This is a genomic window from Streptomyces cucumeris (assembly GCF_024295805.1).
GTDB lineage: Bacteria > Actinomycetota > Actinomycetes > Streptomycetales > Streptomycetaceae > Streptomyces > Streptomyces cucumeris.
In genome coordinates this window covers 1-52,597 of the sequence record NZ_JANCLX010000014.1, presented here as the reverse complement: position 1 = coordinate 52,597, position 52,597 = coordinate 1, and the positions used below count along the sequence as shown (strand labels likewise).

At 62.5% G+C, this 52,597-nt stretch carries 72 protein-coding genes (1 of these 72 cut by a window edge); 16 read left to right on the top strand and 56 right to left on the bottom strand.

What is annotated here, in order from left to right:
- The 35 genes from NMK44_RS21185 to NMK44_RS21015 form a co-directional block, all read right to left on the bottom strand.
- Nucleotides 1-11: the beginning of a hypothetical protein gene (locus NMK44_RS21185; RefSeq protein WP_254745379.1), read on the bottom strand. It extends 427 nt beyond the left edge of the window; the window shows 11 of its 438 coding nt (coding positions 1-11); it begins with the start codon at nt 9-11; the stop codon falls past the left edge of the window.
- Nucleotides 12-356: 345 nt separating this feature from the next.
- Nucleotides 357-851: a hypothetical protein gene (locus NMK44_RS21180; RefSeq protein ID WP_254745378.1), complete on the bottom strand. Its 495-nt coding sequence runs from the start codon at nt 849-851 to the stop codon at nt 357-359.
- 37 nt (nt 852-888) lie between these two features.
- Complete coding sequence (locus tag NMK44_RS21175) at nt 889-1,116, bottom strand: hypothetical protein (RefSeq protein ID WP_254745377.1); 228 nt, start codon at nt 1,114-1,116, stop codon at nt 889-891.
- A gap of 54 nt (nt 1,117-1,170) precedes the next feature.
- Nucleotides 1,171-1,509: a hypothetical protein gene (locus NMK44_RS21170; protein WP_254745376.1), complete on the bottom strand. Its 339-nt coding sequence runs from the start codon at nt 1,507-1,509 to the stop codon at nt 1,171-1,173.
- 43 nt (nt 1,510-1,552) lie between these two features.
- Nucleotides 1,553-1,963 (bottom strand): hypothetical protein, encoded by a 411-nt coding sequence (locus NMK44_RS21165; protein WP_254745375.1) that lies wholly within the window; start codon nt 1,961-1,963, stop codon nt 1,553-1,555.
- 267 nt (nt 1,964-2,230) lie between these two features.
- Nucleotides 2,231-2,626, bottom strand: a complete 396-nt coding sequence (locus NMK44_RS21160; RefSeq protein ID WP_254745374.1) for a hypothetical protein — start codon at nt 2,624-2,626, stop codon at nt 2,231-2,233.
- Nucleotides 2,627-2,786: 160 nt separating this feature from the next.
- The gene (locus NMK44_RS21155; RefSeq protein WP_254745373.1) at nt 2,787-2,966 is read right to left on the bottom strand and encodes a hypothetical protein; all 180 of its coding nucleotides are present in this window, start codon (nt 2,964-2,966) and stop codon (nt 2,787-2,789) included.
- A 400-nt stretch (nt 2,967-3,366) separates the two neighbouring features.
- Nucleotides 3,367-3,753, bottom strand: coding sequence for a hypothetical protein (locus NMK44_RS21150; protein ID WP_254745372.1), 387 nt, complete (start codon nt 3,751-3,753; stop codon nt 3,367-3,369).
- Between the two features lie 111 nt (nt 3,754-3,864).
- Entirely contained in the window at nt 3,865-4,086 is a 222-nt protein-coding gene (locus tag NMK44_RS21145; protein ID WP_254745371.1) for a hypothetical protein, read from the bottom strand.
- 2 nt (nt 4,087-4,088) lie between these two features.
- The gene (locus NMK44_RS21140; RefSeq protein WP_254745370.1) at nt 4,089-4,373 is read right to left on the bottom strand and encodes a hypothetical protein; all 285 of its coding nucleotides are present in this window, start codon (nt 4,371-4,373) and stop codon (nt 4,089-4,091) included.
- 36 nt (nt 4,374-4,409) lie between these two features.
- The gene (locus NMK44_RS21135; RefSeq protein ID WP_254745369.1) at nt 4,410-5,012 is read right to left on the bottom strand and encodes a hypothetical protein; all 603 of its coding nucleotides are present in this window, start codon (nt 5,010-5,012) and stop codon (nt 4,410-4,412) included.
- The gene (locus NMK44_RS21130; RefSeq protein WP_254745368.1) at nt 5,009-5,317 is read right to left on the bottom strand and encodes a hypothetical protein; all 309 of its coding nucleotides are present in this window, start codon (nt 5,315-5,317) and stop codon (nt 5,009-5,011) included. The genes NMK44_RS21135 and NMK44_RS21130 overlap by 4 nt, the downstream gene beginning before the upstream one ends.
- 2 nt (nt 5,318-5,319) lie before the next feature.
- The gene (locus tag NMK44_RS21125) at nt 5,320-5,856 is read right to left on the bottom strand and encodes a hypothetical protein (RefSeq protein ID WP_254745366.1); all 537 of its coding nucleotides are present in this window, start codon (nt 5,854-5,856) and stop codon (nt 5,320-5,322) included.
- A gap of 103 nt (nt 5,857-5,959) precedes the next feature.
- A complete protein-coding gene (locus NMK44_RS21120) occupies nt 5,960-6,202 on the bottom strand; it encodes a hypothetical protein (protein WP_254745364.1) in 243 nt (80 codons plus the stop codon).
- Nucleotides 6,203-6,220: 18 nt separating this feature from the next.
- Nucleotides 6,221-6,673, bottom strand: a complete 453-nt coding sequence (locus NMK44_RS21115) for a hypothetical protein (protein ID WP_254745362.1) — start codon at nt 6,671-6,673, stop codon at nt 6,221-6,223.
- Between the two features lie 129 nt (nt 6,674-6,802).
- Nucleotides 6,803-7,321, bottom strand: a complete 519-nt coding sequence (locus NMK44_RS21110) for a hypothetical protein (RefSeq protein ID WP_254745360.1) — start codon at nt 7,319-7,321, stop codon at nt 6,803-6,805.
- Nucleotides 7,322-7,372: 51 nt separating this feature from the next.
- Nucleotides 7,373-7,735, bottom strand: a complete 363-nt coding sequence (locus tag NMK44_RS21105) for a hypothetical protein (RefSeq protein WP_254745358.1) — start codon at nt 7,733-7,735, stop codon at nt 7,373-7,375.
- Between the two features lie 67 nt (nt 7,736-7,802).
- Complete coding sequence (locus NMK44_RS21100) at nt 7,803-8,132, bottom strand: hypothetical protein (RefSeq protein ID WP_254745356.1); 330 nt, start codon at nt 8,130-8,132, stop codon at nt 7,803-7,805.
- 729 nt (nt 8,133-8,861) lie between these two features.
- Entirely contained in the window at nt 8,862-9,077 is a 216-nt protein-coding gene (locus tag NMK44_RS21095) for a hypothetical protein (protein WP_254745354.1), read from the bottom strand.
- Nucleotides 9,074-9,433 carry a hypothetical protein gene (locus tag NMK44_RS21090; RefSeq protein ID WP_254745352.1) on the bottom strand — a complete coding sequence of 120 codons (360 nt, stop codon included), beginning with the start codon at nt 9,431-9,433 and terminating at the stop codon, nt 9,074-9,076. The genes NMK44_RS21095 and NMK44_RS21090 overlap by 4 nt, the downstream gene beginning before the upstream one ends.
- Nucleotides 9,434-9,781: 348 nt before the next feature.
- Nucleotides 9,782-10,306, bottom strand: coding sequence for a hypothetical protein (locus NMK44_RS21085; protein ID WP_254745350.1), 525 nt, complete (start codon nt 10,304-10,306; stop codon nt 9,782-9,784).
- Nucleotides 10,306-10,791 carry a hypothetical protein gene (locus NMK44_RS21080; RefSeq protein ID WP_254745348.1) on the bottom strand — a complete coding sequence of 162 codons (486 nt, stop codon included), beginning with the start codon at nt 10,789-10,791 and terminating at the stop codon, nt 10,306-10,308. The genes NMK44_RS21085 and NMK44_RS21080 overlap by 1 nt, the downstream gene beginning before the upstream one ends.
- 27 nt (nt 10,792-10,818) lie before the next feature.
- Entirely contained in the window at nt 10,819-11,211 is a 393-nt protein-coding gene (locus NMK44_RS21075) for a hypothetical protein (RefSeq protein ID WP_254745346.1), read from the bottom strand.
- Between the two features lie 262 nt (nt 11,212-11,473).
- Nucleotides 11,474-11,896, bottom strand: coding sequence for a hypothetical protein (locus tag NMK44_RS21070; protein WP_254745344.1), 423 nt, complete (start codon nt 11,894-11,896; stop codon nt 11,474-11,476).
- A gap of 46 nt (nt 11,897-11,942) precedes the next feature.
- On the bottom strand, nt 11,943-12,398 hold the full coding sequence (locus NMK44_RS21065; protein ID WP_254745342.1) for a hypothetical protein: 456 nt from the start codon (nt 12,396-12,398) through the stop codon (nt 11,943-11,945).
- Nucleotides 12,399-12,454: 56 nt separating this feature from the next.
- Nucleotides 12,455-12,952, bottom strand: coding sequence for a hypothetical protein (locus tag NMK44_RS21060; protein WP_254745340.1), 498 nt, complete (start codon nt 12,950-12,952; stop codon nt 12,455-12,457).
- A 144-nt stretch (nt 12,953-13,096) separates the two neighbouring features.
- Nucleotides 13,097-13,411 carry a hypothetical protein gene (locus tag NMK44_RS21055; RefSeq protein ID WP_254745338.1) on the bottom strand — a complete coding sequence of 105 codons (315 nt, stop codon included), beginning with the start codon at nt 13,409-13,411 and terminating at the stop codon, nt 13,097-13,099.
- 143 nt (nt 13,412-13,554) lie between these two features.
- Nucleotides 13,555-13,902: a DUF8033 domain-containing protein gene (locus NMK44_RS21050; RefSeq protein ID WP_254745336.1), complete on the bottom strand. Its 348-nt coding sequence runs from the start codon at nt 13,900-13,902 to the stop codon at nt 13,555-13,557.
- 108 nt (nt 13,903-14,010) lie between these two features.
- Entirely contained in the window at nt 14,011-14,547 is a 537-nt protein-coding gene (locus NMK44_RS21045; RefSeq protein WP_254745335.1) for a hypothetical protein, read from the bottom strand.
- 79 nt (nt 14,548-14,626) lie between these two features.
- The gene (locus NMK44_RS21040) at nt 14,627-14,860 is read right to left on the bottom strand and encodes a hypothetical protein (RefSeq protein ID WP_254745334.1); all 234 of its coding nucleotides are present in this window, start codon (nt 14,858-14,860) and stop codon (nt 14,627-14,629) included.
- A gap of 202 nt (nt 14,861-15,062) precedes the next feature.
- On the bottom strand, nt 15,063-15,662 hold the full coding sequence (locus NMK44_RS21035; protein WP_254745333.1) for a hypothetical protein: 600 nt from the start codon (nt 15,660-15,662) through the stop codon (nt 15,063-15,065).
- 104 nt (nt 15,663-15,766) lie between these two features.
- Nucleotides 15,767-16,180, bottom strand: a complete 414-nt coding sequence (locus tag NMK44_RS21030) for a hypothetical protein (RefSeq protein ID WP_254745332.1) — start codon at nt 16,178-16,180, stop codon at nt 15,767-15,769.
- 101 nt (nt 16,181-16,281) lie between these two features.
- On the bottom strand, nt 16,282-16,608 hold the full coding sequence (locus NMK44_RS21025; RefSeq protein WP_254745331.1) for a hypothetical protein: 327 nt from the start codon (nt 16,606-16,608) through the stop codon (nt 16,282-16,284).
- Nucleotides 16,609-16,648: 40 nt separating this feature from the next.
- On the bottom strand, nt 16,649-16,966 hold the full coding sequence (locus NMK44_RS21020; protein WP_254745330.1) for a hypothetical protein: 318 nt from the start codon (nt 16,964-16,966) through the stop codon (nt 16,649-16,651).
- A 365-nt stretch (nt 16,967-17,331) separates the two neighbouring features.
- Nucleotides 17,332-18,783, bottom strand: a complete 1,452-nt coding sequence (locus tag NMK44_RS21015) for a hypothetical protein (protein ID WP_254745329.1) — start codon at nt 18,781-18,783, stop codon at nt 17,332-17,334.
- 2,920 nt (nt 18,784-21,703) lie between these two features.
- Between NMK44_RS21015 and NMK44_RS21010 the strand changes: the two genes are divergently transcribed.
- From NMK44_RS21010 to NMK44_RS20995, 4 genes are all read left to right on the top strand, one after another.
- Complete coding sequence (locus NMK44_RS21010) at nt 21,704-22,084, top strand: hypothetical protein (protein ID WP_254745328.1); 381 nt, start codon at nt 21,704-21,706, stop codon at nt 22,082-22,084.
- A gap of 556 nt (nt 22,085-22,640) precedes the next feature.
- Entirely contained in the window at nt 22,641-22,856 is a 216-nt protein-coding gene (locus NMK44_RS21005) for a hypothetical protein (RefSeq protein WP_254745327.1), read from the top strand.
- An 81-nt stretch (nt 22,857-22,937) separates the two neighbouring features.
- Complete coding sequence (locus NMK44_RS21000) at nt 22,938-23,474, top strand: hypothetical protein (protein ID WP_254745326.1); 537 nt, start codon at nt 22,938-22,940, stop codon at nt 23,472-23,474.
- Nucleotides 23,471-24,223: a GntR family transcriptional regulator gene (locus NMK44_RS20995; protein WP_254745325.1), complete on the top strand. Its 753-nt coding sequence runs from the start codon at nt 23,471-23,473 to the stop codon at nt 24,221-24,223. Before NMK44_RS21000 ends, NMK44_RS20995 begins: the two co-directional genes overlap by 4 nt.
- 164 nt (nt 24,224-24,387) lie before the next feature.
- On the opposite strand, the gene NMK44_RS20990 is transcribed toward NMK44_RS20995, so the two are convergent.
- Nucleotides 24,388-25,395 (bottom strand): hypothetical protein, encoded by a 1,008-nt coding sequence (locus NMK44_RS20990; protein WP_254745323.1) that lies wholly within the window; start codon nt 25,393-25,395, stop codon nt 24,388-24,390.
- 165 nt (nt 25,396-25,560) lie between these two features.
- On the opposite strand from NMK44_RS20990, the gene NMK44_RS20985 reads away from it, so the two are divergent.
- Nucleotides 25,561-27,357 carry a hypothetical protein gene (locus NMK44_RS20985; RefSeq protein ID WP_254745321.1) on the top strand — a complete coding sequence of 599 codons (1,797 nt, stop codon included), beginning with the start codon at nt 25,561-25,563 and terminating at the stop codon, nt 27,355-27,357.
- Between the two features lie 243 nt (nt 27,358-27,600).
- Here NMK44_RS20985 and NMK44_RS20980 read toward each other — a convergent pair whose 3' ends face one another.
- The 16 genes from NMK44_RS20980 to NMK44_RS20905 form a co-directional block, all read right to left on the bottom strand.
- Nucleotides 27,601-28,116 carry a hypothetical protein gene (locus NMK44_RS20980; RefSeq protein WP_254745319.1) on the bottom strand — a complete coding sequence of 172 codons (516 nt, stop codon included), beginning with the start codon at nt 28,114-28,116 and terminating at the stop codon, nt 27,601-27,603.
- Between the two features lie 77 nt (nt 28,117-28,193).
- Entirely contained in the window at nt 28,194-28,709 is a 516-nt protein-coding gene (locus NMK44_RS20975) for a hypothetical protein (RefSeq protein ID WP_254745317.1), read from the bottom strand.
- A 955-nt stretch (nt 28,710-29,664) separates the two neighbouring features.
- Nucleotides 29,665-29,964, bottom strand: a complete 300-nt coding sequence (locus NMK44_RS20970) for a hypothetical protein (RefSeq protein WP_254745315.1) — start codon at nt 29,962-29,964, stop codon at nt 29,665-29,667.
- A 243-nt stretch (nt 29,965-30,207) separates the two neighbouring features.
- A complete protein-coding gene (locus NMK44_RS20965; RefSeq protein ID WP_254745313.1) occupies nt 30,208-30,423 on the bottom strand; it encodes a hypothetical protein in 216 nt (71 codons plus the stop codon).
- Between the two features lie 189 nt (nt 30,424-30,612).
- Nucleotides 30,613-31,155, bottom strand: coding sequence for a hypothetical protein (locus tag NMK44_RS20960; protein ID WP_254745311.1), 543 nt, complete (start codon nt 31,153-31,155; stop codon nt 30,613-30,615).
- A gap of 2 nt (nt 31,156-31,157) precedes the next feature.
- Complete coding sequence (locus tag NMK44_RS20955; RefSeq protein ID WP_254745309.1) at nt 31,158-31,517, bottom strand: HIT family protein; 360 nt, start codon at nt 31,515-31,517, stop codon at nt 31,158-31,160.
- 58 nt (nt 31,518-31,575) lie between these two features.
- Complete coding sequence (locus NMK44_RS20950) at nt 31,576-31,959, bottom strand: hypothetical protein (RefSeq protein WP_254745307.1); 384 nt, start codon at nt 31,957-31,959, stop codon at nt 31,576-31,578.
- Nucleotides 31,929-32,318 (bottom strand): hypothetical protein, encoded by a 390-nt coding sequence (locus NMK44_RS20945; RefSeq protein ID WP_254745305.1) that lies wholly within the window; start codon nt 32,316-32,318, stop codon nt 31,929-31,931. Before NMK44_RS20945 ends, NMK44_RS20950 begins: the two co-directional genes overlap by 31 nt.
- A complete protein-coding gene (locus NMK44_RS20940; protein ID WP_254745303.1) occupies nt 32,318-32,788 on the bottom strand; it encodes a hypothetical protein in 471 nt (156 codons plus the stop codon). The genes NMK44_RS20945 and NMK44_RS20940 overlap by 1 nt, the downstream gene beginning before the upstream one ends.
- The gene (locus tag NMK44_RS20935; protein WP_254745301.1) at nt 32,788-33,702 is read right to left on the bottom strand and encodes a hypothetical protein; all 915 of its coding nucleotides are present in this window, start codon (nt 33,700-33,702) and stop codon (nt 32,788-32,790) included. The genes NMK44_RS20940 and NMK44_RS20935 overlap by 1 nt, the downstream gene beginning before the upstream one ends.
- Before the next feature lie 203 nt (nt 33,703-33,905).
- Nucleotides 33,906-34,118, bottom strand: a complete 213-nt coding sequence (locus NMK44_RS20930) for a hypothetical protein (RefSeq protein WP_254745299.1) — start codon at nt 34,116-34,118, stop codon at nt 33,906-33,908.
- Complete coding sequence (locus NMK44_RS20925; RefSeq protein ID WP_254745297.1) at nt 34,118-34,558, bottom strand: hypothetical protein; 441 nt, start codon at nt 34,556-34,558, stop codon at nt 34,118-34,120. The genes NMK44_RS20930 and NMK44_RS20925 overlap by 1 nt, the downstream gene beginning before the upstream one ends.
- A gap of 263 nt (nt 34,559-34,821) precedes the next feature.
- Entirely contained in the window at nt 34,822-35,121 is a 300-nt protein-coding gene (locus tag NMK44_RS20920) for a hypothetical protein (protein WP_254745295.1), read from the bottom strand.
- Between the two features lie 117 nt (nt 35,122-35,238).
- Entirely contained in the window at nt 35,239-35,460 is a 222-nt protein-coding gene (locus tag NMK44_RS20915) for a hypothetical protein (RefSeq protein ID WP_254745293.1), read from the bottom strand.
- A 313-nt stretch (nt 35,461-35,773) separates the two neighbouring features.
- Nucleotides 35,774-36,121: a hypothetical protein gene (locus NMK44_RS20910; protein WP_254745291.1), complete on the bottom strand. Its 348-nt coding sequence runs from the start codon at nt 36,119-36,121 to the stop codon at nt 35,774-35,776.
- 18 nt (nt 36,122-36,139) lie between these two features.
- A complete protein-coding gene (locus tag NMK44_RS20905) occupies nt 36,140-36,673 on the bottom strand; it encodes a hypothetical protein (protein WP_254745289.1) in 534 nt (177 codons plus the stop codon).
- A 1,312-nt stretch (nt 36,674-37,985) separates the two neighbouring features.
- On the opposite strand from NMK44_RS20905, the gene NMK44_RS42715 reads away from it, so the two are divergent.
- From NMK44_RS42715 to NMK44_RS42075, 3 genes are all read left to right on the top strand, one after another.
- Nucleotides 37,986-38,675, top strand: a complete 690-nt coding sequence (locus NMK44_RS42715) for a GntR family transcriptional regulator (RefSeq protein ID WP_374215313.1) — start codon at nt 37,986-37,988, stop codon at nt 38,673-38,675.
- Between the two features lie 498 nt (nt 38,676-39,173).
- A complete protein-coding gene (locus NMK44_RS20900) occupies nt 39,174-39,638 on the top strand; it encodes a hypothetical protein (RefSeq protein WP_254745287.1) in 465 nt (154 codons plus the stop codon).
- 144 nt (nt 39,639-39,782) lie between these two features.
- On the top strand, nt 39,783-40,895 hold the full coding sequence (locus tag NMK44_RS42075; protein ID WP_302888481.1) for a tyrosine-type recombinase/integrase: 1,113 nt from the start codon (nt 39,783-39,785) through the stop codon (nt 40,893-40,895).
- A 187-nt stretch (nt 40,896-41,082) separates the two neighbouring features.
- Here NMK44_RS42075 and NMK44_RS20890 read toward each other — a convergent pair whose 3' ends face one another.
- Entirely contained in the window at nt 41,083-41,481 is a 399-nt protein-coding gene (locus NMK44_RS20890) for a hypothetical protein (RefSeq protein ID WP_254745284.1), read from the bottom strand.
- A gap of 116 nt (nt 41,482-41,597) precedes the next feature.
- Between NMK44_RS20890 and NMK44_RS20885 the strand changes: the two genes are divergently transcribed.
- The 3 genes from NMK44_RS20885 to NMK44_RS20875 are packed head-to-tail and all read left to right on the top strand — an operon-like array spanning nt 41,598 to nt 43,276.
- A complete protein-coding gene (locus NMK44_RS20885) occupies nt 41,598-42,494 on the top strand; it encodes a M4 family metallopeptidase (protein WP_254745283.1) in 897 nt (298 codons plus the stop codon).
- Between the two features lie 18 nt (nt 42,495-42,512).
- A complete protein-coding gene (locus NMK44_RS20880; protein ID WP_254745282.1) occupies nt 42,513-42,662 on the top strand; it encodes a hypothetical protein in 150 nt (49 codons plus the stop codon).
- Nucleotides 42,663-42,700: 38 nt separating this feature from the next.
- Nucleotides 42,701-43,276 (top strand): hypothetical protein, encoded by a 576-nt coding sequence (locus NMK44_RS20875; protein ID WP_254745281.1) that lies wholly within the window; start codon nt 42,701-42,703, stop codon nt 43,274-43,276.
- Here the strand turns inward: NMK44_RS20875 and NMK44_RS42710 are convergent.
- A complete protein-coding gene (locus NMK44_RS42710; RefSeq protein WP_374215312.1) occupies nt 43,247-43,657 on the bottom strand; it encodes a RyR domain-containing protein in 411 nt (136 codons plus the stop codon). The genes NMK44_RS20875 and NMK44_RS42710 overlap by 30 nt on opposite strands.
- 223 nt (nt 43,658-43,880) lie before the next feature.
- Between NMK44_RS42710 and NMK44_RS20870 the strand changes: the two genes are divergently transcribed.
- A complete protein-coding gene (locus NMK44_RS20870) occupies nt 43,881-44,441 on the top strand; it encodes a class I SAM-dependent methyltransferase (RefSeq protein ID WP_254745280.1) in 561 nt (186 codons plus the stop codon).
- A 613-nt stretch (nt 44,442-45,054) separates the two neighbouring features.
- Here the strand turns inward: NMK44_RS20870 and NMK44_RS20865 are convergent.
- Complete coding sequence (locus NMK44_RS20865; protein WP_254745279.1) at nt 45,055-45,450, bottom strand: hypothetical protein; 396 nt, start codon at nt 45,448-45,450, stop codon at nt 45,055-45,057.
- A 263-nt stretch (nt 45,451-45,713) separates the two neighbouring features.
- Nucleotides 45,714-46,085 (bottom strand): hypothetical protein, encoded by a 372-nt coding sequence (locus tag NMK44_RS20860; RefSeq protein WP_254745278.1) that lies wholly within the window; start codon nt 46,083-46,085, stop codon nt 45,714-45,716.
- Nucleotides 46,086-46,482: 397 nt separating this feature from the next.
- On the opposite strand from NMK44_RS20860, the gene NMK44_RS20855 reads away from it, so the two are divergent.
- The 4 genes from NMK44_RS20855 to NMK44_RS20840 all read left to right on the top strand — a co-directional run bounded on the left by NMK44_RS20855 (nt 46,483) and on the right by NMK44_RS20840 (nt 52,568).
- Nucleotides 46,483-48,852: a hypothetical protein gene (locus NMK44_RS20855; RefSeq protein WP_254745277.1), complete on the top strand. Its 2,370-nt coding sequence runs from the start codon at nt 46,483-46,485 to the stop codon at nt 48,850-48,852.
- A 350-nt stretch (nt 48,853-49,202) separates the two neighbouring features.
- Nucleotides 49,203-50,936, top strand: a complete 1,734-nt coding sequence (locus NMK44_RS20850; RefSeq protein WP_254745276.1) for a hypothetical protein — start codon at nt 49,203-49,205, stop codon at nt 50,934-50,936.
- A gap of 56 nt (nt 50,937-50,992) precedes the next feature.
- The gene (locus NMK44_RS20845) at nt 50,993-52,081 is read left to right on the top strand and encodes a hypothetical protein (protein WP_254745274.1); all 1,089 of its coding nucleotides are present in this window, start codon (nt 50,993-50,995) and stop codon (nt 52,079-52,081) included.
- 1 nt (nt 52,082) lies between these two features.
- Entirely contained in the window at nt 52,083-52,568 is a 486-nt protein-coding gene (locus NMK44_RS20840; protein WP_254745272.1) for a hypothetical protein, read from the top strand.
- The last annotated feature ends 29 nt before the right edge of the window (nt 52,569-52,597 follow it).

The following is a 52,597-nucleotide window of genomic DNA, read 5'->3' as shown; positions in this document are numbered from 1 at the left end:
ACCCATCCCATGTTGCTTTCCCTTCCGATCCCACCACCGAGCAACCTTGACACCTCCACTCCCTTCCTCATTCTGTGTTGCGAGTCGGACTGCAATTCGCCTCGGCGAGGACTTCGTCGACCCAGCGGGGCCCCACGCGCATGCATTTACCGCAATTCTCACACATGAACCGATTAATGGACGCAGGAGTGTTCGGGCCGTTATTGTCGACCAGCACATGGCCACGGCGTTCCATCCGCTCGAACACCTCGTTTTCCATCTCCGCGTTAGACAATATACTTCTCCTTTAGGTGCTCCAATGACGAACGGCACTCCCGGGTGACCGACTAGAGTCGGTCACCCTAGGGCACCTTCCGTTACGTGATGCCGAAATCTTCCGGATGACGGGACTTCCACTTTTCCCATCGCGTTGACGGCTCGTCGTCTCCGTGCGAATGAATCCTGTTCATCAACTGGAGCAGACTCAAGGGACCGAGTGCTTCGCTCGGGTAGTTCTTTCGATTTCCAGGTGACAGGGGGACGTACATCGGCCCCCTGGTCCAGGATTGCTTACGGTGCCCCCAGTCATCCCTGCCCCACTTGCGGAAGACGGTGCCATTGGCGCCACCGTCCACATCCAGGGGACGTTCGGCCAGCTTATGCCGGTATCCCCCCTCGCCGTACCAGTGCGTCTTGTACTCCTCGAGGAATGAGACCAGCATTGCGGCCTCCGCCTCGGTGGGACGTTCAGCGCTCTCCTTGTCAAAGGCGACCAGGTAAGACCACATCGGATGTGAGCCGGTCACCGCGATTCGCAGTTCCGTCAGGGGGTCGTCCCGGTCTGCGTCATCCCCAAATGGCCAAGTCTTCATCCTTCCCCCTTCCTCGATTCCGTCCCCTCTCCGATACTCAAGTGACATTCACCCAGCGGTGGCACGTGATGAGCACGTTGTCATAGTCGCCGGAGGTCGCCTCGCACTTGAATTCCTCCGCCTCACGCTCGGCATCCTGAGGGGACCACCCCTTTTCGTTGGTCAAGTACTTCTTGAGCTCTCGTGCGACCTTCATGAAGATTGCCACGGAATTTCCGTCGACCCCCATGAGTTCTACGGTGCAATCGGGGTACTTTACGTCCATTATTTCTTTTCCTTTCCGGTCTGCCGCCATGTCACTTTTCCGCTCCGAGTCGATTTACGGCCCGGCAAAAATCGATAGATCCTGGACCGTTCCACCGCTACCACAGATCCCGCATCGACGACCATCAGGGCAAACGTGAGGCAGTAGCTCCGAAACCTTGATCAGGAACTTCTCCCGCACCCCGGGCAGGACTGCACCCATCTTGAACAACTCATAAGCGCATTCGTAAGCCCCATCGACGCCCGACAAGTCGTAGCCCCTGACGTAGCCGTTCAGGAATGGGAGTGTGTACTGCCTTTCCGGCCGGTCCGACGTGTCGATTCTGACGTAATCGCCGTTCTGGAATTTGAGCGGACTGCCGTTCGGGTCCCTCCAGATTGCATCGTCGAGCACATCTCCTCCATTCCCTTTTAGTGGGCGCCGCTTATCGGCGCGCTCAGCTTGAATGGCTTGCGTGGGCCGAGTTTCCAGGCAGGCACTGCTCTGTGTTGCGATCCCAGGTGAAGCATCCCAGGCAATACGCATCCTCGGCGGAGGCGTGTGCGTGATCCTCGGGCAGGACCAGGCGTTCACAGCACGGGCAGGCATGCGGTGCATCCTCCTCCTCGTCAACACGAAAGGCGAGCCCCGTGCTCGCCTCGACCGCTACCTCGCCGGTCTTCTTGTTTGCGATTTGCCCGGCGTATCGACTGATTTCGTCCGGGTGCATGTGGGGGCTATGCTTTCGCATCGCCCAGTAGGCGATTGTGTGCAGGTTCTTCCGCTCGGGAACCGGCGTGGACACGGTGGCCTTGCCGTACCGGGCTTCCCCTTCGGGTGGCTGAATGACAGAGAGAACGAAGGACATATCTTCTCCTCTGGGTGAGGATGGGCTTGGCACCGGATTCTGTCGCGTAATTTATCCATCTCGTGACGTCACTCCGATGCGTCAGGTTCGATAGCTGTGAACCAGAAGCCAGGTTCTCCCGGCTCCCGGCGAAGGGAGCTTTGACTTCGCCCGCTTGAGCGCCTTATCTCCTTCGCCGGGGACCTTTACGACGACCGGAGGGAGATTCTCGTCCACACCGCCCGCGCCATCCCAGATTTTTGACCTTTGGAACTCGAATCGCACTGGTTACCCCTTCCCTGACGCCAGACCCCACCACTCCCGCATGGCCGGAGCATCCACGAGATTCACATGGGGGCCCGGCAGGTTCGGTGCATCGTCAGCCTCGGATCCGTGATTGCAGCCGATCTCTTCACCCTCGTAGTGGAGGCCGTGACGGAGGAAGGTGCCGCAACAGGCGCACCACTCACATGAGTCGGATTCTCCGAGCATGGCAACCGTGATTTGTGTCTTGTCCCCGATCTCCAGGTCATTGATGTCCTGGAGATCGGGGACCTCTGCCAGCAGCCCCTCCGTGACACCGACACACTTCAGAATCGTTTCGGTGCACCACTTGTCGCCACATGAGGCGTAGGCAGTATCGGTGTACCCGTCGTGCGTCATCAGGATCTCTTCGAGGCTCACGTCGTTCTCCTTTTTGGTGCCCGATTTATGTATCAGTTATTCCCAGCTCGCCAGGTATGCATCGGCACACAGGGTTGAGCAAAAGAATTCCGAGACTTTCTTCTTGTCGCTTTCCTTCGAAATCTCCTTTCCGCATATTTCGCATTGCTTCACCGCGTCATCAGACCTTCGGATTGAGGACGGACCGCTGTCCATCAATAAAACCATTCCTGTAGTGGTGGGCTCCGATGCTTTCGGCAATTCTGTTGGCCTCCCGCTTGGCGGAAGATTCGGGCAGCCCTCCATCCATCAGTCGGATGGTGAGGTCGTTGATTTCGTACTCAATGGGTCGGTTCGTCATGATTCCTCCTTGGTTCATCGTTGGGTTGCGCAAGCGTGAACGCAGTTATCGCAGGCAGGGAAGGGATCCTCGCCACTCTCGCCCCGCACCTTTTGCCCTCCGGCCCGCACGCCCAGGTAGGTGTGACCGGTGCCGCCCTCCATGTGACTCTCATGCTGACAGTGGCATGCCGTACCGCCATTGGCACACAGGGCCGCCCCGTGATCCCAGCCCGCCTTCCACTCCTGCGCAAGGGCGCCGAAGATCCGCTCGGCGTAGCCGTCGTCCGTGGGATCCGAGCCAGTCAGTACCCGCCAGGATGCCGGATCGTTGTGTGCGGCGTACCGGACGGCCTCCTCGTTGCCACGCAGCCATGCCGTCCGGGCTGTTTTCGGTTCCATGACTCCACCGTTCCAGCAGATCATGCTCGCCCAATCTCTCGATACTCTAGGGAGAGGATCTCGCTTACCCCGGGATCCCCGATCTCGTGGTAGTCATCGCCGGGGGCTCCGACCCATGGGGCGTATCGAAGGTAGACGTCTCGGGCGGTATCGAACGCGGCCACCGCACTGCATAGCCGCATGAGATCTGAGCCGATGTCCGCTCGCCCCCATACATCGACCGTGATCTTATGTGGGCGAAAGAGTAGTTCCTTTACCGCGCAGCGCAGCGCATGGTCGGCGGCGTCCAGTGCGATCATTGGCCGGGGCAGGTCGATAACTCCCTCGATCCGCAGTGGGGGCACCCTCCTTCCGTGGTCATTAGTGGCGTTGATGATTACCCGCCACATGTCCTGCTTCCGTTCCATCGCCCTTCTCCTTCTCCGCGTCCGATATGCACGTCAGCGGCCGATCCCAAGGGACCGGCCGCTCCCGAACAAGTCGGCCTAGGCCAGACTACCGTGCCATTGCAGCCGTTGTCAGTTGGTTGCGAGACCATCCAGCTCGGCCAGTACCATCAAGCACTCGGTTACGGTCTCCAGATCCGAATAATCGATGTCGATCCGTTCGCCGATCCCATCTCTCAGCTCGGCAACCGAGGCGGGCAGGTACTTCGCCATGAGCTGATCGAAGTGATGGCCGTTGGTCTGGAACAGGCCATGCCCCGCGAGCTTGATCTTGATGTCGTCCGTCATAGCCATGGTCAGATCGTCCAATCCATCTTGGCCGTGAAGGTATTCACGGCGTCCGCCGTCTCGTCGTCGATGTGGGTCGCACCGGCCACCGGATACTCCGCGATCGGGAGCACGCAGAGGATTGAACCGGCCTTGTCCCGGGCCGTGACAAACGCTCGACGTCCGTTCCGCAGGTCATTCAGGGCCTCCGCCAGTGCCTGCTGCCAGGTGAAGTGCGGAGGAGTCGTCCCGTAGGTGGACTCCGGAAGCGGGTCCACTACCGTGTGGTGCACGGTGTAGTGATCAATTTTCACTGTTCCCTCTCCCTTGAGCCGGTTGCGCCCAGCTCTTCAGTAGCCCTTCCGAGGTCGGTGGACCGTGATCGACAGAGACCGGGACGGATGCTTACCCGTCCGCCTCGGTGGCACCCGCACCTCATGCAGGGTGCTGCCGCACACCTCGAACTCCTCCCGAGCGGTCGGCCACTCGTAGGTGCGGGTGTTCTTCCCGTCGGTCACGACGAATGCCGTTTCCCGGCGTTCGACAACCGTCAATGTGCCGCGGAATTCGTTGGCACCGTGGCTGTACCAGCCGACCGTCCAGCCCTTGCGAACTGGGTCGAACAGCTTCCGCATCTGTGTCATATCCCCAGGCACGACGACCCCCGGGCTGCGGGCCAGGAAATCCCGACCACTGCCGTCCAGGAAGCAGGGATAGAAGATCTCCGCCCCCGTGAACCTTTCCTCCCTCGGCGTCACATCCCAGTTCTTGCCTGGCATGCAGTCGCCGAAAGGAGCAAGGAGCGATGCCCCGTCGGCCGTCTCGATCTCGTAATTCCCGGCGTACGTATGGCCCTCGTTGTACCGAACCCGGGCGACCCCGTAAATCAGACCGCCCTCCCGCTGCACCATAACCCGCAGGCCCGTCAGCGAGCGCCCACTTCCGGTGGTCATGTTTCCCCTTCTTCCCTTTGGTCCATCGATGGGCCGACGATCCGGAAAATCTTCGGCGTCCTACCTTCCAGTCCTGCCAAGACCACGCCCTCCCGGGCGTCCTCGAGATTCCCGGCCACCACCCCTGACCGAATGAACGCGATGGCTAGCTCATCGTCACCATCTCGGAAAGTGACGTACGTTTCCCGGGCGTGCCCCAGATCCTCGGCCAGAATCCAGCAGACATTCGGGAGGCAGTGACATCCGGGGTCGATGTACGACTCCTCCCATTCTTCCGGGGGATCGATCCAGAAACGATCCGCCATATTCAGCTTTCCAGGGCCGATCCATTCGGGACTCGATCGAACGTCAGCTTGGGGGCGGAGCGATTGCCGTGGGCATAAAGCCGCTCGATCAGACGGGCGGCGTATCGGTTCAGGCACTTCTCGGCGTCGTGACTCCAGTAGCCGTGCTCCAGTTCCCCGGCTGCGTTCACTCGCCACACCCAGTACTCGCGCTTGTGATCGGAGTATGCGAGAACGACGCCGTTCTTCCTGCCCGGATCGGCCATGCCGGTCTCGTGGTACGCCACGGCCAGCACCGTGGCCCCCAGGGGCCCGCCGACGATGTCACCGACCTTGAGAGTCTGGTGATTTTCGTGTGACTCCAGCACCCTGATGAGCTCGGCCCGCTCCTCGGGTCCCAGGGCGACGTGACCGCCATCCGGGACCTTCGTCCAGGACCCATCCTCGTTGGACTTGCCGATCTCGATGATCGACTTGCCCGTGCCCGATCGGTCCACCCTGCCGATCACTCCGAACTTCGGGTGGACTGTACCCAGCGCACGCGTCAGCATCTTGATCATTTCGCTCTCCTTTCCGTCCCACCGTGAGACACGTCAGCGCCCGGCCCCCTTCCGGACGCTCCCGAATCACGCGGTAAGTCACCTCTCTGCCGCGACGACTCCGTCAGTCCCAGTCGGGGGCCCCGATGCCGTTCTCCTTCAGCAGCGCCCGCAGTTCGGCATTCTCCCTCCGGAGGTTGCTCTCCCGGCGCTTGCCGTTGTCGTGGGCGTAGATTTCCGCCACCGCTACGGCCAGCTCGGGCTCACAGTCAGCCAGGTCACTAGACGTCAGACCAATCTCCCGTTCCCGGCCGCCGCACTCTTCTCGGTGCTTCCAGTCCATCATCTCTTCGTATTCGTACCGCATTTCAGCCACCTTCCCTGGTCACCACTTGCTCGAGTCGAACCAGTACAGGGAGCCGCCGACCGAGGTCCCGGCGCAGACCTCCCCGGCCCAGACGCCGCGCCCGACGTACCACTTGTGGTAGTCGTCCTCCGTCGGCGTCCCATTCAGGAACACCAGCTCGATGCCGTTCTCATCGGCGTACTCCTCGGCCAGTGTGCGCCAGTCATCCACCGTCTCACCCTGGTAGGAGTTGAGGACGTCGATCAGGCGCTCAGGACTGACCTCGCCCTCCCCTCGCTCCGTGAGCACGTTGAGTGCCGCCTCGATCCTTGCGACATCCCGTTCCACCTTGTCGTGGTCGATGACCTGGTCACAGAGCCACTGTGCGAGAGGGCTATGTTGCTCCTCGGCGTCGACCGGGTCCCAGTCGAGACTCTCTGCCGCCTCCAGCGCACTGTCCCACTCGTCCCGGCTGTACCGCAGGTTGTCCATTTCGCTCTCCTGTTCCGCCCGTCATCCATAGCCGTATCGCCAGCGCCCGGTCTCAGGTGCCGGGCGCTGGCGAGTCGCATCGGCCTAGGCCAGGGTATCAGTCCTTGTGTGCCCGAAGACTGCAGCCAATCACCCCTGACAGGAGCCGTCGCAGTAGATCGCCTCGCCGATACCCACGCCGGAAGTCAGCGCGTCGTCGGTGTCGTAGTGACCCTCACACTCCGGCGAGTTGTACTCGTCCCACTCCTTGACCAGGGACGCCCAAACCTCCTCGGCCGCATTTCCGTCGCCGTACCACTCCGCCGTGACGAATCCCTGGGAGTCGACGTGCAGCATCGCAGCGGGCTGCTCCGACTTGTGCTTCGAGCCTGAGCCGGTGACGTTGCGGAACAGGGCCGACCAGCGGTGCCAGTCGACCGCGTCTCCGTGGTCCTCGTCCGATCCGAAGTCCGTGGAGAACCGGTGCAGCTTGAACGCGGCGACGCTGTCGTATTTCGGCTTCAGTGACTCCCGTTCGACTCGGTCCATCGAGTCGAGCTCGGCGAGCGCCTTGCCTTCCGGGATCTTCCCGGTGACGACGTCCGCCCACTCGACCGAGCCGAAGTCCTCTTTCGTCACCTTGTTCATGTCAGTCACGATCTCGGCCATATCTCTACTCCTTGTCCGTTGATACTGAAGACCGGCCCCGTTCCGGTCCACTCAGTCTTCGTTGTCGGTGCCGTCGAATACACCGGGGAACGTGTCCCGGGCGAGTGCACTCCAGTCCAGCGCGTCCCACTCATCCCGGGTGATCTGGTCCCGCGTCCATTCCATGGCGCCAGGCTCACAGGGGTAGCCGTTCGGGTATGACTGGGGCTTGTCACTGGCCAGGCTCTGACACAGCCGGAGGTATCCCTCCGGCAGGTACAGCGCGTCGGTCACGACGTCCCGCAGTCCCTCCCCGTAGTCGGTGGAGTAGTTCCGGTTGACCGTGACCGTCACGCGAGCGGCGTAGTTCACCGGGTGATCGTTGCGCAGCCACTCGACCAGGAGGTCATGTGTCTTACGTCCGTTCTTGGTCATACCGCGCTCTCCGTTTCTATAGTCCTGCTTGGTTATTTATTTCCCGGATCGCACCTTGTCGGGCTTCTTACTCGGTCATCCTCAGTCGGTCATCCCAGCAGCACTCATCGCCGACCCAATTACCGTCATGGCGGTGCGCAGTTTGAGCCGGAACAGAATTACGGCAAAACTTGCACTCCACCCGCAAATCGCAGGGGTGCAGCACAGAACGAATCTGTTCGTCCGTGGGGTATTCGTCGAAGGATGATTCCTCCGTGAAGCACTCATCGGTTTTCGCGTCGTAGACGTCGAAGCTCAGACCGAAGGAGTCGCGCCAGGTGAGGCGCATAATGTAGACATCCCTTCCGTCCACATTATGCTTTCCGACGACTCTTTCCGATGTAACGGCGTCGCTCATCTTTCCCCTCTTTCCGTTCCCGATTTTCTGAGCAATCGAGGAAGTGCTCAGCTCTCGCCCATGTATTGCACGCGGGAGGTGTGCGGATGCGGCCGGGGTCATCGCTCGATGTACCGCCCGGGATCCCAGTTGGCGGCGTCGGAACGCAGTCGCTCCTGCTCCCGCCCATACTCCGTGATGTACCCCTGTGCGTCACACTCCCCGCGCTCCAGTCGGTGCTCTTGATAGCTGAAGCACACCCCTTGGATCATTCCGTCCGCGAGTCCGAGCTGCCTCGCGTGCGCACTGCACGGTCGGAGTTCCTCCGCGGTGAATCGGCGCTCCCATCCGCACGCATCGAATTCCGTGCAGCGGAATCCGATGTGCACACCCCCCTTCCACAAGGGGCGCAGCGAGACCGACGTGCGCCACGAGTGACCGGCCTTGAATGTTCCGGCAGCCACCTGTGTCGGGCTCGGATAGTGGGTGTGTGAGTGCTCCCGGTGGCCAGAGAGCAACGTGCACGTAGTGCAGTGGCTGAAGTAGCTGACCGGCTGACCTGGCCCATCGGCGCGGCTTCGCTCCCGGACCTCACAGAGGGGGCACAGGGGTGCCTTTGTCATATCCTTGTCCTTTCCGTCCTGATTCATGGTGATTCGCCAATCAGAAACGCACTGGAAGACTCGGAATCCGGAATACGTGACTCCGAATCTTCCCGAACATCACCGATTGAATTTGACCTGCTCTTCGTTACACCTCGAAGCGGAAACCGCTCAAGGTTTTCTCAATCCGTCGCAACGGTCGGTCGGCCAGTTCTCGAGCGATGTCTGCATGCAGGGTGGGAATGTCGTCGGCAGGCCCGATCGGCACCTCCCGGCATCCCGCACCACCCGCCTTGATGACGGCAAGAACCAGCAGAGGTTCAGCGGTGTCGTCGTCACAGACGGTCCGCGTATTGATGATCACGCGTTGCCCCTGCTGATCTCGTCACCGGCAGTCCGCCGGTTGTGTCGCTGGAACGCCGCCTGCCGCTCCTCCAGCGACACCCTCGAGTCCTTCATGGTCTCCTTGTCCATCTGTCGCAGTTTCTCCCCGTCCGTCACGATGAACTTCTCGCCCCGGGATGTCTCCTCCATCCACACCGGGGCATCGAACTCGGGCCCGGGGAACAAGCGGCGGACGGCCCATGCATGTGCATCCCGGCCGTGGAGCCCTTCCTTGTAGGGGTACGGATATGTCGCCGTGGCTCCGTCCTCCGCCACCACCCTGATTCGGTCGCTCGTGGTGTCCGTGGCGTCCAGCTTGCGCGTCGTGACGATCATGCGTCCTCGTTTCCGTTGATCACTTGCTCAATCTCATCTTTTCGATCTCCCGCGCCCACTGGCGACGCTGGATCAGCAGGGCATGGGCCGCCGCGTTGCGACTACCGTGCCCCCACGTGCTGTAATCCGGGCGCGAAGGATGCTGTGTGGTCTTGGTGTAGCCATGCCACCCTTCACAGCGCTTCCCGCCCTTTTCGCATGCAGGCCGGACCACATCAGGGCAGGGGAACACCTCCCCGATGGATCCCGCGTGTCCGGCCGCCTTCCCTGCCGCCCTTGCGACCGGATCCCCGTCGTCCGGGCGGGCCTTGTAGTGCTGTCGGACCCCACTGGTGTGGCGCGTGAACCTCACGTGAAAACCTCCACCCAGTCTCGGCCCTCACACTCAATGCCTTCACTGGTGTCGGCCCCGTCCTCCCACGTGACCATGAATTCGCCAGGAATCAGAGAGGGTCCTGTCACCTCTCCCGTGCCGCGAAGCCCGGTTTTCGAATTGCACTCCGGAAGGGTCACGCGCTTCGGTGTCGGGCGTTTACGGTGAGCCATGATCCACCCTGAGTCCAGGGAAAGCAGACACCAGAGGCCAAATGTCTGCCGGATATGAATCTCCAGGCGTTCTCCAATATGCTCGGAGGGATGCATGATCAGACGGCCGGAATTCATGTTCGACCAGCCGACTTCCGGGCGCCACCCTTGTTTGCAAATCAGCTCACCCAGAGCCAGTTCGTACTCACCCCGACTTCGCGGACCGCGAAACGCCTCCTCGCTGATGTCTGGAGAATTCGCAACACCCGGAAATCGACGTGCGGTCAAATCCGGAAGCACCTGAATAACCGCCCGACTCCCGAGCATCCGCCCCAAAGACTCCGACATCAGGAATCGCCCACCTCACGGTGGACCAGCGCCCACCCGACGCCGTCCGACTCGCCACCCTCGGCGTGCTCGCACGTCTCGTGCTCGGTCCACTCCGGGCACGGCATCCCGTCCTTCCCGGCGCCGCACGGGTGCGGGTGCATCTCGACCGAGACGACCGCCCACAGTCCCGGCGTTCCGGCGATGTGCTCCGCCAGGTCACCGCCGATGTACTGGTCATTCCGCATGATGAACAGCGACGGGTCGGCCGACCAGCCGGTGAGCACGGTCCATCCGTTCTCGACGGAGCCGATGGCGTCCCGCTCGTGGTGGTCGAGAATCTGCCCATCCTCGAACGACCCCTCATAGTCGATGTCGATCGACTCCGGCGCGTACTCGGCCAGTGTGGCGGGCGGGTACACGGTCGTCTCGTACGTTCCGTCAGGCTTGACCAGAACCGGCAGGGCGCTCGGTCCATGCAACAGCTCGTCCAGGGCCTCACTCATGATTCTCTCCTTCTCCGCCCGCTTCGATTAGCCCTCGTTGATCACCCGGTCGTGGAACCACACCGGCCGACCGGCCGTGTCGTACGTGACCCACTCGGCGATCCCGCCGAAGCGTTCCCGCATGTCGGCATACAACATCCGGGCCACCCCGAGTTCCTGACCCGCCTTGTCCAGCGCCGCCACCTCGGCGGGAATGGAGACCGAATCCACCTGCACGTAGCGACTCCGCTTGCCCTGCTGCTCCCGCTCCCGTTTGGTGGTTCCTTCGATCAGCTCTTCCACCGTGGCCTGGAGGGCACCGCGCTGCCATGAGTACAGGTAGTACCCCCCGCCCTCCCCTTCGGGAACGTGACGCGTCCACACCATCGCACCGATCGACGTGTCACTGGGGGACCAGCGACCCATCGGGTACTTACGCATGAGCATTCCTTCTCTCTTTCCGCCCGCCTCGCATGGGCACGGGAAGATGCGACCGAGCCGCACCCCCCGAACCGACACGCGCCGGTCAGTGCGTCAGGCCGAACCCTTGACCCCCTTCAGCGGTTCGTCCGCCCGACTCTTGGCTTCATCGATCATGTCGTTGATCCAGGCGTCCCGGGCGTAGCCGTGGTCACTGGTCCAGGTGCCCAATCACTGGATGCCACGGAGTCGGCCCCATGGCATCCCGAAACCCGCCGCTCCGTCAGCCTCGCGTCTTCCCGAGTGACATCAGTGCATCCTGGTCGTCCCTGCAGGCTGCCACCGTCGCGTCCCCCACCCCGACGTAACAGGCAAGGATCAGGCAAGCCCGCAGGTACTCGGCCGAGATGTCCGCCACCTGGCGCCCGCCCACAATGGTGTCCCCGGGCCGGTACCCGCTCTCCATGGCGTGCCGAACCGCGCCGTACGTGCTCATAACCTCGGCGATCAGGGTCACCTCGAAATGATCCTGGGCAAGGTCGTCCCGAACATGCGGGCTCTTGCCGCGCTTGACATCCTCCCAGTGCCGCAAGAGTGTGCCGTAGTGGCGCTCTGCCCCCATGGCCTGAAGCCATATGTCGAAGCCCTGATCCGCGCCACCCAAAGGCTCCCGCTGTCGGCCACCATGATCCGTGAAAAGTGCCACGACCTCTTCCTCTCCTTTTCCGTTCCGTCGGGCCACCCCGGTTTGCTTACATCCACACCGGGATCACGCGCCACCTCCGATAGGCGACCAGGAAGTTCCTGATCGCCTTCCAGTCGTCTCGGCCACCCTGTCCGGCCACCTTCTTCAGCCAGGAGTACGCGTTGGCGTAGGGGATGCCGTCGAGATGCTGCGCATCCCAGAACGCCTCAGTGATCCGGTGAACCGCCTGATCGGCCTCCCGTGCACGCTCCTGCGCCACCTCGCAGAGCGACCCCGGAATCACGTAGTGGCGCCCAACACAGATGCGCTCCCGCTCGTGCAGCCGCTCGTGCAACTGGTTCCGTGCAGCGCCCACCGCGTCCGCAATGCCGACACTCAGTGACCACTCAACGTCTGGCGCGTCCGTGTCAGGGCTACTGAACAGGTCGGCACCGTCCATCCGCCCCGCGCGCCAGAGCCATCGCTCCCCCTCTTTCAGGGGGTAGAGGTAGGTGTGCTTCACTTTCGTCCCCTTTCCGCTGGCCCGTCACAGAATCCGTCGATCTGTGCATGCATGCGTCAGTCCCCCTCGTTGCGCTCCCGCAGCTCCCGCGTCATCCGGTCGTACGGCAGCACAGCCAGAGCGAATACCTTAGATCGTTGATTGGTGTCGAATTCCCCCGTCACTCGGACCGTGGTCTCCGTCTCGATCTCGGAGTTGTACGGCTCCTCGGAAGATCCTGACAGCCAGGCATGATCCGGAACGTGGTTCCGCCACTGTGCGTCGAAGGTCTCCGTCATCCCGGCCGACGACTCCGTGATCTCCGGGTGGTTCTTGGTGAGGTACCACGCCGCCCAGGCGACCGGGCTCCCGTGCTCCTCGAGATCATCGTCATCCATGGCGATCTCGGACGTGCCGCGATCCTCGATCTCCCGTACGCCCCCGTCCAGCCAGCGACATTCACCGTTGCACTCCGGGCCGGTCCCGTCCGTGGTGTGTCCGTCCTCATCCGCGAACCGACACTCTTTCGCGTATCCGGAGATCACGCGCTGCCGAATCTCCAGCACATAGGCCATTTCTTCTCATCCTTCCCGCCGGTCCGTCCGCCCCGAAGTTCGTCGCTCCGTTCCCGCCGTCAGGCCCGCAGCGCAGACAGCTTGTCGTCCCGACGTACGCGGCGAGGATCTTGCAGCGCCGTTCGTACTCGCCGGACACATCCATCACGGGTCGACCACCAGCGGTCCAGTCGTTCGGACGGAGTCCATCGCTTCCTCGATCATGCCGGGAAGCGGATGCTCTTCGAGCTCCGTACGCCCAATGCTCGTGCCATCGCCGAGCGTCCCCCAGACCACAGCACTAAGGACGGATGCGTCACGCTCCCATGCGCGGCCCCGGTCGTCGATCGGGACGACCTTTACCACGACATACACCCAGTCATCGCGCTCCCATGCCGCGATATCGTCGACTGATGCCCAGGCGCCAGCCCAGGCGCTATCAGTCTCAGGGAGCACCCCAGTGTCGTAGGTCAGGGACACATGCAGTGACCATCCCGCATGCCCGAACCTCGTCCCGTCCACCGTCCATGAGTCGATCATCTTTCCGTCTCTCCAATCCTCTCCCGTAATGCACTGGATCACTCCAGCGTTTCACCCCTGGAGTGATCCCGAACGCCACGGGGTCAGACAGTTGCCTGATAGTCCGGGAAGAACATGTGGACCGCCGCGCGGATCTTGTGCTGCTGACGGGACGTGATGACCGAGTACGAGTCCTCCGGGATAACCCACCCCTCACCCGGGATCCGCCACGCGATGGGGGTCCCGTACGACCAGACCACATAGTCGGCCATACCGACCGACAGATGCCACTTGGCGTCCAGGCGACCGGCGCTTCCCCCGGAAACCCCGTGGGTCACCGGGCCGCCCCCAAGGGATCCTTCCGTCTTGAATGCGTCGCCCGCGTCGAGGACTCGTGCGTAGCTCTCGACGGACGAGTTCTTGCCGTGCACACCCAGCCGCGTGATCGCCATCTTTCGTTCTCCCATTCCGTCTTTTCGTTTTTCTATCGCCGATAGTAGCGAAGGTGGTGCAACCGGATGGTCCGATTGCACCCGTTCCCTTGCTTCGTGACCTGCTCGTTACTTTCGAGGCAATGCGGCGAGTCGCGCAAGAAGGGCGGAAATTTCTTCATCCTGCCCGTTCCCAACCGCCGTACGTTCCGGGTACTCCTGCACCCCCGCCCCGTCGAACACCCAACCGTGCCGGTCCGTCGCGTCTTCCCGGATCGCCGCGAACTCCGAGTGAATGAACCCGGATTCGTCCAGCTTCGACGAGAGCGACACGCCGCGCCCGTTCGGGCACCACAGCCTCATGGCCGCACGCGTCTCGCCGTTCCCGTCCTTCCATGTGATCGGGCCGTCCGTGCTCACGCCGTACCTCAGAGACATGCGCGCCCCCAGGCTCACGAGTTCACACATCATGTGCTCCCGGAATGTAATCCCGTCGGCGATCAGTTCACGATCAACAATCGCCTCCCCCTCCACGGCCGCCCACCCATCGATCATGGCGTCGGCCGTGCGCCGGTCCGGTGCGCTGACCTCCATGTTCCGGACCCCGTATGTCCCCTCCGTCATGCCAGGGGCAGTCAAGTGCAGCCTGTATCCATACGTCGGCATCCCGCGTCTCCTTCCGTCCGTCAAGCCCTGACAAGCAGGCTGGAGTGTCCGGATTCCCCCGGGCACTCCCGTCCGCCGGTCAGGGCTTGACGCTGTACAACTCCTCCGGCCGCCACACCCCGGCGAGAACCACACCCCCGTCGGTGTCCAGCTCGAGATAGCCATCCACCCCAGCCACAAACCAGCCCGTGAACTCCCGGATATCGGACCCCTCCGAGTCCACGCCTTCCGTGACCAGCGCCCGGATGCCGACCAGTGCACCCATGCCGTTCTCGCGAAGGATGCTGACCACGTAATCCCGGTCGAAGTTCATCGGCGTCGCAATACCTACCATCGCCATCCCCTTTGTCAGTGCCGCCCGTGTATACAGCCAGGGCAGGGCCAGCGCCCCGCACCGAGAATCCGGACAGCCTTTACCGTTGCTCCCGGCGTGACCGGCTGATTTGCCCATTTCGGGCAATCCCCCCGCCACTCCGTTCCGTCCGGCCATGTCACATACCAGCCCTTACGGGTTTTCACTGCCCTGCGCCCGCCACTCCGCGCGGGGCGGCGAGCTGCTGCGCCATGGCGTGCGCATCCTTCTCCGACAGTCCCTGACCCCCGTACACCGGGCGCGTCTCGGCCGCGTTGTACGACACCACGTCGAACGAATCACCGTTCGGAACCACCCGGTATCCCCGGGGGCCCGTGTACACCCAGCGATTGGCGATGAACGACATCCCGTTCCTGCTCCCCGTGGGATAGTCCATCGACGCACCGGGGCGCGTTGAACGCTGGTCCCGGGGGTCGGCATCCGGCATGTCTCCCAGCGTGCGCAGCGCCCGGCGCATCCTGTCGAGATCCGCCCCCGGGACCACGTCGTCCGTAACCGGGGTCGAGTAGTCGAACCGCCGAGGAGTCCCGTACGACTCCTCCCCCCGGATCGGAACCGATTCCCGGATCACGGCCAGTTCCGCCGTTCCCGGTTCGTCCCGTCCGGCCATCTGTGACAGGGACAGACCCCGCCGATTCGGAAGCCACACCTTGACGACCTGGTGACCCTCCGTCCCGAACGGTCCTTCAACCACCGCCCCGAACTCGAGCGACAGATTCCCGGCCACGCTCATCAAGTCCATCCCGCTTCCCCATTCCGTTCATCGCTTCGTGTCGTGATTGGCAGGCTGGGACGCCCCGAACATGAACCCGGGGCGTCCCCGTCCGTCAACCTCCGGACGTCAGGTCAGACGCGGTAGCCCATGGCGCGGCAATCCATCTTGGCGACCGCCGCCGACCAGTTCAGCACCGTGGCGTGGTTGCGGAAGTTGTCGTATGCAACGTCGAACGACAGGTCGCGCGCCACGGCCGTGATGCCGCCGAACTCCTTCGCGAACTTGCACTGCGACCGGCGGTTGTACGCGTCCCGCTTCTCGTGACCCTTCTTACCGGCCGGGACCGACAGCCACAGCATGGCCCCGTCCTTGAACGTCCCGGTCTTCAGGCACAGGCGGTCGTACTCCCGCTGACCCCGACTGCCGGTGTCACAGACCGACTTCCCCTTGGTTGCCGCGTCCGCCTCGGTAGCCATCACTGGAGCGAAGAGCAGGGCCAGACCGGCCAGGATGCCCGCGAACGCCTTGCGAATGTTCTCACCCATGATCGTTTCTCCTTCTTTCCGTTGGCACCGAGCGGCACCCCAGGACCCCCGGGCCTGTCCGGCCCGGCGACCCCGGTATGTCCCCCGATTCCTCCCGCGCGTCAGAGCGCGTTGATCTTTTCGGTGTAGTGGTCCAACAGGTCCGGATCGATCCAATCCCGCTCCATCGCGAACAGACCGGCCGCTACGTCCTTAAGCGTCCCGTCCATCCGGGTGGCCAGACGTCGCCGCCCGCCGGACCCCACGTCACCGTGCCCTTCCCGCCGCACCGTGAAGATGTAGACCCGTCCGTCGTCCATGGCCATCACACCCCGCGAGATGCACTGGACGGACCGGGCCAGAAGGAACTGAACCGAATCAGCGACCCGCCCCTCCACCTCCGCGCCCCGGCCGTCGTTCGCATCCCGGTCCCAGAACAGTTCCGTCATGCTCCCGTCTCCCCTTCCGATTTGACCTAGGCCACGGATGTTAGCGCATCCGGGCGATGCCCGCGAAGGTGCCGTTCCTCACCGCACTCCGGATCCATGCCGTGCGCGCCGCGCTGACGGACGACCCGATGTGCCGCTTCCTGAGAATCTCTCCCGTCGGGCTGTACAACGTGCTCACGCTCCCCCCCGACCGAATCGGCTCGATCGTGACGCACCTGACAGTTCCGGCCAGCCTGATGATCGCCCCGTTCACTCGCCGCGCAGGCACCCCGCCGATCATCCAGACCCGCGCACTCCCCTCGTTCTCGGCGAGAACGAGCGACTTGAGCGCGTCAGCCAACTTGAGCATGTCCGTCATCCTTTTTCTCCCTTCCGCCTCGCCCGGTCTTCCGGACGATTCGCCCCGGACCCAAGGGGGCGCCCCCTTGGGTCCGGGGCGGACCGCACGGCCTTACGGGCAGAGAGGTTCGACGTTGACCACATCCGGCCCCTGTCCGGTGACCGGCGCCCCTACCTCGTACCAGCAGCCCGGAGAGGGGAGTTCCCCCACGTCCACCGTGACCGCCCCCCGCCCGGGGTCACTCGGCCAACCATTCAGTATGTCGGCCCCGAACATCCCGAGTACCGCAACCCAGGCCAGCGCAACTCCACACATGGCGGCCGTGAGCAGATACACCACCCGCTCAACCCTGCCGATCCGAGACCTGTCCGACCGGGTCCCGTTCATCGGGTCATCCCGCGCGGCTTCACGGCGGGGGTCTTCTCCGGCCGGGCGCATGCCGCGTGTACCACCAGGCCCGTAGCTGCTTGCGTCCCGTCCGCCGCGCTCCCGATGCTCGCTGCCTTCCGGGCCGCACTCCGAGTCTTGCCGGGCAGTCGCTCACCCTGCTTGATCTCCCGCTCCCGCTTCACCTCACGCCGCGCATTCTCGGCCGTGTGCCACGCAGCGACACGGCGCGAATGGTTCCTCCGCCACGCCCGGGACTTGCCCCGATGGGCCCGCTCCACCAGGTCCTTACAGACCGGGCAGAACGCCCCAGACACCCCCGCGTCGACACCCGGCCGCACGGTCATGGACAGCGCGGTAGTACCGGCCACGGCCAGCCACCCCTTCTGAGGCTGGATCGGGGGCAGGTTCGCGCGCCCCGTGTTCGCGGACCCATTCACGCTCCCGTGCTCCCGCGACCCCTTGCCCGCATCGGCGCCGCCTTTGAACCGAGGAGTGGACGCCGAGTTGGCCTTGCCCTTGCCGATCTCCTTACCGCGCCGCTTGTCGGCGTCGCGGGGGGACCCCGGCACGCTCCCGTGATCCACCGCATCCACCGACTTGGACTTGAGTCCCGTACGAGAGGACATCTTCACGCCGTACATGCGGTGCTTGCCGATCAGCCCCTTATCCGAGAGGCCGATCACGCCCCGGCACTCCGGGCACTTGCCCGTGACCCCGTCGGCGTCGCTCCCTTCCATCGGCTCACCTTTGAACCCACACCACGGAACCGACTCACCCAGCGCTCCCGTGTGTCCGGTCCACGTTGCCGACGTCACGTGAGGGTCAGGGAGCCCGGCCACCTCCGCCGGGACCGGGTGACCGGCCGCGTAGTACGCCGCTACCGCTTCCCGCTGCCTTTGCTGTACCCGCTGAGTCCGCTGTTCCGTCCGCCGCACCTGCCAGGCTGCAACCGCGTCAGAGCGGGCCGCGCGCTTTTGCTTGCGGGTGGCATCCCGCACCACCTCACGTGCTACCTCCGGTGTGATGATCTCCCGCGTCACAGGGGCAGTCTTCTCCCTCGCGTCCCCTCCGTCAGCCTTGACCTCCCGCACCCCGTCAAGGTCGATGACGACGTGATCCCCGATCAGAGAAGCCACGGATTCCCCCGCGTCTTCAGTGCGCCACTTGTCCATGCGCGCCGCCTCAAGATCGTTCTGCCCGCCCAGGCTGGCCAGCCATGCCACGCACCGCTTACACAGTGCGTCACCCTCACCCTTGAAGCGCTCTCCCAGCCTTCCGCCCTCCAGTGCCTTTCCGCCGCACGGCTTGTCGAACGTGGCGCCCGAGGCAAGCGGGTCGTTCTGGAAACCCCGGCGGATCAGCACGATGTGCCCGACCCCCTTGTCTCCCAATCCGTAGAAACGCGGCTCTCCGTCGCCATTCAGAGCGATGAACTCACCGGTCATATCTCTTCACCCTTTCCGCTGTCCGCGTCCCGTTTTCCGGAACGTCTGCCGACTTTTGTTTTCAGTGCCGGACGTACCGAACGTCCTGGCCGAATGCGAGCGACTTGACCCATGCCACCGACGCCGCGTAACTACCGCGCCCCCGGTCCCGAATCGTCCGCCCCTCACCCCGGAACTCAACGACCCCGGATTTCCGGACCGTAACCGTTCCGCCGTTCGCAAGATGAACTGTCATCCCGCATTCCCTTTCCGAAGGTGCTGGTATGCGTTCGGCAATTGGGGCGGACCGCGCAACATCGTCCCTCACTCCCGAAGGATTGTCAGGGTGTGTCGCTGTCGGCGTCCGTCCCGCATGCCCAGCGCATAAGCACTGACCGGGAAGCGCTACGCGCTTTATCCCGGGTCCATTGTGCAGGGGTCCGAAACCCTGCATTCAATGCGTACCGTGCGCACATCACCCGCCGGTTTCCCGTCCGGCGAGAGTGCGCCTTATTCCATGCCGTACCCGCATGGAGGCGTATTCGGACTCAGACCGTTTCATCTCTGCCGTGCCTACCCCTGGTGCTCTGCACGGGGGAGGCTGGGAGTCCGTTCGCGCTTCACAGCGCACCGGGTTACTCCCTTGCCAGCAAAGACCGGGTCGTCATGGCGTCTACCGCTTGTCCGGAGCACTCCCGCACTTTCCTCCGTATCTCCGGATTCGGCCCGTCGCATTGGTTGCGACTGTCCACCCATTCCGGCGAGTGACGGGTAATCACTGCGGTGGCTCTGAACGGAAAGCGGGGAGGTTTACCGGGCCTCTTGGCCCGTCGCTACTCCCGTTTGTCCGGTCTGAGCGCCACGTTTTCCGGTAGTGGCCACCGCTTGCGCCGATTTTCGCAAGCTCGGTAGTTCCCCCCTTGGGGGCTTGCCGTGCGTTGTTCGGCTCAGTTGTTAAGGATCCGCATCCGAGTTGCGGTCCATATGACTGACCGCGTTCCCGTCCGCCCCATCCGGTCCGCAACATCGTCACTTCCGCTGGTGCGGCTGGTGTGTGTCGCGCCCCTTCCGGGCTGTCCGCCCCTCCGCCCCGGTGTGTCCGGTGCGTCGTGGCGACACCGAGAACATTGCCAGAAGATGTCTGCCATTACGTAAGCAACGGCAAAGGTGAATGGGCTCAGAACGACAAAGCAGCAGGTCACAGGGTTTCTAGGCTTGAGGGTCGTGATCCCCAACTTCCTAGCCGCATGTGCGCTGACCTGTAAGAACTGTGAATGTGGTAACAGGTAGATAACGGCCTAGGCCATATGGTCTGATCTGCAGTGATGCGAGAGGCCAATCTATTTGTGCAGGTCAGATAGGGTGCCGAACCTCCCAGCCTGCTTGATGAAACGGACATACGAGACAGAAGGGGATCCAAGTTTGCTGAAGGAACGACTGGAGCAAATGGAAGTGGAGTGATCTATTCCTGCAAAATGTGGCCCAGGTCACACGTCATACCTCCATGAAACGGATAGAACGGACAGAGTCAGGGAGGGTTCCGGGGGAGAGAAAGGAGGTGCCGGGCAGGAGCTCATGTCCAATATGTCCACTCATACATACGTGTACATCTACTCTTGTCCCGTATGTCCAGTTCTTGTGTATGCAGGTGTGTATGTATGTGTTTGTTTCGAAGAGTGGATTACACCCTGTTCATTACGCATGGGATTGATTGAGCCTGTATTTCTCTCTCCCGAAACTCGTACCGGCTGGAGGGAAGCAGCAGGTCAGAACGCTGTCCTATATGCCGGAATCTCTGTCTGCATGGCCTTTGACCAGGGGATATGGGGCGTAGCATTCGGGGCTGCTCCCATAGTTCATGATGTGTAGCTATGTCTGTATTGATAGGTAATGAGTAGGGAGGGGAGGGTGGGAGGTGAGGGGGAGGGAGGCTGGCCGGAGGTTGAGGGGGTGTGCAGAGGGAGGCACGTGAGAGAAGGGGGCGCAGCGCATGGTGTGACACGTAGGTCCATGTGGTGAGAGGTGAGGGGCGGGGGTGCCCGGTGCTGGAGGGTCGGTGGTTGGGGGTGCGGGCGCGGCGCTGGCTGCTAAGGGGTGGTGGTTCGTGGTTGCCGGTATCTCTGCCTGCCTGGTGAATGACAGGCACATGTCAAGCTCGAGAGTGGAGGCATGCCATGTGGTGCACGACAGGGAGGCAGGCAAGGCAGAGGGGAGAGAGCGGGAGGAGGAGGGGCGCAGCGAGGCAGGCAAAGAAGGAAGGCAGTGGATTGCATGCGTGCCCTCTCTCGAGTACTCCGCTTCTCTCTTCATGCACACACAGAGGAATGCAGGGAAACGAGGGGCGCAGCAATGCGCGAGGAAAGGCAGGCAGACAGGAAAGCCCTCGAGACTAAACAGGGAAAAGGTCGGACCAACCCATCGTCATCTACACCACCAATGACACACAGGAAAGACACACAGAACAAAGGAGAAGGAAGGCAGCAGCAATGAGCAGCAGAAGAAAGGGAGGCAAGCAAGACAGAGGAAAGAAAGAAGAGACACGCATGATATGTACACACACTCTATATCTCACGTGAACACACAGAGACATGCACACATTCAAAGCAGAAGACATGCGAGCAAGCGAGGCAGCGAAGCGGCGCAGCCTGACACGGAGTAAACCCAGCGAGTTCGGCGCCGCTAGCCGCCAGAATTCTCGTCCACCAGAAAACCAATTCCAGAAATGAAAATGAATTTGGGTCCCACGTTACAGACGTGCATCCGTCTACACGTGGGCCGCGTGGGTTCGCCACAAGACTGACCCGAGATCCAGATCTCCAGCTCCACAATTTCAGAACCACAACCAGCCGGTAGGTTTGTGGAGCTGCCCTCCGGGCGTCTGTCCGGTCATCGACCCCCACCGAGTACAGAAGGCTGGACAAGCTGCCTGATGGAGGACCCCATGCCCCTCAACGCCGATCACGCCTACCGCTGGCAGGCCGCTGCGCACCGCATCCTCGGTGAGCTGATCACTGAAGGCCGAGACAACGGCCTCCCGCCCCTCACCTGGACGCTCGCCACCACGGGCGCCCTTACCGGCGAGGTGCACGGACTCGGAACGACAATCAAGGAGCAGCGGGCCACCCTCACCGCATGGGCCGCCCATCTCGGAGCCACGATCGCCGAGACGCCTCGTACGGATGGCCGGACCAGCCTGCACGCGCTCATCTCGCGCGACGGGGAGCGGATCGGAATCCTCCGAGCCGAGTTGTTTCCGGAGCTGAACAACGATCCTGAAGATCACGGGGACAGCGACGGCGACGATGGCAGCCGGAACGCCTGACGCCGCGCGGCAATCGAGGATCGCCCCCAGGGGGTATCAGCCCTTCCTGGGGGCAGGAAACTGGACAGACGACTTGATCGGCGAAATCAGGTTGGCAGAAAAATTCGCTGTCGGCTCTACACGTGGGCCCCTCCGGTCACTCCCAGGACGGAGGGGGTTTCCGCATCCGTCGGTCCTCCACTTCACCCTCCCGGCCGTCCATCAGATCGATGATGCGGAGGGCCCGCACGTCGGAACGATCGACGGCCTCAGCGCCATCACGGACAACGAGGAGGACCATCTCACGGGCGTCACAGGACTGGTTGTCGCAGTACAGCTCCAGGCGGCCGGGGTCCCGAGGACGATCCGAGACCGACCGCTTGAGCGTCCGATCCCCACAGAACATGCACTGCACCGCCTGAGGCTCAGAGTCAAAGGTGGTGCTGGGCTGATGGCGCCGCAGCCACGGCTCGCCACCCGCCTCCCATTCATGAGACATGAGGCGCAGCGTATCGGCGACGGGGAGCCCTGCGAGGCCACCTCGGCAGATTGAGGATGACCCGGCTAGTCTCCCGGGATGGCTGACATCAGGCATGCCCCAGAACTCAATCGCGTCGAGCTGTCGATCCACATCGACGAGCTGCGCGTCATGGTCCACCGCTTGGCACCGGGAGGGTCGTTCCTCCACTGGCGGGCGGAGGGCTTCCTGCCCGAGGAGCACGAGCGGATCGCAGAGGAGCTGTCGGAGGTGTTGCGCCGCTTCCATGACCGGGGCATGCGGCGGGCACAGTGACGGTCCCCGGGTGTGTCCGGTAGCCCCCCCATGACGCCAGAAGCTGCCCCTCGGTGCTGAGCGGGCATGCATACTCTCCCCATGGGACGCATCAAGAAGAACCGAGGCCGCCGGGACGAGCGGCAAGGGCCTCTCCAGTGGACTCCGGTTCAGCAGTCCTGCGAGTGTGTAATCGAATGGGGTTGGGACCCGCAGCACACTCCCCCGCAGGCGTTCATCGAGTGGTGCCTGGCGATGATCGACGCCCCCTGCGTGTGGCATGGCGCCGACACGGGGTTGGATATCCCCCTGGACCAGGAGACAGTCAGCCTTACCGTTCCGCAGGGGCGCCTGCGTGCTCGGCGGGCAAAGGGAGATCGGTGCGAGCTGGGGGTTGAGCTGACCAGGCAGGCAACCGACATGCGAGAGAAGACGAGACTGGACGACGTCGCCGGACTTCTCATGGACATCCCGGCGAAGTATCAGCGCATCATGAAGTCCAGGGGTTTCGATCCGGTGCAGACCTGGGTCGAGATGAGGCTGGCCGACATCTTCCTCAACCTTGGCAGGGCCACGCTGACCGATGAGATGCTCGAGAGGCTGCCCGAGAACCTGCCCGAGCCCGGAGCGCCCTGGTGACCAGCAATCGTCGGCCGAAGTATGAGCAGATCGCAGATGCCTTGCGCGAGGCGATCCAGTCAGGCATGTACGAACCTGGTGACCGGCTTCCAAGCGAGAGCGAAGTGATGGTCACGCACGGTGTGGCCCGTATGACCGCCCGCCGCGCGCTGGGCGAGCTTCGAAGTGAAGGCATTGCCGACGCGCGTAAAGGTGCTGGCGTGTTCGTCCGGACCTTCCCTCGCCGCCCACTCAGGCGCCAGACCCCCCGCCGCCTGTCGCGGGAACAGTGGGGTAGCGGGCGCTCCGTAGCGGCGGCGGATATTGAAGACCGTGCGCTCGACGTCGATCAAGTCACGGTGTCAGAGGAGGTGGCCCCGGAGCGAATCGGTGCAATCTTGAATCTTGGGGGCGAGGCGGTATGCGTCCGGCGTCGACGCTTCGTTCTTGACGGCAAGCCAGTCCTGCTTGCAGCGAGCTATCTCCCTATGTCGGTGGTCGCGGGGTCCGTAATCCTCCGGAAGGACACCGGGCCGGGCGGCATCTACGCCAGGCTCGCCGAGCTTGGACATGGGCCCGCACGCTTCCGAGAGGAAGTCTGCTCACGCATGCCCGTGAAAGCCGAGACGACAGTGCTGCACATCCCTACAGGTACGCCGGTCATCCTTATTCGTCGGACCGCGTTCACAGGTGAGGGTCGCCCGGTGGAGGTCAACGAAATGACGCTCGATGCCGCCTCGTACGTCCTGGAGTACGACTTCGATGCATGATCTGGCCAGCATCGAGGGGCATCGGCCACATTCACAGTGGGCGCCACATGACCCAGATTGGTCCTGATAGGCTGAAAGTAGCCAACCACTTCGGCTTCCTAGGGGTGGTCGGACAAGCAGAATTACCCCCGCCTAGTGGCCTAGGCGGGGGCGAAATCTTGCGCTCACCCCTCCGTCGATGCCCGCTGCGTCCGCATCCGGGCGCGGTACCGCTGGAGGTTCATGTTGGGCAGATGGCCGCTGCGCTTTAGTGCCGCCGAGAGCTGGATGTGATCCACCTTCAGCTCCTTCGCGATGTCCCGGATGGTCTCGCCTCCCTCGAGAATGCGGCGGGCCAGTTCCGAGCCGCGGTCTTCGGCCAGCTGCTGGTGGCGGCTCTTCGGTCTGCCACGTTTCACCACCTGAACTTTGGCAGGCGAATGACGCTTCATCCTGATTGGGTGCGGGGGGAGCTCTGGCCGCATGGTGACACCTTGCTCCTTCAGGGTCCGGCGCACCCGGTCCGGGGTGATGTGGACGTCATGCCGTGCGAGGTAGCGCATGATGGCGGGAATGTCTTGCGCTTCATCCTGGTACATGCGGACCATCTGCCCTGTCAGGAGCCGAACCTGACGATTGATCCAGGTGGCTCTAGTGGCGGTTACGTACCCGGCGCTCCGGAGCTTCGCCTTGAGGGCGCTGGCCGATACCCCCGTCACCTCGGCCAGCGCCTCCACGGATGGACCCTTGCCTTCGGCGTGCCGGATGGCAAGTTCCGACAGCTTTTCCGGGGTGAGGAGAGTCTGCTTTCCGGAGGGCCTCCTCATCTGGCTCCTCTCCTCGCGCTGAGCCAGGGAGCGGAGCCGTTTCGCCCGCCGGATTACGTCAGCGATCACGTCTTCGTCGAGCGTGATGCCTTCGACCTGGAAGTACGAGATGGCGACTTCGACAGGTACCTGCTTGTCGAGGATTTCCTTGGCGATCCTTTCGACGGGCACCCAGCAGACACCCCGGTCCCTGCGTTCCTGCTGCGCCCCCTTGCTGCTTGTGATGTACCCGGCCTCTATGAGGCGGGTCCGCAGCAGAGTCGGCCTGACTCCAGCCTCACGGGCCAGCAGCCCCAAGCTCTCCCCTTCCCCCGCGTTATACCGCTTGGCCAGGTCTTCCAGATCCGGAATCCACTTGTGCCCCATTCGCTAGTTCCCCTCCCCGCGTGCTTCCTTTCATGACTATTTTACCAAGCCGAGCGGACCGACCTAGGCCAAATGGTGACGCCTGGGAGCCGGGCCTGTCCGCATCCTTGCCTCCAGACGGCTCCGATGAGGCAAGATGGGTTCCCTACCGGAAGGACTCCAAAGATGACAGAGAAGTCTCCGCTCCGTGAGGCAGGTTGGTACAGCTCGGGGATGCTCGACGTGCTCCCCAGTATTGATCAAGTGGTTGAGCACCTCAACGCAAATCCGATCATCGAGAGGCACGGCTTGGCCCCGAGCTTCGATGGGAGCTGGTGGTCGTACGACGCCGCATGGAAGGTTGACGGAGCTCAAGTGCGGGGTCGCCTGAGCATTCACGTCCAGCCTGGCGCGAACAGCAAGAATCCAGTGATCCCTGATCCTCGGGAATACGACCCCGAAACTTCACCCCTTTATGGGCAGTGGTATGTGTACGCCAATGCGGACGGTAGCTCTTGGAGCGCATCCTGGCCTTCACCGCTTCAGGTTTTTCTAAGCAAGAGGATGAAGGTGAATTACGCGGCCCTTGAGTATGCGGGATGCACTAGCCTGCATATTCATAACACCCGAATGGAGAGCATTCCTTCACTCATCAACTCTGTATCCAAACTGCCCTGGCTTGTTCCGGTTTTCACCAGCGAGGACCAGGAACCCTGGAGGAGGGAAGAAACCTCTCGGGTCACGCCCCTCATCCCTCGTCTGCCAGCTAGCCTCTATGGGAGGATTCTTGAGATCCGCGTCATGGATGAACCATGCCGAGAGGCCATTAATCGCATACTCAGTCGCCACAAGGCACACCTTCCTCGCGGTGGTGCGGCGATCGTACTTCCGGCCAAGCGGCGACGCGGCTTCCAGGTGTCAGAACTGACTTTTCCCATGCGTCCACCACTTGCCCAGGGTGGTGACCTTGAGTCGATTTCTACTGCATTGACCAAGATGCTCTCAAGCGGGGTTATGGAAGTCAATTCAGACGCCATGGAGGAACTTCGCAACGAATGGAGCTTGCTGTCGGAATCCGAAATGCTGAGCAAGGCTGCGGACACAATTGAGCGACTGGAAAATGAAAAATCCGAACTAGTCAAAGCACTCACCGCTACTCAGGGCTTCGCTGAAAAGTTCAAGGAGCATTGCAAGAAGCTGGTGGAGGTGGCCAAGGCCGCCGAAGCGAGAGAGGAGAAGGCGCTTGAAAATGCAAAGGAGGCAGAGAGGGACCTTTCCCAGCTTCTTCAGATGGTCGAGAATAGCGACCTAGGTGAGGCAATGCGGGCCCGCGAAGCCGCCGAGCAAGAGGTGCAGGCCGCCGAGGAGTTGATGGACGAACAAAATCAAGAGCTAAGCTCCCTGCGCCGAGAAAATGACCAACTGCGGCGCGAACTGGCCCGCTTCGAAGGGGCGCTCGAGGCTGCCCCAGCGGAAATCAATGAAGTAGACATCACGAGTTGGGATGACATCTTTGATGAGAGTTCTTCCCTGGAGTATGTGGTACTCGGAAGGCTAGAGTCCGGGGTGGACAAGTTGCGTGGGCAGGATCAGGAGAAGACCTGGATTCGATGGTCCTGGAGGGCCATCCAGGCACTCGACGAATACGCCCGCATGAAGAAGGAACGCGGTGCAGACGCAGTACCCCACTTTGATCTCTACCTCCAGGATCCGCTGGCAAGACGTGCTATTCCGAAAATGCGGTACAGCGGTAGCGAATCCCAGGGTGTCATGTCGAACCCCCGCTTCAGGAACGCCCGCGTACTCCCCGTAGAAAAGAGTGTCAGCAGGGATGGCTGGGTGTTGATGGAATCACATATTCGCATTGGCTCGGGGAAGCCTCCGGCACCCAGGATGCATTTTTACGACGACACCAATGGGTCGACTGGAAAGATCTACATTGGGTACCTGGGTCCACACCTTCCGAATTACCAAACGAACTAATTCATCCTGGAGTACAAAGACGGTCCTGACGATCGGATGACTCTGATAAGGTCCTTGGCGGGAATGCGCTGCGGACTCGCCGAAGGGCCCCCCAGTCTTCGGCCGTCTCTTTTGCCGTGAGACCGGTTTCACCAGGTCCGAGTTGGACATTTCCGGCTTACGTGATCAGGAAGGCCGTCCTGGCGTAAGCCAACAACTGAATACGCCCCCGGCGACCTCTCGCCGGGGGCACTTTGATGTGTACTACTCCGGCCGCCGCCTGGAGGGTGGGCTTTTCTTGTGCCCCGCTTCCTCGAGTCGAGCAGCGAGGACGCAGGCGCTTACACCCGCCTCTTTGGCCAGACTGCACAGGGACTCACCCCGCCCCCTGGCGTAACGTTTCGCCAACTGCTTCAGGTCCGGAACCTTCGTGGGGCGTGCACCCTTGGACCGAACCCGGGGCACACCCTCCTCGCGGAGAATCGTGTAGAGCGTCGCCTGGGAGGTTGTGATACCCCGGGAGCGGAGATCACGCACGATGGTCTCGACGAGCTCCCCCTTGTCTCTGTAGCGCCGTACAACCTCATCCCTCGGAATGGGCTCGGCCAAGCCACCGCACTGCACGCAGATCCGCGAGATCTGCGTGCTTCGAGTCTGACGGACGGCCAGCTCCCTGAAGACCTCTCCTCGAGAGAGTCTGCTCACCTCCCACACCGAACCGTCCGCGCATCTGTGCGTGTGGGTGGGGGCGATCCGGCACCCCGGCTTGTGGACGCTCACTCGGACCACCGTGCCTCGACTTCGAATGCGCTTACACACGAGCAGTGTCTCCATCAGTTCCCCTGGCTGTACGGTGTTCAACTGCCGCCGGAGCTCTCCGACTTCTTCCTCTTGCGCGCTTCCCTCAAGTGGATCCGCAAGGTATCCGGGTGAACTCCGACCTCATCAGCCAAAGCCACCAGCGACTCCCCCCTTCCTCGAGCGTGCCTGCGTGCGAGGTCACTCAGGTCGGGGATCCGGCACTTGGCGCCGCCCCCTTTCCTGCGAGGCACTCCCGCCTTCTTCAGGATGTCGTAGACCTGCCAGAGGTCAATGGATACGCCACGCGCACGGAGATCTTTGGCAATACTCGTCGCAGGCTCCTGCTCCTGCGTGTATCGTTCGATGATTTGATACCGTTTTGCGATCTCCCCATACCGGATCTCGCGAAGGCGGGACCGCAAGAAGCGGGAGCTGACACCGAGCTCGTTCGCCAGGGCTGCCAGGGATTCCCCCTTCGCGTGCCGCTCTGCAATCCGCCCCAGGTCGGGTATGTCGGCCTCCCCGGCCAAGGTCCGACCCCGGTCTTCCTGTCCAGAGAAGTCAGGTCCCATCAGGCATGCACCGGTTCGCGGCGTACAGAAGCATTGCAATGGCATCGGGCCGGGATATGCCCGCTCTCACCATCTTCGTTGTCATGCCCTTGTAGTCGGGTCCGTGCGGCTCAGTGGCCTGTGTGCAGATCCCGTGACGCTCGCGCTGACCGAGGGTCCCCCAGTGGCGCTCCATGAAGTCGAGGTTTGCGCTCTCAACCGGGATGGGGCCGGATGGAGGGTCGCCGGAATCCGGCACACAGGACACTAGCGTCGCCAGTAGAAGGGATGTTGTCGCAAGTTTCCGCATTCAATCCTCCCGAAAATGACAGGAAAACACGGAAAAGTGTAAATCCTCGAGCAAGAGAATTCTTCGATTGAACCGCGAACGATCCCTTGAAGGCACGCCCTGGCGTGAACGATCCTGAGTTCATGACCGTGATCAACCTTGCCGACCGGCGACGCCGGAATGATGACCCCGGTAATGCGGAGTGCTCCTGTGGTGGGACGTGGTTCACGTTGAGTGGAGACCAGGCCGCTGTGACGGTAAACGAGGAGGGCTCCATCACCGGCTACGCCGGACACCTGCACTGCGCCTCATGTAGAAGGCCCTGGGCCCCCGAAAGGTAGGGCGCAGCCTTGAACCCCTGGGGCCCAGTGCACCCTTGATGCAGAACTTCGCCCTAAGATGGCCACTCATGGACTGTTCCGTGCCACCTGGGGAGCTCAGACTGTGATCGTGGCGAAGTTTCCTCGAGTCCCCTGCCCTTCGTGCGATCGGCCTGTGGCCGGGATCCCCACGAAGCGAATCGGCGTGGTCAGCGTGATGGACCACAAGCCGCAGCCCCGGTCGCTGACGCTGTGCCCTGGCTCTATGCAGCACGTCAGGATGACCGATACCCCCTACTTGCAAGAACTCATATTCGACAGCGACTCCGGTCTGGACCCTGACGAGGAGTCCCCCACTATCTTCTGACTAGACCCCATCCGGCCGTTTTATGGGCACCGGCAGAGGTGAGGGGCTCAGTCCGATGAAAGATACGCCGCACTCATCCACGCGGAGGGCTCCTATGTCTCGAGCCGACGAGCCCGGCAGCCGTACATACGCTTCTTCGGCCCGGAGGGCCAGCAAGCGGATCGCTTCTCCGTGTTCGCCGGTCTCCAGATACCCGCCCCAGGTCTCCATGCACATGCCCCGCATGGAGTCGATGAAGGCGTATACCTCGAACTCCTCGCCATCCACCAGAACAACAGCCGGGCCCGAATAGAACTCCATGCACAGATGATCCCCCAGGAAACGCGACGGCGGGACCCTCCAGAGGCTGAGAGTCCCGCCTGCGCGCACCTCGTTGCCTTAGCCGCCGCCCACGAGAGCAGCCAGCCGCAAGAGGTTCAGGCAGACTCCCCACGGGGAGGAAGGGTTCCACCTGCGTCACAGCTCGTTGCTGTGCCCCCTGTTGTAGCGCATGTTGCCTGACAGGCGGCGCATCGCCAAGCGTGTCGCCACGAACGAGTGAAATCAGACCACGTCGACCATATCTGCCAGATGGAACATCTCCAGTCCGATCTGCCCGCTCCAGTGACGCCCCTCGGTGCGGATGGCCCGCCCGTCGGAATTGGAGATGGCTTTGTCGATCAGGGTCCGGACCCTGTCTGCCTCGGGTGCGGAGAGAATAATCAGAGATTCATGCATCTTCCGCCGCGCAGCAGCAAGATCGGGATCCAGGCCGTTCACGGGTTCCCTCCTGTGGATGGCGAGATGGAGCGGAATTTCCGCAGCTTTTCGATCAGTTCCGATCTTGAACTCATAGCTCCTCCTGGTGATAGGCGTGAAATCTCATAGAAAGTCCCGACTGCATCCCCATCGAGTTACCGGCCTCGATGGACATCCCCGGTGCCGCTCTTACCGGCATCGAACCGGTCATCACTCCGATCGAAGCGGCGAGGACTCCTGTTCAGCCTCCTCGACCTCAGCTCGTTCAGCACGATCGCGCTGCTCCACCCAGTCGCGACGCAGGCGGTCAGCCTCTCGGCCCAACGAGTCCCGCTCCGCCGTGATCCCGTTGAGCTGCGTCAGTAGTCGGTCCCGGTCACGTTCTATCTCTTCAGCCTTGGCCCTCCATGTCTCACGTCCAGCGACCAGCTGCTCCATGCGCCGGTCACGAACGGCGAGTACGGCTTCGGTGAGGGCGGGGGTTTCGGCGAAGCCCCATGCGCCGTCGTCACCGTGCCAAATGCGGACGCGGTCGAGCGCCGCCGCGTACTGCTCGCGCAGCGCATCGCCCTGTTCTGCCGGAGAATGTACGGCCAGCCAGGTTCGATAAGCATTAACGGCGTGCAGTGCCTCGTGCTCACGTGGGCAGCTTTCAGGGCGACCCCAAGGGCATTCGCGCTCAAGCGCGTAGTGAACGGCACGTACGGGGTCATCAATGTGGAATGGCCAGGGAACGGGGTTCGTGTCGGTCATCACTACACCTTCTGGTTCTTGTCGTCATGCCAGGGCAGCGCCAGCCCGTCCCCTTCGGCACGAGGCACAAGGTGCAAGTGCAGATGGAACACGGACTGCGTAGCCTCCCGACCCCGGCTGGTGATCAAGTTCATGGGACGGTCGGTCCAGCGCATGAGCTGCGCGGCGTGGAGCATGGCGTCTGCCGACACGGCCGGGTCGCTGGCGAAGTCAGCGACGTGCCGCTTCGGGACGACGAGGGTGTGTCCATCGACCACAGGGTTGCGGGGCACGATCGCGATCACGTCGGACCACTCGTAGACGTAGGTTGCGGGTGCCCGCCCGGCGACAATCTCGCAGAACGGGCAGTCGGTATCGGTCATGGGCGAGATCTCCGGTGATTGGGGCCGGGCCGCACGGGTGGCAGCCCGGCCGGGCGGGTCAGGCGTTGGGGTGCGCACCACCGGCAGCCGTGAGCGCGTCAGCCAACTTCTCGGTCAGGCCGCCGAGGCTGATGGCCTTGGCTGTGGTCATTGCGGAGCGGGTCCAATCAGCGAGCGGGGCAATGACATCAGCGGCCGTAGTCGCCGCGGCCTCGGTGGTGAACGCCGCGAGGGCGGGGCCGTCGTGGTGGGCGAGGAGCCATCGGTGGCCCGACAGAGGGCTGATGCCGTTGGGGATCTGGGCGACGCGGAGGCCGGGGGCGGGCTCGGCAGCGGCCACGGTGACGGATCCACCTGAGGTGCCGAGCGTGTAGGTGATGGTCATCGACTTCTCCCGGTAGATGGCGAGGGTCAGGTGGTCGGTTTCGCTGCAGGTAGCCACACGGCGATAGAGCCGGACATCCAGCCACGTTCCATCGGGGCGTCAGTGAGGATGGCGTGCACGTGGTTGGCGATGTCCTGCGGGTCGGTGGCGTCAGCGTTGATCCACGTCACATGAGGTGCGATGCCGCGCTCGTTGGCGATGCAGTAGCCCCACATGCCGTGGTGGTTCGGGCATGCGATGTACCACTCATGACCCTCATCCAGACCGGGGACGTCGATAGTGATGGCGGACTCATGGGCCTCGGTGACGGCGTGCCCATGAGCCTTGATCGCCGCAGTGAAGGCTTCGGTCCACCTGTCGGGAATTTCATCCCACTCGGTGGGGTCGCCGTACTGGGCGGTAGCACTGCTGGCCATCAGCGAGTCTCCTTGGGTTGTAGTGGCGTCGAACGGGGTGGCGATGCGGTGTCTGTGGTAGCGGCGTGACCCGCGACCCTCCAGTGGTCTTCCAGGCGCGGCACGCACCGGGCGAGATGGTCGGCCCGGTCGGCCGCCGCAAGGAAGGCGAGGCCGATCCGGCGGGCGTCAGTGGGGTTCATGGGGGTGAAATCCTCCCCCGGGTTGGCGCAGTCCGGTGACGACACGTAGACGGCGTCCGCATGGGCGGGATCATCGACTGCACGGACCACCCAGGGATAGGAGCGGCTCGTGTGCGGGTGACCTTGTTCGACGACAGTCCATTCATGGCCAGGCATCGGGTGATCGGTCGGATTGATTGCGGTCGGCTTCGGACGCTCCGCCGTGTCTGCCAGCGCGATCAGTTCGGCGAGTTCTCGGCGGATAGCGCCCAAGGTCAGGTTGTGGATCGGACCGAAGGGCTCGGTCATCAGCAGTCCCTCTCCTCGGCCGGGGCGGCGGCCTTCATCTGCGCTTGAAACTCACACGTCTGACACGGCTGGCCGTACCTGTACCCGGCCCCGCAGGCGCGGCAGGTCTGGTAGGTGGCAGGGGTGACCTGTTGTGCGGCGGCGAGCTGGGTACGTAGTTCCGCTTGCTCGGAGTCGGCTACCTCCATTACGGCGTCAGTGATCCACTTGATCCATTCGTTGATCCGCTGCGCGCCCGGCTCGTCGTAGAGTTCGGCGCCCTGGAGGCCAAGGCGCATGGCCTCCCCGAATGCGTCCTCGTATCGAGCGCATCGCATCTTGCGCTCCACGGACGACACCTCGCGGGCTTCATCGAGCTCGTGAGTATCGCGAGGCGCGCCGCATGTCTGTCCGTATGCTTCGGCGCTACAGGGGCCGCCGTCGCCCTCATATGCATGGCTGGTCACCCCCGCTTCGAACGCAGGCTCCTCCGCCCAGCAGTCCGGGCGCACGGGCTCCCACTCGCCCCGCACTACGAGCCGACGAACCTGGGCTCCTCTTCGAAGTCGCCCGGGGGCCCAGTCACCTCCTCCGTCAGGCCGAGAGAAGTGGGTTGCGTATTCCCACTCTGGTTCCGGAGTGGGGAGCAAGTCGCTGCGGCGGATCGGGTCCGGCTTACCCGGGCCGAGCTGCAGCGCGAGCACGCCTCCTGGCCACTTTTCAGGATTGACCATAAAGGCATGCACCCAGTCCTGCGTGTACTCGCAGGCGAGGACCGGGCACACCCATCCGAGGGGTGTCGCGAGCAACGCAGGGCTCTGGTCGCCACCATGGAGTGCTCCGCAGGTAAAAGGGTGCATACCTCCTTCGCGTTGAAACCGGTTGAGCGTGCCGACCTCTTCAGTGCTCCACGGAGCGTAGATCTTGCCATCCATCGGAGTTACTCCATTCATGGGCGATCTCCCCGGATCCTGCCGGAGCTGGCAAGATGCCCGCATCGGCGAGCTCACCGAGAGCCTGACGAGCAGTGGCGTCCGGATAGGGATCGGCAAACGCAGCGGACCTGCCACGCGAAACATGCGCAGCGACCTTCACAAGGGACCGGTATGCGCCTTCAGGGATCTCGACAGTGACCGGGTCAGGCATGATCGTCTCCGACGATATGGCGGGCAATACTGAGCGCTTCATCTACGAAGATTGCATTCTCGTCAGAGGCCGTGGTTGCGATGGCGTCAAGCAACTGGGCGAGCGCAAGATGCAAGCCGTCGGCGGCGAGGCGGATGTGGGCCGGGCTGAATCGGGCATGGTCGGCCGCTTGGTGGAGCAGGGCAGCGGGACTGGCATCGGCCATCAATCGCTCCAGGTGGTCGAGGTCTGGGCTGCCGTCCAGTCGGACGGCAGCCGGTCCTCGTCCGGTAGCGGGTGCCCGGCCCGTCCCAGTCGCCGTGCCAGGTCGCCTGCGTCTACGCCGCCCACTTCATTGGCCTCGACACACCAGGTAGACACGATCCGCAGCACCTCGGCCAGCGCAGCGGATGCCAGACCTTCCTGACGGCGAGCATCATGGAGGCTATTGGCCAGCTCGCGCACGTGCCGCTTATTGCCCTTGGCAACGGCGGTGAAGGTGTCGATCCGATCGGCGAGCACGCCCCGCTCGGCCCGGACTCGGTCCAGCTCGTCCAGCAGGGCCCATCCCGCGTTCGAGGACAGTGCCTCACCGGCTGTCAGCAGGGCGCGTAGCTGGCCCTCACGCTTCGGAGGTAGTGGGGCGGGGTTGGTGGCGTCGGTCATCGTGCTCCTCGATGAGGTAAGCGGCCTGTTCATGTGGGTTGCGCCAGTCGCCTAGTCCGGTAGCGAGTGTGAATCGAGAATTGCGCGCAGATGCTCCCCCGCCCTTCGGTTCGGTCCACTCATGCCAGGGCGAGACCAGGAGTCGGCAAGTGCATCGATCGCATCGACGAATTCGGTCAGCCTGGTCAACCTGGCATCTACCCCATGTCGCCCATCGCCGCCATCTTCGCGTTCCGGTGACGGCAATTCAGGAGCTGTCGCATTCATCGCTCGGCCTCCTTCCACCCACCACGACGCACCGTGCGCTGCACCAGCACGGCATCCGGCCAGCAGTCCCGGACGCGTTCGAGTCGCTCTACTTGATCCTCATGGGAGAAAGTGTCACCATCCAGCAGCACCTCGTCCTCTGGCCAGTTCGTACCCGGGGCGCGAATGCCGTACTCGGTAACGGTGGCCCACTCCCCCGGCGCCCCGGCGTGGGCGCGGTCCAGGTGTTCCAGCAGCGACCAGATGGCGTCGGGCGACAGTGGCGCGAGAGGGGCCGAGCCGAACGTGCAGTCCACCGGATGCCTTAGCCCCCCAGTGCTATCCCCCGTATTGAGGTCGCACGAGCATGTGCGAGGTCCGCGCTTCGGCAGGCTGGTCATTGAGCATTCCTCCATTGGCGCGAGCGAAGCGGGCTAGAGCTGGGCGATCGTGCGGGCGGCGGCACTGTCGGAAGCGTGGCAGTTTTCACTCGCCCATTCCGCAATATCCAGCGGCCACCGCTTGTCGAAATACCCGATGACAACCTGGTTGCCGTCTCGTCGAACGGTGTGAACGTCGTCGCCGGGCCGGGTGGCCTCCTTGACGACGATGGCGGCGTGCTCTGCGGTAAGGCAGGCGAGGTGAACCTCGGACATCAAGAACCTCCAGACGGCTGGCCGTGAGGCCAGGTGGGCTGCTGGTATGTGGTCAGGGGTGGCTCGGGGGTTGCGAAAGAGCACTCTTCACATTCGGGACATGACTCATCACGTGCCTGTTGAAGGAGGGTTAGAGCCTTGCGCCCGACGGCGAACGAGAGACGCTCTTGATCGGTGTTCAGGTCGCGAGCGACGATCCAGTCCGGACCGACTGCTTCAATGCGAACGCAGTTATAGTGGTCTCGACCAAAAGCTCCATACGCGAAGCCGTGGACGATGTCACCGACACTAAGGGGCCGACGGTCGGGTGCGGTCACTTGTCCGACCCCCGTGGAGCTGATGCGAAATCGAGTGAGGCAACCGGCGGGCACGGCCACTCGACCCCGTAGGGCTTCCACTCTGGGCCGTCACCGTCCTCGGCCTCACAGAAGTCGCACACATAGCCGAGGAACTGCTTCGAGCAGAGTGCTTCGCCGTCCTCGCCGCTCTCGCAGTGGTCGTCCTCGTAATCCTCGGCGTCCGGGTCGCAGCCGCACGAGTCGGCGACCGTGTAGACCTCGACCTGGAGATGCTGGTTACGGGTGACCAGGTCCGGGTACGTGGTCTCGATGTTCCGACGGAGGCGCGTGCACACCTGGTCGGCGGGTTCCAGCATCTCCATGCCTCCTGGTCCGGCTCGTCAGTTGAGCTGAGCATCTACGGCTCGAGCGACATCCACCAGGTATCCGAAGATTGAGCAGGTGAAGTCGTCGCACGTCTTACGGTCGTGATCGCGGATCAATTCGTCGTAGCTCCTGCCCATGACATGGACCTCGTCGAGGGCTCGAGCAAGGGCGTGAGCCACTTCCGGCGCAAGAACCCCGGCCAGATCACCCGCCGAGCCGCCCAAGCCGTTCACGACGCCGTCACGGTAAGCAGTCTGGACCGGGTAGCAGGCGTAATACGCGTTATCGCGCACCTCTTGCGCTGCTGCTTCTGCCCGTAAGGCCAGAGCCCGGGATGCGCGCTTTGCCGCCATGGCATTCTCGGTGGCGTCATTCGCGAAGACGGCTTCGTGGAAGTCGTTCTCGTGAATGGCAATTTCTACGTGCATTTCAGCAACGCCGATTGTCTGCGGAGCAAAATTCTTCACGATATGCCGGGTATCGCCAACGCCGCAGGTGCGGCACAGTAGCAGCGAGCCTGCCACTTCATAACGTTCCAGGTTGGCCACTACTCCCCCAAGATCCCATTTCCTTTTTCAACGTGAGCCGAGCAGTGATGTTTACAGCCCTCGCAAGAGCAAGGGCAACAATTTGGGATCGTCTCATATCCGGGGCAGGGCGCGAGGACCGGAGCTACGGAAACGATGTTGGACTGTGCGCATTTGGCCGGTTGGCCACCATGTACACATTCGCCCGAATTGGTGTCGCGGCCGGTCTCACCTTGGTATTCGGCTAGGCATTTACCAGAGATGGACGCTGGACGTTCCAACTCTCGCTGTGTTCCACTTCTAGCCATCCGCATCTCTGTGATTCTTGTTCATGTGATCGCGAATGCCTTTTGGTGCACCCCTATAGCTACACTTGGGGCACTCCTGCCAGGCTCCAGACCCAACGGCAGCTTCGATGACGGAATTATCCGGCCCATAGCCATGCTCCCTCAGGAAGTTGGCCACATTTCCGTACACGAGAGTAATGAGCGCAGACTCGGCAGCCTTGTCGTGCCCGCCAGGGGCAAAATCCCGGGCGTAGGAAACCGGTTTACCGCATCCGCAGCAACAAGTAGAAGAGCTTCCCATGTCACCTCAGTTCTCTAGGGGTCCCTTGGTAGCCCTAGAAGTAGCCTAGGCCACTTAGTGTCCGAACGTCAACCCTCAGTCATCGGCGAGGAGTTGCTGGAACTGAGGGCAGTCCACGGCGTGCCACTCTCGCACCAAGATTTCGCCTTGCACTCGCACGACCTCGGCATGCCATGACAGACAGTCGCCACAGGGGTGAGTCGCAAACGCTGGCGGTGCGCTACGGTCGGCGACATGGATGAGCGCTGGGAGTGGATCGAGGTCTTGAGTTTCGCTGAGCGAGTGAGGTGGGTCCGGGGTGCGTGTAACCACCTCACGCCGATAGCGGTTCATGCTCAACCAACGGGTGAACTGGTTGCCCACCTTTGCCCGGATTGCGATGCACAGCTACCCGCAGATCTCCACCCAGAAGAACCCCCAGAGCCCCGCGACTGAAGGTCGCGCTGCGAGCGGCTGCGCTTAGGATCGCTCTCTCGGAAGCGCATAACGTAGGCGCGGACTGAGGGCACACCACCTGGAGCGGAGGTCGCCCTCGGTCGACACAACGGGCCGAGGGGGATGAATCAATCCCGAAGCGACTCCAGAGGGCGGGGGTCTGACGATTGACTGATCGTCAGCTGGAAGGCAGATCCCCCTCGACAAGTTGAGCATCAATGCAAGATCATCCAGGGGTCGAGCGCATAACCTGTATTAAGCGCTCACGAAAATCTATCGAACCGTCTAGTCTGCGTGATAGGTTGACGGCATGTCAGAAGAGACACCTGCCGAGCGGATCGCGGGCGACCTCGCCCTGGCCATCCATCTACGAATGATCAGGGCAGGGGAAGCCCTTCCATCTCAATCGAAGATCATGTCCTCGTACGGTGTGGCTACTGGAACCGCGGCCTCGGCCCTAGCCAAGCTGCGTCGCGCCGGACTCACCCGAGGGGAGGCTGGTCGAGGGACGTTCGTACTGGAGCGACCGCCAATGAAGGCGAACCCAGTCCTGGACGTAATGGCAGCCGCAAGCATGTGCCGAGCGCTGTCCAGCACGACCTTCCCCGCAGGAACTACCCACCCAACACTGGATGTTGGCGGAGATCCCGACTGGGAACACTCCGATCGAGATCCCGAAAAAGTGATTCCCCCTCGAAGGGTGGACGTGTCGACGCTGACCACCCTGGACCGGAGCCTGCTCCGCTGGATGAGCGAAGCCTTTCTCTCAGCGGCGCGTCGCCTCGTAGGCAATGGACCCACTGAGGCAGATCAACACTTGATTGACTCCGCGCGAGCCATCCTCCGCGACGGAGCGAAGCGTCCCGACAGGCAGCCCGCCATTGCTGAGTTCGGCGGACCGAAGCCTCCAGATGAAGACGTCGCCCTCCGCATTTGGCCCGAACGAGCCCGACAAGACCACGGAGATCCCCTGGTTCCGTTCTTAGTGGAAAACATGTAACAGAAATGGATAAAACGCAAGGTAAAAGACGCCTCGAACGCCGTCAGTGGCTGACAAAATATGAGCCACTATAGCACCGAAAAGACACGGAAAGGGAAGACGAAAGATGCCCCAAACACCAGAAGAAAACCAGCAGCCTAAGCATTCCCTCCAAGAGATCTTCCGCCGCCTTCACTCCGAACTCATGAAGGCGCAGGAGGAACGACCCAAGCGTGAGCGCTTGGTTAGCGCCCCTGACGGTGGACTGGAATGCGAGTGGGCTCGCTTTGAGCGGGGCGTGATGTTTGCGGAGGTCTGCCGGATTCGACAAGACGCTGGCATGCGGCCACTCCTGCTAATGAATGTCGCAGACGTCGAACGGCTAGCGGTCGGACATGTGGACTACACCAAAAAGTTCGCGTGGTACTGCGCCGAGCTTGCAGTAGGCGCTGATCGCAAGCTCGGGACCACCGCAACAAGGGGGAAGAAGTGACTGACACTCGATACGTTTCAGTTTGGGTGACGCAGGATGGGTGCCCTGTCGTTGGACGCCGCGTCGAGGTCGGCACGGAAGAGCTGAAGCCTCATGGCGGCGCCTGGGAGTTGTGGCTCGAGGAAGTGGCAAAGAAGTGGGTCTCCGGGATCCTGGAGGACGTCAGGGGTAGGTCATTCCGGGTTTCCGCCGTGGATATGGTCGATGGCTCCGGGCTCGGCTTTACCTGGCTGACCGGGTCGGAGGAGAACGTGCTGGAGCCATCCATCGGCTACGCGTGGTGCTTCGACCATGGCCGGATGCACCGGTTCTTGAGGCGGGATCCCTGGTGTGATGCGGCCTGGGTGCACCTGAAGGGCAACACGGAGGAGGAGGCCAGCCGCTACCGGCGGGAAGTATGGGGAGAGGCTCAGTTTCTCAATGAGCTCTCGTCCGAGCGCCAGTTGGCCGCGCTGGAGGAAGGGCGCCTCAAGACGGCCCGGCTCGAGTGACAAGCGCCTGCCTCTTTGCCCATTCGGCCGGACCCGCTTCATGTAGTCCGGTCGAATGGGGGATCTTGGCGCGAATCGCCCGCGAAAATAGCCTGAAAACTAGCGAGAAATTGCCATTATTTAGTCGTGAGATCCCCACATGAGATGACGCCGCCACCCCGCGCTGAAGTGACACAAGGCGAAGGCGCGGAGAAAGCTGTTTTCTGGCTGCGAAACACGCTCGGAACGGTTGCGCCTCGAGACCCGCGCACCCGGCGACTTGGTGAACGGCGTCACCGCCTGGACCTGCTGGCCGAACTTTGTGACCGGGAAACCTTCGTTCTGGTTTCCTCCTGGCTAGGCTCCGAGGCAGTTCGGGCGACGCAGTCCAAGCGCGACTACGCCGACGACATTCGCCTATGGGCTGGCGTAGCAAGGGAGCTGGGTGGGCATTCCCATTTTCATGTGGGCGCCATCTCGCCCGGGATGGTTGAGACCTGGACTAAGATCCAGAAAGCGAAGGGTGCCAGCCCGCGAACCATAAATCGAAGACTCTCATGCCTGACGTCTTTCACTAAATTTGTGGCCTGGAAGAAGAAAGAACGAATCGCCTCTCCAGTCACTAAGCATGACCGCGCCTATATCGACCCCAATGACGAAACCACCGCCACCCCGGTCCTGGAAAAGCACGAATTCCAAGCGGTTGTGGCGGCGGCTGAGACTGTTCGGCAGGCACTCGTTGTGGTGCTTATCTACACACTGGCGGGCCGAGTCACGGAATGCTGCGAGGCACAGCTCTCGCACCTTAGACAACAGGGCGAGAAGAAGAAGCTGAACCTCAGAAGGAAGGGCGACAAGCGGCGCTCCTGGGAGGTTCCGTCGGATCTGTGGAGACTGGCTCAACTCGCCACAGCTGGAAGAAGTTCAGGGCCGCTACTAGTTGACGATGACGGCAACCCCATGGACCGTCACGCGGTCGACCGCCTCCTCACCAGACTGGGCAAACTGGCCGGGGTGCTGTCAGGTCGTGATCTTACGCCTCACGTGCTACGAGCTTCCCGACTGACGCACATGCATGACGACGGGGTACCCATGGAGGAGATCCAGGAGTACGCAGATCACTCGTCAATCGAGACGACGCGTCGGTACATCCGGCTGAGGGAGAAGAGTAAGCGGCGGGCGCAACACGCCAGAGATGCGGCGAGCGTGTATGGGCACTTGGTGAGTCGTTTCACTGAAGTCGGCGACCAAGGTGAGGAAGCTGCTCAGGGGGATTGAACGCGCTGCGGGCGGCCACCCATAGGAAAGTGGCCGCCCGCAGGAGACGGTTTTGTTTGCGCCAACCCTCGTAGCATCGACTTCAGCCCTAGCCGCTCGCACGGTTTGGGTGGGTGGGGCCGTGGCTACCGTTCTTGGCCTGATCCACAGTCGCGGAGTGGGTACGTCTCTGTACTCACAGAGAATCTTACACCCTCCGTGGGTCAAGTTGCGACAGAATGTAAGGAGCCCACTGTGACCGCCGTCCGGCACAGGGGGCTCCAACCCAGAGGGTAGCGGTGGTCCCCAGGAATCGCTTCAACTCATCAGGAACTTCGACTTCCTCAGCGACAACGACGTGAACTTGCTTGACTTCTGGCTCGCCGTCCAGGTCGAGCCGCAAGGCGTTGTCCGCCCTCAGTGAGGCCACCTCCGCGGCCTGCCAGGCCGTGGGCGCCATGACTCGCCACACCATCGTCAGGCGGCCGGTGTCGGCATCATGCCTGATGACCCCTTTGAGGCGTTTGTGAAGTGCTTCAAATTGATCATCCGTCGGTAGCGAAGAGGGGCCGGTGGCAACCACGGTGACCTGCCATCCCTGTTCCATGTTTTCACCCTATCGTCGAAGTTGGCTACGCGCAGGGTCCTTGCCAAAGATGCCAGTCATGCGTGAACAGACGCGCCACATCTTTCATGGCTACCCAAACTGCGTAGACTTCCCGTATGGTCTGTTTTTTCATTCCCCCGCATATAGCGAAGAGGGTCGCAGAAGCTGACGCTTCTTTCGCTTCGGGGATCCGGGTGGATGCATCTCTGCGAAGCGAGCGGGCAGACGGGGTGAAGGTGAGGGGCCCCATCAGGGTCTACTCAGCCTCCAATCGAACGGCAATCCCCGGAAAGCTCGTCACCGACAATGACGACATGGCGGACCGGGTATCAAGCCACGCATACGCCATCTCTCAGGCGCTAGATGTCAGCGAGTTCCCCGACGGAGTTGTGCGCTACGGAGTGGGGTACGCTAACGCTTTTTTCAATGGGAGCTATCTGATCTTTGGCGAAGGGGACGGCCAGGTCTTCGGGGACTTCACGGCGTCACTGGACATCATGGCCCACGAATTCGGGCACGCCCTGGTCGCGCTCGGGCCGGGCCTGCTCTACTCCGGTGAATCGGGAGCCCTGAACGAGCACCTGGCCGACGTCTTTGGTGTGTGCGTGCAGCAGTGGACAGCCCAGGATCAGACCGACTGGCGGATCGGAGAGGAGATCATGCTCGATGGCGTCTCTGCTGTACGGGACATGAGGAACCCCGGCTCGGCCTATGACTCACCGATACTTGGGAGGGATCCACAGCCAGGCCACATGGACCAGTACCAGAAAATTCGGGGGGACAACGGAGGTGTGCACATTAACTCCGGGATCCCGAACCGGGCTTTCGCACTACTCTGCGAGAAGACTGGCGAGCCGAGCTGGGGCAGGCCGCTGGCAATGTGGCGACGGGCCATGCAGGACCTTGGTCCACGGTCTGGCTTCCGGAACCTGGCGACGGCAACATGCACGCATTCGGGCGGACTGAGTTCGGCCGTGCGTGAAGCATGGTCTGAAGTAGGTATTTCGATTTGAGCATGCTGTCATAGGGGCATGGAGAACACCCAGGAAGTGACACTGAGGCTCGACATGGACAACGGCATGGTCCTCGAGTGGCTGGAACGACTGCTGGAGAGCAGTCGTCACCCGATCTACCAGAACGGGATTCGGGTCGTGAAGAGAGTGCCACTCAAGGAAGAGTGAGGGAGCGAAGTGAGGTCCGCTCAAGGGGAGACGAGCTGATGGCGCACGACTCACTTGCCCAGGTGATGGTCGACTATGCAGCCCAGGGCATGACGCTCGCGCAGATCTCCGCCCGGGTGGGGATGGATGTCGAGGTCGTACACGAACGGATGACGTCGTACCTGGAGAATCAGGCGACGTCGATGTCCGTTGTGCAGATGCGGATGCTCCAGCTCAACCGGCTCGAGCGGGTCATCGGGGCCCTGTGGCAACAGGTGATGGACGGTGACCTGCTGACGCAGGGCCGGAATGTGAAGAACATGATCGACACGATCCGAGAGATCACCGAGCTGATGGACCTGAAGAAGGACCGGCTGAGGGATGAGCAGGTCCGATTGACACAAGCCCAGACGCAACTCGTAACCGCATCGATCGAAGCCCTGCGGGTGGGGATGCTGGAGAGGCTGGTCGAAGTCTTGCCGGAGGAGTCGAGAGATGCCGTCGAGATGATGTGGAACAGCTCGTTCCCCGCCATGGCGGCTGACGCCATCGCGCGAAACGCGGCAGCCACAGTGAAGATGGGGGCTGGCGCCGGACCCGTCGAGCTAGAGCCGCTCATGGAGGAGACCGACTGACCCCCCTGCGGCGTTTGCTCGCCGGGGAACCTGTACGTGTGGGGCCAAGATGTCGGCGATGGCAAGAAAGATCTCATCTTTGATGCGCTGTTCCATCGGTAGATCCTCGTAGGGAACAAGGCAGGGATGGGTCCTGGCCTGCTCGCTCTTAACGGGGCCGAAGCGCCAGCCGTGAGCGACTTTGTGGTCGCACCAGTCCTGGTGAAGCTGCTGGGGGGTTCGACCCTCGAGGGCGCGATAGACGCCCTGTGTAGTGGCCTGACGCTCACGCCAAGAGGAGGTAGCCCACTCCGATGAAGGGGCAGGATCTCCCACGATCTGCTGTACGGCCCTGTTCGCTTCATGGATGACGCGTGCGACCTGTTCATGGGTGAACCTCATGGCGGATCCTCGGCGGTTGACAGCGAGTGCGCGCCCGCAGGATATCGAAGGAGCGAAGACCGGCACACCGCTGCAGGCTCTGAGGTGCAGTCGAGCGCGGAGTAAGTCGACAAGGCAGGGCAACCCTGACGAGGGTCGAGGAGCACGGGGTGCCTGACACACTATTTTTGATAACCCCGACTGCACGGTCTCTCATTTAAGGCAACTCAGATACGCTCTTTGGGTGACGACCATCGGCGACATCATCCGCGAAGAACTGCCTGCTTTCATGGAGAGCACGAAGAAGGAATCGCTGCGCGTGCTGGAGGTCGGCGTATTGCGAAACCTTGACGAAGAACATCGGGACGGGGATGGGCATTCAACCCTGGCGTTCGCTCGGCTCCTGAAGGCGCACCACGGGAGCGAACTGGTGGGAGTCGACCTGAACCCTGGAGAGGCCCGGGAGGCGGTGGACCGGGAGGGGCTGGGCAACTTGTGCACGTTCCACGCCGGGGACTCCCTGAAGGTGATGGCAAGGATGGTTGCCGAGAAGGAAACGTTCGACGTCATCTATCTGGACTGCGACAATTCGGGGTCAGCAACGATGCGCGAGTACCTGCTGGCCCTGGACCTACTCCGGAAGCCCGGACTGATCATGGGTGACGACATGAACACCGATCACCAGGAAATACGCAAAGGACGGGTACTGATTCCCTACCTGTGCGAAGAAGGCGTCATGTTCCGCCTGAGGGAACGGCACACCCCGTGGGACACCCGGGACATCCTCATCCAGGAGATTCGATGAAGCCCACCGTAGGACGAATTGTTCACTACGTCAGCCATGGCACGCCCATACGCGAAGACGGAACCCAAGCGTTCCCCTCGGTCTGTCGAGCCGCGATCGTAACCGAAGTCCCTGTCGACCCCCGAGACTCCGACGAGGAGATGACGGTTGGCCTGGCCGTTCTGAATCCGAGCGGAATGTTTTTTCATTCACTGGAGACTGGCGGGTGCAGGCTCGATGAAGCACCTCAACCCGCTCGCGCTGGCGGGACCTGGCACTGGCCGGAGCGCGAGGACTCCTGAACGCTCCGATGGCGCGGGAAAGCAAGCCTGGCCCCGCCTTGAGGGCAGGGCCAGGCTTGGATGGGGCGATTGATCAGCTCCATGGAACGACCGGGCCGAAGCCCAGACGCGCCGGATCCTTGGCCACTCGAAGAAGGAACTGCTCAGCCCTGTCGCGAGTTGGAAACGGAACCGAACCCGACCGATCCCACCAGCCACTCGGGGCCATGATGGCGAAGGATCCATTCAGCTCATACGTCCAACCAGCAAACCGCCTGGAGTCGGGACAGACCTCTTGGAAGTCCGACGCCCCCGGAGGGCCGCACCGCGAAGGGTCCGTGACCCGGGGCACGTCAGCTCCACATTCCGGGAAGCTGGGTGTACTTGACGGGAATCCAGCCCTGGTAGAGCGGACCCCATCCGCCCATGTCATGCGTAACCTGACGAACCTCGATGAGCATGCCGTCGTCACCCTTGCCGGTCATCTTGCCGCCCAGCCACTCGAACTGGTCGCTGTTGCTGAGCCCCGAGGAGGTGCGGTTGCCGCTCGCATCACGGAAGTCGACGCCGACAGCCGGAGTGACGGAAGAGATCGAGTTGGTGCCCTTGGAGGTCTTTCCGCAGCCCATGCTGGTCTTGACCTGACCCTCGGGACAGCCCGCGGCTGAAGCGGCAGGAGCGCCAATGGCAAGGCTTCCCGCGAGAACGGCAGACGCAGCGGCAGCCTTGAGCGCAGTGCTCTTATTCATCCTTTAGTCCTTTCCGAAGGGGGTGTGTCCCCCTTACAGAGAACCACATGACCTAGGCCATCTGCAACCCTGCGGGAAAGGAAGATCCCATGGACATAGCTCCACCTGTATCGACGGCACTCCCCCGTGAGTGCGGGCAAGTCTCATGCGGGCAGTGCGAATCGTGTCGCCGAACAGCGATGTTGAACGTTGCGTCGTACGCAGCGAAAAAGGAGGACCCGAAGGGGGTCCTCCTTGATCTTCTCGAAATGCTGGGGCTGCCGTCAGGCGTGTGACTCTTCCGGCTCAAGCTGAATCAGGAACTCCTGAACCGCGAGGCGATCCAGGTTGGCGACCGCAACCGAGCACAGAAGAATCCGCTCGCAGGCTTCGATCTTGGCCCAGCGGGTGCGCACGAGGGCGGCAAGCCCGGCAACCGCGCGCTCGATCTCCTCGAGGCTGGCGTCAGCGTAGCGGAGCAGATTCAGGACCTGACTCATGTGCGCCTTCGCGGACTTGTGCCGGATGGATCCGGCCTGCGCGCGCGGGCAGGCGTCAGGGTGGATGATCCCCCAGCCGGAACCTGCCACGATCCCCTCACCGGCTGGAACGATCCCCTGGCAGACGCTGCACGCTTCCGGGTCGATGTTCCTCATGTTTTTAAGAGTGGCACAGAGTGTCCGGAAAGGAAAGTTGGATTGTGGCCACGAAGTTCACGAACTGTGTGACTCCTGACGCAATGATGACGCCCTGCCAGCAACAGCACTCATTCCGTGCCTGGACTGGGCCGATGTCCTCCTACCCCGTGATGGTCCAGAACGAGCACAGAAAGTAGTCCAGTTGACTCGATCGGTGTACATCAGCCAACTCGGATGACGTAGAGACATGAGGAAGGGCCTGGCGAAGTGTACGCGCAGGCCCTGGTGACGAGTCCTCAGCCCCGTGGAAGTGGAGATCCAGTCTGCACTGTGCCGACCGGATGGGGCACTAGAAGGTTACCTAAAATGTTCCTCTGTGAGGAATGCTGTACGCGTCGTACATGAAAGGGGCGGCATGCCCTCGCAGGAAGAGCAGATCGCCGCAGGTGCCGAAGCATACTTCCGCAATCAGGCGCGACAGGCGGCATGGGTAAACGATCCCGCAGGTTGGGCGAAAGATGTCCTAGGGGTGCATCTGTGGAGCAAGCAGCAGGATATCTGCGAATCGCTCATACGGAACAAAAGGACAATTGTTGCCTCTTGTCATGGCACGGGTAAGGCGCTGGCGCTCGACGAACCGGTTCACACGCCCAATGGGCCGGTTGCGATGGGCGACATACGGCAGGGCATGGAGGTGCTCGGCTCCGGTGGCACGCCGGTCACTGTCGCGGCGACGACGGGCGTACACACGGCCGATACCTATCAGATTCGGCTGGAACGTTGCGGAGCAATCGAAGAGATCATCGCTTCCGGGGATCACCTGTGGCCGGTACTGCCTCTTCAGATCTTGGCTGAAATACAAATCAAATCCGATCGAGCAGGTGTACCCGTTGAGACCGGGTTGTGGCATCACCGGGCTCAGATCCTATCGACACGTGAGCTTGCGCGACTGAGGGGGGTAGCGGTCATCCCCGGGCGGGTGCCGCAGATACATGCACGAGGTGTGGCCTGGGAGCCCGATACGGAGATCGAGGGGCTCCTCAGGGATCGGGCCACGCTTGACCCTGACGGCCGGACGTCTCTGCTGTGGAAGACGAGACTGGACGAGCCGGACGAGATATCTGCCATCAGGCACCGGATGCGATCAATCGGAGTGCACACGATCTACCGGCGAGAGCGGCAGTACGGGGCAGTAATGCGGCACCTGGCCCTGATGGGGTCACACGCCCCGAGCCTGCTGCCGGACCCCAACGTACGCGCCGTGGCGCTGTCGCACCTGCTGAGGATGCAGGGAAGCTGGGGCGACGACGGGTGGCGGGTGATCTCGGTCAAGCCGGTGGGCGAGCGGCGCGTGCAGTGCATCCAGGTCGACGCCCCGGATCACCTGTACCTGTGCGGTGAGCGGGGTATACCCACGCACAACTCCATGATCGCTTCAGTGTTGGCGTGCTGGTGGGTGTCCACGAAGCCCCCGGGGCAGGCGATCGTTGTGTCGACCGCACCCACATATGCGCAGGTCAACAAGATTCTGTGGGAAGAGATCCGCAAGCATCACTCGAACGCTGGCATCGGGGAGTATCCGATGCCTGGCCGAGTCACCCAGGCGGACGAGTGGAAACTGACAGATGGCCAGATCGTCGGTTTCGGCCGCAAGCCCGCCAAGGGTGACCGGCACAGCTTCCATGGTATCCACCGTCGGTTCGTTCTCGCACTCCTTGACGAAGCATGCGGGGTGCCGGAAGAGATCTGGACCGGCGTCGAGGCCATCACCACGAACGTGGGCTGCCGGATCCTGGCGATCGGAAACCCTGACGACAGGAACACGGATTTCGGGAAGAACTTCCTGGAGGGGAAGACCGCGCACCTCTGGAACCGCATCTCGATCCCGGCGTCGACCACCCCGAACTTCACGGGCGAGACGGTGCCGCGCCTACTCAATGAGGTTCTTGTGTCGCGCGACTGGGAGGCGGAGCGTCGCGCCGACTGGGGGGAGAAGGATCCCCGTTACATCTCAAAGGTCGAAGCGAAGTTTCCGGAACAGAGCCAGTCATCTCTGTTCTCTCCCTCAGTGATCGCGGACGCGATTGACGAACCCCCTGCACCCTCGAAGTACTCGATCCTGCGACTCGGCGTCGACGTAGCCCGGTTCGGCTCCGACAAGACCGTAGTCGCCTCCTACTCGGGCGTGACGGCCCAGATCGAAGACTCCTGGTCGGGCGCCGACACGGTCTCCTCCGCATACAAGGTGCTGGAGATCGCCGAGCGGCTCAAGGAGGAACGCAATGCGCCGTGGGTGGAGATCCGTGTGGATGGCGTAGGTCTGGGCGCTGGTGTCATCGACACCCTCAATGCGCGTGCCGCCCTGCTCCCGGAGTCGTGGTTCACGGTGTACGAGATGCAGGCTTCCGCATCTCCCCCGGTGGACGTGGGGGGCTCCGTCTACGGGTTCTACAACGCCCGCGCCTACTGGTTCGACCAGCTTCGCCAGAAGATGCGCAACGGGTCGGTAACGCTGATCGACCCGGAGGAGAAGATCGCAGACGATCTGAAAATGGTCTTCTATCAGATCAAGAACGGTCGCCTGCTGATCGCCTCAAAGGAGGCGATGCGCTCAGAGTACGGCCGCTCCCCCGACCTCGCCGACGCCGTGGCGTACGCAACCGCCCCGGTAGCCGACGGTCTTCAGGTTGGGGATGTCGTCGCAGAAACAGCGGAAAACATAGCTGGGTCCCTGGACGAAGCCGACTGGGAGATGATCAGCGAGACCACGATCTCCCCGTACTGACCCTCAGGGGTGGCCTGCGACTCCCCCTGTCTTGAGATCCTTGAACTCGTGTTTCTTCGCGCATTGACCACTCTCCCGTGAGGGCCTATATGTACGACAGGTCGGAAGCAGCCTTGCGCCGCATTGCCGCCAGAGTCCGGGGCGGAGGCAAGGTTGAGAAAATGTATCTCACCCTGGCAAGAGAGTTGATGAAATCCGCGCCCTCTTGCCCGGCCCGGGATCGGACCCTCAAGCATCTCGCCGACTCATGTGACGACGCAGTGCCAATGCTGGAAAAAGAAGCAAAATCACTCCAGCGAAAGCTGTCTCACCCATCTGTACGGCGCCAAACAGGCAGCTAAGGTGAGCCCATGCAGATGTCCAAGCCCCTCAAAGAGATGTCACTCACGGAAATCCAGACCTTCGTGAACAATCTCGAGACCCGCAATGACGAACTGACGGGGATGATCACGGATGAGATGCGCGAAGCCGGAGAGTTCGGTCGAGCCCAGCTCGCCCTGGAGGACATCGGCTGGCGTCCCTTGATGGGAACGTCCGAGGGGGCAAACTCCTTCACTCTGGACGCCCTCCATCACGCAAGCGAACTGTGCCGCGCCGTGGCGACCGTGAACCCTCTCGTGGAACGGGCGCTCAAAGTCCGCACGGCGTACATATGGGGGTCAGGCGTATCGGTCGTCCCGAAGGAATTCATCCAAGGACCGGGGCGGCCAAGGACGGTGAATCTGGAGCCGGAGCTCCCGGAAGGCATCGATGAAGTCCTGACCGGAACCCTGGCCCAGCTTGAACTAGAATCCTCAGCCGCGACGGACGGCAACCTCTTCTTTCTGGTGGACCGGCGAACCAAAGAGGTTCTGCGCGTGCCCTTCGAAGAAGTCACCGAAGGTGTCAGCCAGAAGGGGAACCGTGAGCGCCTGCTGTATATCCGCCGCACATGGAATGACTGGGACCTCGAGCTGGACTTCGGGGCGAGCGCAGATCTGACGCCGATCACGGCGCCAAAGGCCGCAGCGCGGGGGCGAAGCTGGATACGGGCCGACCGGGAAGGCGACTCGCAGGGCTCGGCGAATTTCGCATTCAAGGACGTCTGGTACCCGACACCCGCCGGTCTGCGGGCGGCGGGGCGCAATCGGGCTGCTTCGAAAATTGCTGGCGACCCCGTCGACAACACGAAGGTGCTGGTGCATGTCCCCCTGAACAGGCTGGTCGGCTGGCGCTGGGGTGTCCCGGACGTGCTTCCCGCCGTGTGGTGGACGAAGGCATACAAGGAGTACCTGGAAAACTGCGCGACGCTGAGCAAGGCTTATGCGCGCTTTGCCTGGAAGGTGACCGCTGACCGTTCACGCTCCGTTCGGCGCACTGCCTCCGCAATGTCGCAGGCTCCGCGCTCGGACCCCGCAACGGGGGCCCCGCTGAACGTCGGCGCCTCCGCCGTCCTTGGGGCCGGTCAGGATCTCGCGGCGGTCGGCGGCAATACAAAGGTGGACTTCGACTCCGGTCGCCCCCTTGCTGCGATGATTGCGGCTGCCCTCGACGTGCCCCTTCCGGCTCTGCTCGAAGATCCCTCGATCGCAGCCAATTCCGCAGCCACCTCTCTGGATACGTCGACAATTCTGGTAATGCAGGCACGCCAGAAAATCATGAATGAAACGTTCCGCACCATCTTTCGGGCGCTTGGCCTGAAGGTCCGCCTGCGCTGGCCCGAGATTTCCGAGGAGCCTATCCATCGACGCTTGCAGGCGCTCGATATGGCGATCCGCTTGGGACTGTTCTCTGCCGAAGAAGCCCGCGCCATGGTGGTTGATGCCTGGCGCGACAAGTGGGAAGACTTCGACCGGAAGGTTCCGAAGCTCGAAAATCTTCCGCATATCGTGGGAGGCACAGCCCAGGGTACCCCGAAACCCAATCCCTCGATTAATCCGGGAAAACCCGGCAATAATTCGGGAGAAACCCACCCTGGAGGCACGGGTGGCCCTGGAGCACCGGGCCCCCTGAAGGCGGGAAACTCTCGATCAACTGCTGCGCCGAAACAACCGGATCCAATGTCTCGCGGAGACCATGAACTGCGAGATGAAGGAACAGAATAGAATCTGGTTGGGACTTTTAGGGTCGGATGCTATTACGCTGTGCTCATCGTTGATGGGTGAGGGAGCGCATGAATCCGGAAACACTGAGGGAGTCCGCCATCCTGTCAGTGGACCCCCAGTCCGCCGACAAGGGAATCTGGCGCGCCTTCCTCATTGCTGCCGACATCCAGGGGTCCAGCGGGTATTACCCAGCAGAGGTGCTTCAGCGGGACGGCTCGAGGGCTTTCCCCGCCGGGACGCACGTCTACTTCGATCACCCAACGGGCTCCGAAGAAGTCGAACGCCCTGAGCGCAGCGTCCGGGACATCGCCGGTTACCTGCTCGACGATGCGGCATTCGAGGAGGGACTGGAAGGCCGGGGGCTCTTTTCCCGGATCCAATTCACCGAGAGTGCCAAGCCTCTGGTCAGCGAACTTGCCCGGATCGTAGGACTGTCGATTCGAGCGGCTGGCCAGATTGAAGAAACCCCCTCGGGGCGAGTGGTTCGCCATATTTCCGAGGGACTTTCCGTTGACCTCGTCACCCGCGCTGGAGCGGGAGGAAGGCTCGTCTCCATGACTGAGTCGGCCACGTCGGAGTCCCCTCCGGCAGAGAAGGACGGGGCTGCCTCCCAGGGCAGCGCCGCCACCATCCCATCCACTATCGGAACGGGCGCCCTCCTCTCCGAAGTCGCCTCCATGAAGGACACCCTGGGCGACCGCATCGAGCAGCTTTCGGTTGATGTTGCACGCATGTCGCAGCAGCTCAAGGAAGCGCACCGCGAGACGGAGAAGCAGGCCCGTCAGAATCAGAACCTCAACGAGACGGTCACTTTCCTCCGCGACCGGGCCGAGAAGACCGACCAGAAGATGGCCGAGTCCAAGCACCTGGGCGATGTCCTGACCGAGCTCCTCGAGGCCGGTCTGCCGGTGCCTTCCATGATCCGCCTCGCGAAGGGGTGGCAGCCGGGCCAGGATCTGCACGAGCAGATCAATCACGAGCGCGAGTACCTGAAGAAGGTCATGCGCGACTCCGAGAGGGGCGCCCTGTCGGCGGAGCATCGGGAGTCCTCTCACCTGGGGCTGACCGAGTCGACCTCCTTCTCGTCCACGTCCGACAGTGATCTCGCGGAGATCCGGGACCTCCTGGCGGGAGGGGCTCTCTGATATGGCCAAGAACGAAGTCTTCAAGTACGGACAGTGGGTCTCCCTCCCCCTGCCGCTGCGGGGCAACAACCCGGACGTCAACGCCGATCCGACTCTCCCCGGAGATCCGGTGAAGGTCGGTTCGATCGTGGGCTTCGTCCAGGAGGTGGGAGGCAAGCCGATCTCCTACTCCGTTGGAAGCACCACGGTCACCCAGACCGGCAACCCGGCGAACTCGCTGAAGCCAGGCTGGGCCTCGGTTGCCCTTGCCGGGGCATTCGCCTTCCCGGTTACCGGCTGGGATGCGGAGACCAAGGGATCCGGTACGCCGGTTTTCCTCGTGGCGGCGAACGGGTCCAACCGCGCGACGCTCACCACCTCGTCCAACTCCGACCCCTTCGGTGTCATTCTCGGTCAGACCCACGACGGGGTGCCCATCGTCAACATCGTCCAGCCTGTGCCAGGCGACACGAACGCGGTCCCCGACAAGGCCGCCACCGGATCCTGAAAGGAGGCTTCTGAGATATGACCGCCCTG

What these genes read in the sequence shown, in the direction of transcription:
- NMK44_RS21120 (WP_254745364.1), bottom strand. Translation starts at nt 6,202, where the DNA reads ATGCGGTACGAATACGAAGAGATGATGGACTGGAAGCACCGAGAAGAG.
- NMK44_RS20955 (WP_254745309.1), bottom strand. Translation starts at nt 31,517, where the DNA reads ATGACCGATACCGACTGCCCGTTCTGCGAGATTGTCGCCGGGCGGGCA.
- NMK44_RS20975 (WP_254745317.1), bottom strand. Translation starts at nt 28,709, where the DNA reads ATGGGACCTGACTTCTCTGGACAGGAAGACCGGGGTCGGACCTTGGCC.
- NMK44_RS21045 (WP_254745335.1), bottom strand. Translation starts at nt 14,547, where the DNA reads ATGCCGACGTATGGATACAGGCTGCACTTGACTGCCCCTGGCATGACG.
- NMK44_RS21165 (WP_254745375.1), bottom strand. Translation starts at nt 1,963, where the DNA reads ATGTCCTTCGTTCTCTCTGTCATTCAGCCACCCGAAGGGGAAGCCCGG.
- NMK44_RS21050 (WP_254745336.1), bottom strand. Translation starts at nt 13,902, where the DNA reads ATGGCGATCACGCGGCTGGGTGTGCACGGCAAGAACTCGTCCGTCGAG.
- NMK44_RS21130 (WP_254745368.1), bottom strand. Translation starts at nt 5,317, where the DNA reads ATGGCGGATCGTTTCTGGATCGATCCCCCGGAAGAATGGGAGGAGTCG.
- NMK44_RS42075 (WP_302888481.1), top strand. Translation starts at nt 39,783, where the DNA reads ATGACGCCGCCACCCCGCGCTGAAGTGACACAAGGCGAAGGCGCGGAG.
- NMK44_RS21150 (WP_254745372.1), bottom strand. Translation starts at nt 3,753, where the DNA reads ATGGAACGGAAGCAGGACATGTGGCGGGTAATCATCAACGCCACTAAT.
- NMK44_RS20840 (WP_254745272.1), top strand. Translation starts at nt 52,083, where the DNA reads ATGGCCAAGAACGAAGTCTTCAAGTACGGACAGTGGGTCTCCCTCCCC.
- NMK44_RS21090 (WP_254745352.1), bottom strand. Translation starts at nt 9,433, where the DNA reads ATGATCGTCACGACGCGCAAGCTGGACGCCACGGACACCACGAGCGAC.
- NMK44_RS21020 (WP_254745330.1), bottom strand. Translation starts at nt 16,966, where the DNA reads ATGACGGACATGCTCAAGTTGGCTGACGCGCTCAAGTCGCTCGTTCTC.
- NMK44_RS21035 (WP_254745333.1), bottom strand. Translation starts at nt 15,662, where the DNA reads ATGGACTTGATGAGCGTGGCCGGGAATCTGTCGCTCGAGTTCGGGGCG.
- NMK44_RS21145 (WP_254745371.1), bottom strand. Translation starts at nt 4,086, where the DNA reads ATGGCTATGACGGACGACATCAAGATCAAGCTCGCGGGGCATGGCCTG.
- NMK44_RS20880 (WP_254745282.1), top strand. Translation starts at nt 42,513, where the DNA reads ATGGAGAACACCCAGGAAGTGACACTGAGGCTCGACATGGACAACGGC.
- NMK44_RS20865 (WP_254745279.1), bottom strand. Translation starts at nt 45,450, where the DNA reads ATGAATAAGAGCACTGCGCTCAAGGCTGCCGCTGCGTCTGCCGTTCTC.
- NMK44_RS21085 (WP_254745350.1), bottom strand. Translation starts at nt 10,306, where the DNA reads ATGTCGGAGTCTTTGGGGCGGATGCTCGGGAGTCGGGCGGTTATTCAG.
- NMK44_RS21015 (WP_254745329.1), bottom strand. Translation starts at nt 18,783, where the DNA reads ATGACCGGTGAGTTCATCGCTCTGAATGGCGACGGAGAGCCGCGTTTC.
- NMK44_RS21040 (WP_254745334.1), bottom strand. Translation starts at nt 14,860, where the DNA reads ATGAACTTCGACCGGGATTACGTGGTCAGCATCCTTCGCGAGAACGGC.
- NMK44_RS21000 (WP_254745326.1), top strand. Translation starts at nt 22,938, where the DNA reads ATGGGACGCATCAAGAAGAACCGAGGCCGCCGGGACGAGCGGCAAGGG.
- NMK44_RS20945 (WP_254745305.1), bottom strand. Translation starts at nt 32,318, where the DNA reads ATGGCCAGCAGTGCTACCGCCCAGTACGGCGACCCCACCGAGTGGGAT.
- NMK44_RS21115 (WP_254745362.1), bottom strand. Translation starts at nt 6,673, where the DNA reads ATGGACAACCTGCGGTACAGCCGGGACGAGTGGGACAGTGCGCTGGAG.
- NMK44_RS42715 (WP_374215313.1), top strand. Translation starts at nt 37,986, where the DNA reads ATGTCAGAAGAGACACCTGCCGAGCGGATCGCGGGCGACCTCGCCCTG.
- NMK44_RS21105 (WP_254745358.1), bottom strand. Translation starts at nt 7,735, where the DNA reads ATGACCAAGAACGGACGTAAGACACATGACCTCCTGGTCGAGTGGCTG.
- NMK44_RS21100 (WP_254745356.1), bottom strand. Translation starts at nt 8,132, where the DNA reads ATGAGCGACGCCGTTACATCGGAAAGAGTCGTCGGAAAGCATAATGTG.
- NMK44_RS21005 (WP_254745327.1), top strand. Translation starts at nt 22,641, where the DNA reads ATGGCTGACATCAGGCATGCCCCAGAACTCAATCGCGTCGAGCTGTCG.
- NMK44_RS20910 (WP_254745291.1), bottom strand. Translation starts at nt 36,121, where the DNA reads ATGGAGATGCTGGAACCCGCCGACCAGGTGTGCACGCGCCTCCGTCGG.
- NMK44_RS20855 (WP_254745277.1), top strand. Translation starts at nt 46,483, where the DNA reads ATGCCCTCGCAGGAAGAGCAGATCGCCGCAGGTGCCGAAGCATACTTC.
- NMK44_RS20850 (WP_254745276.1), top strand. Translation starts at nt 49,203, where the DNA reads ATGCAGATGTCCAAGCCCCTCAAAGAGATGTCACTCACGGAAATCCAG.
- NMK44_RS21125 (WP_254745366.1), bottom strand. Translation starts at nt 5,856, where the DNA reads ATGATCAAGATGCTGACGCGTGCGCTGGGTACAGTCCACCCGAAGTTC.
- NMK44_RS42710 (WP_374215312.1), bottom strand. Translation starts at nt 43,657, where the DNA reads ATGAGGTTCACCCATGAACAGGTCGCACGCGTCATCCATGAAGCGAAC.
- NMK44_RS21135 (WP_254745369.1), bottom strand. Translation starts at nt 5,012, where the DNA reads ATGACCACCGGAAGTGGGCGCTCGCTGACGGGCCTGCGGGTTATGGTG.
- NMK44_RS21180 (WP_254745378.1), bottom strand. Translation starts at nt 851, where the DNA reads ATGAAGACTTGGCCATTTGGGGATGACGCAGACCGGGACGACCCCCTG.
- NMK44_RS21075 (WP_254745346.1), bottom strand. Translation starts at nt 11,211, where the DNA reads ATGCGTAAGTACCCGATGGGTCGCTGGTCCCCCAGTGACACGTCGATC.
- NMK44_RS21080 (WP_254745348.1), bottom strand. Translation starts at nt 10,791, where the DNA reads ATGAGTGAGGCCCTGGACGAGCTGTTGCATGGACCGAGCGCCCTGCCG.
- NMK44_RS20890 (WP_254745284.1), bottom strand. Translation starts at nt 41,481, where the DNA reads ATGGAACAGGGATGGCAGGTCACCGTGGTTGCCACCGGCCCCTCTTCG.
- NMK44_RS20990 (WP_254745323.1), bottom strand. Translation starts at nt 25,395, where the DNA reads ATGGGGCACAAGTGGATTCCGGATCTGGAAGACCTGGCCAAGCGGTAT.
- NMK44_RS20940 (WP_254745303.1), bottom strand. Translation starts at nt 32,788, where the DNA reads ATGACCGAGCCCTTCGGTCCGATCCACAACCTGACCTTGGGCGCTATC.
- NMK44_RS21155 (WP_254745373.1), bottom strand. Translation starts at nt 2,966, where the DNA reads ATGACGAACCGACCCATTGAGTACGAAATCAACGACCTCACCATCCGA.
- NMK44_RS21060 (WP_254745340.1), bottom strand. Translation starts at nt 12,952, where the DNA reads ATGGCCTATGTGCTGGAGATTCGGCAGCGCGTGATCTCCGGATACGCG.
- NMK44_RS20985 (WP_254745321.1), top strand. Translation starts at nt 25,561, where the DNA reads ATGACAGAGAAGTCTCCGCTCCGTGAGGCAGGTTGGTACAGCTCGGGG.
- NMK44_RS21010 (WP_254745328.1), top strand. Translation starts at nt 21,704, where the DNA reads ATGCCCCTCAACGCCGATCACGCCTACCGCTGGCAGGCCGCTGCGCAC.
- NMK44_RS20960 (WP_254745311.1), bottom strand. Translation starts at nt 31,155, where the DNA reads ATGACCGACACGAACCCCGTTCCCTGGCCATTCCACATTGATGACCCC.
- NMK44_RS20885 (WP_254745283.1), top strand. Translation starts at nt 41,598, where the DNA reads ATGGTCTGTTTTTTCATTCCCCCGCATATAGCGAAGAGGGTCGCAGAA.
- NMK44_RS20875 (WP_254745281.1), top strand. Translation starts at nt 42,701, where the DNA reads ATGGCGCACGACTCACTTGCCCAGGTGATGGTCGACTATGCAGCCCAG.
- NMK44_RS21025 (WP_254745331.1), bottom strand. Translation starts at nt 16,608, where the DNA reads ATGACGGAACTGTTCTGGGACCGGGATGCGAACGACGGCCGGGGCGCG.
- NMK44_RS21110 (WP_254745360.1), bottom strand. Translation starts at nt 7,321, where the DNA reads ATGGCCGAGATCGTGACTGACATGAACAAGGTGACGAAAGAGGACTTC.
- NMK44_RS20930 (WP_254745299.1), bottom strand. Translation starts at nt 34,118, where the DNA reads ATGGCCGATGCCAGTCCCGCTGCCCTGCTCCACCAAGCGGCCGACCAT.
- NMK44_RS21030 (WP_254745332.1), bottom strand. Translation starts at nt 16,180, where the DNA reads ATGGGTGAGAACATTCGCAAGGCGTTCGCGGGCATCCTGGCCGGTCTG.
- NMK44_RS20925 (WP_254745297.1), bottom strand. Translation starts at nt 34,558, where the DNA reads ATGACCGACGCCACCAACCCCGCCCCACTACCTCCGAAGCGTGAGGGC.
- NMK44_RS20935 (WP_254745301.1), bottom strand. Translation starts at nt 33,702, where the DNA reads ATGGATGGCAAGATCTACGCTCCGTGGAGCACTGAAGAGGTCGGCACG.
- NMK44_RS20915 (WP_254745293.1), bottom strand. Translation starts at nt 35,460, where the DNA reads ATGTCCGAGGTTCACCTCGCCTGCCTTACCGCAGAGCACGCCGCCATC.
- NMK44_RS20860 (WP_254745278.1), bottom strand. Translation starts at nt 46,085, where the DNA reads ATGAGGAACATCGACCCGGAAGCGTGCAGCGTCTGCCAGGGGATCGTT.
- NMK44_RS21175 (WP_254745377.1), bottom strand. Translation starts at nt 1,116, where the DNA reads ATGGACGTAAAGTACCCCGATTGCACCGTAGAACTCATGGGGGTCGAC.
- NMK44_RS20970 (WP_254745315.1), bottom strand. Translation starts at nt 29,964, where the DNA reads ATGGAGTTCTATTCGGGCCCGGCTGTTGTTCTGGTGGATGGCGAGGAG.